The following is a 57018-nucleotide window of genomic DNA, read 5'->3' on the forward strand; positions in this document are numbered from 1 at the left end:
GCCTCCCCCAACGGACGGCCGTGGCAGGCGGTTGGACGCTCAGGGGCCCGGCCGGCCGGCGGCGTAGGCCCCGCGGCGAGCGGCGGCGGAGCGCCGCTCCGCCGTGCGGCCCGGCCCATCGCCGGTCCTCCCCGGGGCCGTTGGCCGGGGCTGTACGAGCCGGGTCGTCGAGAGCAGGGCCGCCCCACCCGTGGCAGCGCGTGCGCCCCGTCGCGCGCGGAGCCGGAACGGCACACTCTGAAGGGGCTTCGCACCCCACTTCACCAGCGCGAACTTTCCTCACCCGGAGCGAAGCGGAACGGCACCGGGATCAGTCCGCCCGTGCGTCGGAACGTCCCTCGAGTCCGCGTGCCCGCAGGAAGCGGTCGGCCCCGGCCGACAGGCCGACCAGCGGCTGCGGGTAGTCGAGACGTGCCCGTTCCCGGTCGGGCAGCTTCCACGGCTGGTGCACCGACGCCCCCGGCACGTCGGCGAGTTCAGGCAGCCAGCGGCGTACGTACGTGCCGTCGGGGTCGAAACGCCGGGCCTGCGTGAGGGGGTTCAGCACCCGGTTGGGACGGGTGTCGTTCCCGGTGCCCGCCACCCACTGCCAGTTGAGCTGGTTGTTGGCGACGTCGCCGTCGACGAGCAGGTCGAGGAAGTGGCGGGCGCCGACGCGCCAGTCCACGTACAGCGTCTTGGTGAGGAAGCTCGCCGTGAGCAGACGTCCCCTGTTGTGCATCCAGCCCTCGTGGAGCAGCTGCCGCATCGCGGCGTCGACGAGCGGGTAGCCGGTGCGGCCCTGCTGCCATGCGGCGATCTCGTCCTCGTCGTGGCGCCACCGGTCGCCGCGGGGCCGGTAGTCCTCGTGGGCGGCCCGTGGCCGGGCTGCGAGCACCTGGTGGTGGAAGTCCCGCCAGGCCAGTTGACGTACGAAGGCGTCGGCGCCGTCCCCGCCGGTCCGGCGGGCCTTGTGGACGAGTTCGACGGCCGAGAGCGTGCCGAAGTGCAGATGGGGCGAGAGCCGGGACGTCGTGTCCGCGGCGAGGTCGTCGTGCTGGTCCGCGTATGTCTTCATCGGCCCCGCGCGCCAGGCGTCGAACCGTGCCCGGCCCTCGCTCTCCCCGCCCGCGGCCACGGCCGGTGAGACTCCGGAGACCTCCGTCCGGGCGGGCACGGGCAGCGAGGCGAGCCCCTCGGGGACCCGCACGGTCCGGGGCGCGTGGAGCACCCCGCGCAGACCCGCGCCCGTCCAGCGCCGGAAGTACGGGGTGAACACCGCGAAGTGGTCGCGCCCGGACGGGGTCACCGCGCCGGGCGGCAGTGCGGTGACGACCGCGTCGTGCACGCACAGCCGCCGTCCGTCCGCGGCCAGGGCACGCCGCAGCCGCTCCTCCCGGCGCTGCGCGTAGCCGCTGACGTCGCCCGCCAGGTGCACCTGCTGCGCTCCGCACTCCGACGCCACGGCGCACACCTCGCCGGCCACGTCCCCTCTGCGGACGATCAGCCGCCCGCCTCTTTCGCGCAGGCCGGCGTCCAGGTCGCTCAGGCAGTCCGCGAGGAAGGCGCGGCGGTTGGGCACGTCGTAACCCGCCGACTGCACACCGGTGTCCAGTACGAAGAGCGGCACCACTTCGTCTGCCGAATCGAGCGCCGCGCGCAGCACAGGATTGTCGTGCAGCCGCAGGTCGGCGGTGAACAGGGCGACGGAAGCGGTGGCTGTGGTCATCGCGGGGTCCTCTCCGGCGGTCTCCGCGAGTACCCCACCACGCAGCCGCGTGTCATCGGCGGCGCAACGCCCCCGGCCACCAGATGGCGGGACCGATGTCGCGGGCCAGCGCCGGCACCAGCAGCGAGCGGACCACCAGCGTGTCCATCAGCACGCCGAAGGCGACGATGAAGGCGATCTGGACCAGGAAGGCCAGCGGGATGACGACGAGCGCGGCGAAGGTGGCCGCCAGCACCACCCCGGCGGAAGTGATCACTCCGCCGGTGGCGGTCAGTCCTCTGCGGATGCCGACGCGGGTGCCGTGCCGCAGGGCCTCCTCGCGTACGCGCGTGAGCAGGAAGATGTTGTAGTCCACGCCGAGGGCCACCAGGAAGACGAATCCGTACAGCGGCACCGACGCGTCGGTGCCCTCGAAGCCGAGGAGGTTGTCGAAGACCAGCGTGGCGACGCCCAGGGTGGCAAGGAAGTTGAGCGCGACGGTGGCGACGAGCAGCACCGGGATCACCAGGGCCCGCAGCAGCGCCGCGAGGATCACCAGGATGATCAAGAGCACCACGGGGACGATGAGGGACCGGTCGTGCTCGGCAGTCGTCTGGATGTCGTACTGCTGGGCGGTGTAGCCGCCGACCAGTGCGTCTGCCTGCGGCACGTCGTGGACTGCGGAACGCAGCCGTTCCACTGTCTGCTTGGCGTCGTCGCTGTCTGCGCTTCCCGCGAGAGTCGCATCGATGCGTACGCGTCCGTCCACCACGAGCGGTTCGCCCTGCCCGGGACGCCCCGACTCCGTCACCGGTGCCGCTGTGACGACGCCTTCCGTACGGTCCGCTGCGCTGGTGACCTCGCGCGCCTTGCCGGCGTCGGCGATGATCACGGCGGGGTTTCCGGAGCCGCCGGGGAAGTGCTCGCTGATGGTGCGCTGTGCGGTGACGGAGGGCACGTCCTTGACGAAGATCTCGCTGAGCGGGACGCCGTCGGACTTCAGCTGCGGGGAGATCGCGGCGAAGACCAGCAGCGCCAGCAGGGTCCCCGTCCAGATGCGGCGGGGCGTACGGTCCACGCGGGAGGCGACGCGGCCCCACAGTCCGGTCGCGGACGCGGCGTCCGAGCCGGGTGCACTTTCCTTGTCAGGTGCCCTGCCCGTGCCGGATGCGGCCTCCGTCCCGCCGCCCCCCGCGGACTGCGGCGCCTCCGCCGGTTCCCCGGTGCCGTCGCCCGGGTCGGCCGTGGCCCTGGGCTTGGCGGGCCAGAACGCTGCGCGGCCCACGAGCACCAGCACTGCCGGCAGGAACGTGAAGGTGGTGATGACGGAGCAGACGATTCCGATGGCGCCGACCGGTCCGAGCGCGCGGTTGTTCGTCAGATCGCTCAGCAGCAGCGCGAGCAGCCCCAGCGCAACCGTGGCGGCACTGGCCGTGATCGCGCCGAAGGAACCGCGCACGGCCGACCGGATGGCGGGGAACTTCTCGCCCCGGAGGGCGAGTTCCTCCCGGAACCGGGAGGAGAGCAGGAGGGCGTAGTCGGTCGCCGCGCCGATGACCAGGATCGACAGAATGCCCTGCACCTGGCCGTCGACCCGGACGATGTCGTCCTCCGCCAGCACGTACACCACGGCACACGCCAGGGACAGCGCGAAGACTGCGCCGAGGATGATGACGATCGGCAGCAGGAGACTTCTGTAGACGAGCAGCAGGATCAGCAGTACGACGACGAGGGCCACGACGAGCAGGAGACTGTCGATCCCGGAGAAGGCCTCCGAGAGGTCGGCCTGGCTCGCGGCGGGGCCGCCCAGCTCCGCCCGTGTTCCTTCGACGCGGTCGGTCGCGCTGCTGATGTGGCCGATGACGTCCGGCAGTTCGTCGCCGAGTCCCGAGCGCACCTGCACGACACCCTGGAGCGCCTGACCGTCCTTGCTGGGCACGGCCGGTGAGACCTTGCCGGTCACGCCTTCGTCGCCGGCGAGCGAGGCGAGGGCCCGGGTCGCGGCTGTGCGCTGCTGCGGGGTGATCTTCCCGTCGCCGTCCGCGGTCCACACGACGATCGCCGGAAGCGTCTGCTCCTGGGCGAAGCCCTTCTGAAGGTCGGTGACCCTGGTCGACTCGGCGCTCTGCGGCAGGAATGCGGCCTGGTCGTTCGTGGCGACGTCGCCGAGCTTCCCCGCGTACGGACCGAGCAGGCCGCCGAGCAGCAGCCAGACGACGACCAGGACGACCGGGGTGATCCACCGGGCGGTGCGCTGTGCGGAGGGCATGGGATCTTCCTTGTCGGGCGGCACGCTGCGGTTCTGCGTTCGGGATGTCGCTCTGGCACGTCGGACGGGTGGCCCGGCCGGCCGAAGGCGGTTGTCGATCCGCATGGTGACGGAGCGTCGGGTTCTTCAGATGTCGTGGACGAGCCTAGCCAGCGCCTGCACGGGGGCTACCGCCGGTACGCCCGGGGCCGCCGTGTCCGTGCCCGAGCACTTCAAGCGGAGGGCGGAGGCGGCCCGTTCGGGCACGTCGCGTCGTACGTCCTGCGTCGTGCGCCGTAGCCGCCGCCGTCCGGGTGCATCTCAGCCGCCGCCCGCCCGGCACGTACGCCCCCGGTCGCCCCCGAGCAGCCCGGCCACGGACAGCGCGCCCCAGCCCAGCGAGACGGCCACCGCGCCGTACTTCCTCGACCTCCCGGGCAGGGTCGCGCCGAGGAGCAGCGCGTCGCCGAAGTCCGCCGAGATCCGCACCAGCGTCGCCGTCGTCAGCGCGGCGCCCGCGGGAGCCGTCGCCATGGCGACTCCCGAGGCCAGGTCCCGCCAGGCGAGCGGACGCAGGGAGATCCGCGCGTGCCCGGTAGTGAGGCCCGCGTCGTCCACGAGTCCCGACGGGACGGCCAGCAGTTCGGGACGGGCCGTCACCGCAAGCCCGTAGAGCGCCGTGACGGCACCGATCATCCGCAACAGCCCGGTTCGCACCCGCCGTTCACCTGCCTTCCGAGTCGTGAGGACGGCCGCCGGCCGCCCCCGCAGTGACCCGGGCCGCAGACCGCCCGGGCGTACGAGTGCCCCTGCGGGGCCCCGACGCGTGTGGGTCGGCAGACCTGTGTCTGCCGACCCACACGCATGCCGTTCGCGTACGCGCTCGGCGTCCGCTCGCGACGTGTTCCTAACTGCTGCGCCGTTTGGCCTTCGCCTTCGCTTCGGCCTCCTTGGCCTCCTCCGCCTTGGCCTCGGCTTCGGACTTGGGCTTCCGCCCGTCACCGGACCGACGGCTGGAACCGTCGCCGTCGACCGACGACAGCGGCGCGCGGTCGCCGACCTCGGTGGCCTCCGGCGGCTCGACCAGCCAGTCGGGGTTGGCCTGCTTGTCCCACCAGCGCCAGGCGGCGTAGGCACCGCCGGCCAGCAGGCCGAGCAGTCCGAGCCGCTTGGCGAGCCGTCCTCTGCGGGCGCGGCGGTCGCGGCGGCGCACCAGCTTCTCGATCTCCTTGGCGCTCACCTGCCCGCGCAGGGCCGCGACGGCTGCGGCGCTGCGCGAAGCGGCCTCCTCCCGCACCGGCCCCGACGCGGTACGGGCCTCCGCGACGGCACTCTCGATGCGCGGCGCGGCGTAGTCCGTCGCCTTGCGGGCTGCCTTACGCGTGCGCTTGGCGGCCTTGGTGGCGGCCTTGTCGAATTCGGGCGGCAGGCTCTTGCGAGCCTGGGCGATACGTGGCACGACGTGCTGGTCGTACCCGTCGCGCGCCGAGGTACGGGCCTGCCGCGCGGCGTGCGAGACCTTCGGCCCCAGCCGCGCGCCCGCCTCGTGCGCATAGTGCACGGCGGCGTCCTTGGCGGTCCCTGCGTAGGGTGCCACGACCTCCGCTGCGTGCCGCACGCTTTCCTTGGTGTTCCCGGTCGCGGCGCGCACGCTGTCGATGCGGGTCACGGGTTCCTCCTCCTCGGTGGCGTGTCACGGGCTCGTGGGTTCCTCCCATAGACACAGTGTCGTTTTCCACCCGTTTCGAAGATCATGCCTGGCTGGGCCGACTCAAACCCGTTGCAGGCAGCATCCGGGTCATCGGTGCGTACTCCGTGCGGACCCCGTCCGTGGGAGGATCGGACGGGTCAGTACGGACAGATGGAAGGTAGATCGTGGCCGAGCAGCTCTACGCCACCCTGAAGACCAATCACGGCGACATCGAGGTACAGCTCTTCCCGAACCACGCGCCGAAGACGGTCAAGAACTTCGTCGAGCTCGCAGAGGGCTCGCGTGAATGGACCCACCCGGAGACCGGCAGCAAGACGACCGAGAAGCTCTACGACGGTACGGTCTTCCACCGGGTCATCAGCGGCTTCATGATCCAGGGCGGTGACCCGCTGGGCAACGGCACCGGCGGCCCCGGGTACGAGTTCGGGGACGAGATCCACCCAGACCTCGCCTTCACCAAGCCGTACCTGCTGGCCATGGCGAACGCCGGGCCGGGCACCAACGGTTCGCAGTTCTTCATCACGGTCGGCGCCACCGCCTGGCTGACCGGCAAGCACACCATTTTCGGCGAGGTGACCGAGCCGGCGAGCCAGAAGGTCGTGGACGCCATCGCGGGCATCCAGACCAACCCCCGCACCGACCGGCCCGTCCAGGACGTCGTCCTGGAGTCCGTCGTGATCGAGCGTCGCTGACGCAGGTGACGGGAGCGTGCCGGGAACTGTTCCGCCCCGTCCGACCGTAGGAGAGGACGGGGCGGAACGCTTCCGCACGTGCCGCGAGGCGGAGGGATGAGCTCATGGAGGGCCAGCGCCAGTCGGAACCGCGGGTGACGCACTGCTATCGGCACCCGGACAGGGAGACCGGCATCAGCTGTGTCCGTTGTGAGCGCCCGATATGCCCTGATTGCATGATTCCGGCGTCCGTCGGATTCCAGTGCCCCGACTGCGTCAAAGGCGGGTCGGGCACCGGACATCCGCCGTCGGCGAACCGTCCGCGCACGATCGCCGGCGGAGTCGTCGCCGGCGACCGGCGCCTCGTCACCAAGATCCTCCTGGGCATCAACGCGGCCGTCTTCATCGGGGTCCTGATCTCCGGGGAACGGCTGATCAACGATCTCGTACTGTTCGGGCAGGCCGTCGCGGAGCCGTACGGTCCCGTGGAGGGCGTCGCGCAGGGGCAGTGGTACCGCCTGCTGAGCTCGGTCTTCCTGCACCAGGAGATCTGGCACATCGCGATGAACATGCTGGGCCTGTGGTTCCTGGGCCCGCCGCTCGAGGCCGCCCTCGGACGGCTGCGCTACACGTCGCTCTATCTGCTCTCGGGACTGGGCGGCAGCGCCCTGACCTTCTTCGTCTCCTCGCCCGGACAGGCATCGCTCGGCGCGTCGGGTGCGATCTTCGGCCTCTTCGGGGCGACGGCGGTCCTGATGCGCCGCATGAACTACGACATGCGGCCGATCCTCATCCTGCTGGCGATCAACCTGGTCTTCACCTTCACCTGGGAAGGGATCTCCTGGCAGGCGCACATAGGAGGCCTGGCCGTGGGAGCGCTGATCGCCTACGCGATGGTGCACGCGCCCCGCAAGAGGCGGGCCCTCGTGCAGTACGGCGCGTGCGCGGGAATGCTGCTGCTGATCATCGCGGCGTGTGTCGTACGTACGCTGCAGCTCACATCCTGAACGAACGCACGAACGCACGAACGCACGGAAGGACCGCACCGGCCGGGCAGGCTACGCCGGGGCGGGGCTGCGCGGGGCGTCCGAAGCGGACGCCGGCACCGCGTACCTCCCCGCTCTGACCGGCGGTTTCCGCACTGTTGTCCACAGCGTGCCCGCGATCTTGTGCATGGCGCGGGGAACGGCTGTCCAGAGTCGCGCACGGGTACGTTTTCGCTGCCCAGAAGGGGTGAACGCGCCGTCTTCCCGTGAGGCACCGGGATGACGGGCGTCAACCCCCGCAGAGTTATCCACAGATCTTGTGAAGTTTTCCAGCCCTGTGGATCAGTCTGTGGATAACTCGGCGCGGAGCATGCGCGACCTGCGCGGAAGTGCGCGGGCAGCGGCGTGCGCGCTCTACTTCCACTGCGTGGAGACGACGAAGCCCCCGGCGATGAAGCCGAAGCCGACGACGATGTTCCAGCTTCCGAGCGACTCGACCGGCAACTTGCTCTCGGTCACGTAGAACAGCACGATCCAGGCGAGGCCGATGAGGAACAGCGCCAGCATCAGCGGCGCAACCCATCGCCCGCCTGTGGCACCGAGGTTGATCTCGGTCGCCTTCTTCTCCGGGGGCGGAGTGAAGTCTTCCTTTTTGCGGATCCGTGACTTCGGCACGAGAGTCTCTCCTGTCGACGCGCTTCGTGACCGCGGTTGAGGGGCCCCTCGTCATGGGCCCGAGGGGGTGTGACGCTGTGGTGGTCCGTTAGCGTAGTGCTTCCCCGCGGTGGAGGGAGACGAGGGTACGGTGACCAGATTGCGCATCCGCCCGGCACGGCTGGCCACGCTCGGGGTCTTCGCCCTCGCCGGTCTCATTTTCTGGATCAGTTTCAACACCGCACATGGTACCGATCTGCGCACGGACTCCTCGATGCTGCGGCTCTCCGACCTGATCCAGGAGCGCAGCCGCAAGAACGCCGAACTCGACTCCTCGGCCGCCGCGGTGCGCAGCCAGGTCGACCGCCTCGCCCGGCGCGACAGCCCGGACAGCACCGAGACCCGGAAGCTGACGGGCCTGGAGAAGGACGCCGGCACCCGGAAGGTCGCGGGAAGCGGCCTGACCGTCACCCTCGACGACGCACCGCCCAACGCCACCGCCCAGATCCCCGGCGTTCCCGAGCCGCAGCCCAACGACCTCGTCATCCACCAGCAGGACCTGCAGGCCGTGGTCAACGCGCTGTGGAAGGGCGGCGCGGAAGGCATCAAGATCATGGATCAGCGGCTCATCTCGACGAGCGCCGTACGCTGCGTGGGCAACACGCTGATCCTGCAGGGCCGCGTCTACTCACCGCCGTACAAGGTGACCGCCGTCGGCGACCAGGAGAAGCTGAACAAGGCACTGGAGGACTCCCCGGCGATCCAGAACTACCTCCAGTACGTCGACGCCTACGATCTCGGCTGGAAGGTCGACGAGCGCAAGTCCGTGAGCCTGCCCGGCTACTCCGGAACCGTCGACCTGCGCTACGCGAAGCCCACCGGGTGACACCGGCGCGAGCCGGGTGGTACTTCCCCGACTGAGGCACGGCGCCATGCCCCGGCCCCGTACTCTGGTGGGCGCGCCCGGACGGTGAGGACGGCACGGCCCCCGCACAGCGAGGCAGGGAAGAAAGGACGGCACGCAGGGATGTACGGCTGGATCTGGCGGCACCTGCCAGGCAACACATGGGTGCGGGCGTTCTGCTCGCTCGTGCTCGTGCTCGCGGTCGTTTTTCTGCTCTTCCAGTACGTCTTCCCCTGGGCGGAGCCGCTACTGCCCTTCAACGACGTGACCGTGGACGGCGGTGGGAGCTGATGGGCGCCCGCATCCTCGTCGTCGACAACTACGACAGCTTCGTGTTCAACCTCGTGCAGTACCTGTACCAGCTGGGCGCCGAGTGCGAAGTCGTGCGCAACGACGAGACCGAACTCCGCCACGCCGACGAGGGTTTCGACGGCGTGCTGCTCTCGCCCGGGCCGGGTACGCCCGAACAGGCGGGCGTCTGCGTGGAGATGGTGCGTCACTGCGCGGACAGCGGGGTACCGGTCTTCGGCGTCTGTCTGGGGATGCAGTCCATGGCCGTCGCCTACGGCGGGGTCGTCGGACGGGCGCCCGAGCTGCTGCACGGAAAGACCTCGCAGGTGGAACACGAGGGCGAAGGGGTCTTCGCCGGGCTCCCCTCGCCGTTCACCGCCACGCGCTACCACTCGCTGGGCGTCGAACGGGCCGCCGTACCCGATGAGTTGCGGGTGACCGCCCGTACCGCGAAAGGTCTCGTGATGGGCCTGCGCCACCGCGAACTGCCCGTGGAGGGCGTTCAGTTCCACCCCGAGTCCGTGCTGACGGAGTGGGGCCACCGCATGCTCGCGAACTGGCTCGCCGAGTGCGGCGACACGGAGGCAGTGGAGCGCTCCGGGGGGCTGGCCGGGGTGAGGCTCGCCGCTTCCGCGGGCCCGGGCGCGGGGGGCAGGTGACGGGAGTGCCCCCGGATCGTGAGAGTCCGTACGGACAGCCGTACGGCGAAGGGCACGGCGAGGGGTACCCGTACAGCCGGTCCCCGTACAGGCGTACCGGCGGTGCCGAGGACGACCCTTACGCGCAACCCGAGACGTTCCAGGCCGCAGTCGACGCGCTCTCGGACCCGCTGAGCGACCCGCTTCCCGGGCAGGGCACCGGGGCCACCTCCGGCGGGCACGGTGGCGAGGGGTACTCCGCGCCCGGCCGTCAGTCGCAGGGGCAGGGACCTCCGGGGCCCGGCCGCCCGGCCCGGGGCTACCAGACGCAGGGCCACCAGACGCAGGGCCACCAGACGCAGGGATACCGGCCGCCGGGCTCCGGGCAGGGCCTTCCCGGCCAGGGCCAGTCGCCCGGGTACGGGCAGGACCAGCCGTACGGGCAGCAGCCGCAGCAGCCGCCGCCGCAGAAGGACGTCTCCCCGTGGTTCCGGCCGCACCGCGAGCCGGGAGAAGCGGCAGGGGGCCGGGGCGGTGGGGTTCGTACCGGCCAGGGCCCCGCTCCGGGGCAGGGTGGTCAAGTGCCGTACCGGAGCGCCCTGTACGAGGACGGCGCCGCGTCCGGCCGGCAGCAGTGGCGGGGGCCCCGCACCGAGCCGACGGCCGGTCCGGGCCACGACACCGCGCCGCCCGTCCCCCGCCGGGCGGGCCGCCACGGAGCGCCGACCGCGCAGACGCCCGCCCCTGCTCCGCCCGCGGGGCGCGGGCCCGCGCCCGGTCCCGGCGCCCGGACCCCGTCCGCCCCCCGGCCGGGCCAGGGAGCGGGCCCCGGGCGGCGTCCGGGACTCTCCGAGACGGCGGCTCTCCCCGTCGTCGGCGAAGCCGGTCCCGCCGCACCCGCACCTTCAACTCCTGCGCGCGCCAGGGAAAGCGACGCGGAGCAGACTCATACCGTCGGGCTGCGCAGGCCCGACGCGGAGGCCCTGGGCCGCGCCGCACGCCGTCGTGCCGCTCAGCGCCGCGGCGGCAGGGGAAGCGTTCCGCGGGAGCCCGAGGTCCGTCCCCTCGCCGGAACCAGGCTGGAGGCGAGGCGTGCCGCCCGTGCCCGCCGGGAGGGGCCGGCGATCATCGCCAGCCGTTTCCTCGGTGAGGTCTTCATATCCGCGGGTGTGCTGATGCTGCTCTTCGTCGCCTACCAGCTCTGGTGGACGAACGTGCTCGCCGGCCAGGAAGCAGGCGGCGCCGCAGAGGACTTGGCGGCGCAATGGGACGGCGGCGGCGGAGGAGGCAAGGACTCGCTCGACCCGGAGCGCAGGGCCGACGACTTCGCGCCCGGTGAGGGTTTCGCGATTCTCTACATCCCGAAGCTGGATGTGCGGGTCCCCATCGCGCAGGGCGTCTCCAAACCGGCGGTCCTCGACAAGGGGCTGGTCGGTCATTACGACAAGGAGCCGGTCAAGTCGGGGATGCCGTGGGACAAGACGGGCAACTTCGCGCTGGCGGGGCACCGCAACACCCATGGTGAGCCGTTCCGTTACATCAACCGCCTGGTCGCGGGCGACAAGATGGTCGTGGAGACGGGGACGAAGTTCTACACGTACCAGTTGGCCAACCGGCTCCCGTCCACGTCGCCTTCCAACACAGGAGTGATCGAACCGATCCCCAAACAGTCGGGATTCACCAAGCGGGGGCGCTACATCACACTGACCACCTGCACCCCTGAATTCACCTCGAAGTACCGCCTGATCGTATGGGGCAAAATGGTCGAGGAGCGTCCCAGGAGCAAGGGGAAGCCGGACGCTCTTGTCGGGTAGGGGAACAGCGGAAACGGGCGGTACGGGTGTCAGAGACGGACCACGGCGAGGCCGGGCAGCGGGGGGCGTCGGCTACGGAGTCGCCACCGGATCCACAACCCCCGGTCCGTAGCAGAGCGCGTGTGAGGCGCAGGCGGATCTCCGCGGTCGTCGGCCTGTTCGGCGAACTCCTCATCACCGCGGGCGTCGTGCTCGCCCTGTTCGTCGCGTACTCGCTGTGGTGGACGAACATACTGGCCGAGCGGGACTCCAGGCGCGCGGGCGACAAGGTGCGGCAGAGCTGGCTGAAGGACCGCAGCCCCGGCAGTCTCGACACGAAGGACGGCATCGGCTTCCTGCACGTGCCGGCGATGTCGGGGAGCGACGTGCTGGTGATGAAGGGCACGAACGCCAAGGAGCTGAACAAGGGCGCCGCGGGTTACTACACGAAGCCCGTCAAGTCGGCGATGCCTCAGGACCAGTCGGGGAACTTCTCGCTTGCCGCCCACCGGGACGGTCACGGCGCGAAGTTCCACAAGATCGACAAGATAGAGAAGGGCGACGCCGTCGTCTTCGAGACGAAGAACACCTGGTTCGTCTACAAGGTCTTCTCGATCCTGCCGCGCACCTCGAAGTACAACGTCGACGTCCTGAACCCGGTCCCGAAGGGATCGGGCAAGAAGGAAGAGGGCCGCTACATCACGCTGACGACGTGCACCCCCGTGTTCACCTCGACCTACCGCTACGTGGTGTGGGGCGAGTTGGAGCGCACGGAGGACGTCGACGCGGAGCGGACCCCGCCGAAGGAACTGCGCTAGTTCCCCGGCGACGGCGTACGGCGTTACGTTCGCGCGCCGGGCGCATGCCCGCTGCGCGCGTCGCCCTCCGGCAGGCCGCCCGGCCTCCGGCGGGCGCCCGGTGCCGTCCGGACGCGCCGCCCCGTCCGGACGCGCCGCCCCGGAAACGGAACTGCCCGCCGCTCCCGCCGGCTGTGAGCCGGAGAAGCAGCGGGCAGACGAGACCGGAGGTGAGACCGGGCAGGGCCTGGCCTCAGGCCGGTGGGGACCGCGGGTCCTCAGCCGCCGGGGCCGCCGAAGAACCCTCCGTCGCCACCGTCGTCCGGGGCTCCCGGCTGGGCGAAGATGACGACGGTGTCCCCCTTCTTGCCCTGGGTGTTGGCCGGCGGGTTGGTGGTCACCACGGTGGCGTTGTTCTCGTCCGGGGCGCCGCGGACCTGGACGTTGAAGCCGGCGTCCTCGAGCGCCTTGCGGGCGTCCTTGACCAGCTGGCCGGTGACGTCCGGAACCGTGGCAGGCTCGTCGTCGGGTGCCTTGGCGACGGTGAGAGTGACCTGCTCGCCCTCGGCGAGTTCGCTGTTGGCCCCCGGCTTCTGCTTCAGGACCGTGTCGGCGGGCTTGGACTCGTCGTCCACCTCCGTCTTGGCCACGGTGAAGCCGAGCTGCTCCAGCTGTGCCTTCGCCTCGTCGAAGCTCTTGCCCACGACGGGCGGCACGGTGGTCGTCTGCTCCTGCGCGACGGTCAGGGTGACCGTCGAGTTCTTCGGGGCCTTGCCACCGCCGTTGGGGTCCTGCGTCAGGACTGTGCCCGGGGTCTGGTCGGACTCCTGGTTCTTCCGGTCGACCTTGAACCCGGCGCCCTCCAGTTTCTGCTTGGCCTCGTCGAACGAGGTGCCCTCGACGTCCGGAACGGCGACCGGCGACGGGCCCTTCGACATGTGCACTGTGACGGTGTCACCGCGGTCGATCTTCTGGCCCTTGCCGGGGTCGCTGTCGCAGACGGTGTTCTTCTTCTGCTTGTCGCAGTACTTGGACTCGCCCTTCGTGACCTTGAAGCCGCCGTTGCTGCCGGAATCCTTCGCCTGGGCGAAGGTCTGGCCCGCGAGTTGAGGCACTTCGACCCTGTCGGAGGGGCCCCCGAAGAGGGTCTTCCCGACGAAGATCGCTCCGACGAGGATGAAGACGGCCGCGAGCACGAGAAGGATCGTCGAGACCGGGCTCTTCTGCTGACGGCGCCGCCCCCGTCCGTCGTCGTAGTAGCCGTCGTTGTCGTCGCCGACGGGCGCCATCATCGAGGTGCGGGCGTCCTGCGCGCGCAGTGCCGTCGTCGGCTGGTCGTCCGGGTAGCCGCCGTACCCGACCGCGCCCATGGCGGCGGTCGCGGCGACGGGCTGCCCGTCGAGGCACGCCTCGATGTCCGCGCGCATCTCGTCGGCGCTCTGGTACCGGTAATCGGGGTCCTTGACCAGCGCCTTCATGACGATCGCGTCCATGTCGGGCGAGATCTCGGGGTCGAAGACGGTGGTGGGCTGCGGGTCCTCCCGTACGTGCTGATAAGCGACCGCGACGGGGGAGTCGCCCACGAACGGCGGGCGGTTCGTGAGGAGTTCGTAGATCAGACAGCCTGTGGAGTACAGGTCGGAGCGGGAGTCGACCTGTTCGCCCTTGGCCTGCTCCGGGGAGAGGTACTGGGCGGTGCCGATGACGGCGGCTGTCTGCGTCATCGTCATGCCCGAATCGCCCATCGCCCGCGCGATGCCGAAGTCCATGACCTTGACCTGGCCGTTGCGGGTCAGCATGACGTTGGCGGGCTTGATGTCGCGGTGGACGATGCCGCTGCGGTGGGAGTACTCCAGCGCCTGGAGGATGCCGATGCACATCTCCATGGCGCGCTCCGGCAGCAGTTTGCGTCCGGAGTGCAACAGTTCGCGAAGAGTGGACCCGTCCACGTACTCCATCACGATGTACGGGATGGAGACCCCGTCGACGTAGTCCTCGCCCGTGTCGTACACGGCGACGATCGCCGGGTGGTTGAGCGATGCGGCCGACTGGGCCTCGCGGCGGAACCGGGCCTGGAACGACGGGTCACGAGCGAGGTCGACGCGGAGCGTCTTGACCGCGACAGTCCGGCCCAGCCGCGTGTCATGGGCGAGGTAGACCTCGGCCATGCCTCCGCGGCCGAGCACCGAGCCCAGCTCGTACCGGCCGCCGAGGCGACGCGGCTCTTCCATAGTCTCCAGCCCTCTCCGTTCGTCCGGCCCGTATCTGGTGTACGGCACGGCGGTGTGCTGCTCGGGACACGGTACCCGCCCGGTCGGGCGAGTCGGTCCAGAGCGGAGTGACGGGCGTCACCCCGTGCGGTGCCCCGGGTGGCGCCTCCCCTGGCACGGCCAGTGGGAGCGGGTTTCGTGCGGGCACTGTGTGCGTCATCACTTGCCTTCGAGTACGGCGTTCATCACGCTCTTCGCGACCGGGGCGGCGAGCTTGCTGCCCGCGATGTCGTCGCGGAGTGTGTCGGAACTCTCGATGACGACGGCGACCGCGACAGGTGCGGAGCCGTCCTTGTCCTTGGCGTAGGAGATGAACCACGCGTAAGGGTTCTTGCTGTTGTTCTCGCCGTGCTGGGCGGTGCCCGTCTTGCCTCCGACGGTCACGCCCGGGATCTGCGCGGTCTGACCCGTGCCCTTCTCCACCACGGTCTCCATGCCCTGCTGCAGCTTCTGCGCCGTCTCGGAGGAGACCGGCCGGCTCAACTCGTCGGGCTTCTGCTGCTGGACGACGTTGAGGTTCGGAGCGCGGAGCTGGTCGACCATGTACGGCTTCATGAGCGAACCGTTGTTGGCGACCGCCGACGCCACCATCGCCATCTGCAGCGGCGTGGCCCTGTTGCTCGCCTGACCGATGCCGGCCATGGCGTTCTGCGGCTTGTTGTCCTCGGGGTAGACGCTCTCGGCCGCGCGTACAGGCGTGTCCAGCTCCTTGTTGTTGAAGCCGAACTTGTCCGCCATCTCGATCATCTTCTCGTTGCCGAGGGTGTTGCTCATCTTCGCGAAGACGGTGTTGCACGAGTAGCGCAGCGCGTCGCGCACGGAGGCGTCCTCGCAGGGGATGTTGCCGTCGTTGCCGAGGTCGGTGCTCGAGTCGGGCAGCCGGTACGGGTCCGGGGTGTCGGTCTTGCCGTCCAGGTCGTACTTGCCGCTCTCCAGACCTGCCGCGGCCGTGACGACCTTGAAGGTGGAGCCGGGCGGATAGGTCTGCCGCAAGGCCCTGTTGAGCATCGGCTCGTCTTCGTTCTTCTGCTTCTGGAGCTTCGACCAGGCGTCCGTGTCCTTGTCGCCGTTGCCGGCGAAGCTGGACGGGTCGTAGGACGGCTTGCTCGCCAGGGCGAGGATGGCACCCGTCTTGGGGTTGATGGCCGCCACGGCGCCCTTGCTGTCCCCGAGCCCGTCGTACGCGGCCTTCTGCGCCTTGGCGTTCAGCGTCGTGACGACGTTGCCGCCCTTCTGCTGCTTGCCGGTGAGCATGTCGATGGTGCGGTTGAAGAACAGCCGGTCGTCGTCGCCGGTGAGTATGCCGTCGTTGAGCGCCTCCAGCTGCGTCGCGCCGAAGGCCTGGGACGCGTAGCCGGTCACCGGCGCCCACATCGGGCCGTTCCTGTACGTGCGCTTGTAGCGGAAGTCGCCGCTCTTGGTGTCGACGGACCCGCTGATCGACTTGCCGTCGACGATGATGTTGCCGCGCGGCTGCGCGTAACGGGCGATGGCGACGCGGCGGTTCTTCGGGTCGGTCTTGAGCTCGTCCGCCTGGACGAGCTGGATCCAGTTGTCGCGGACCAGCAGGGCCAGCACGAGCAGGCCACAGAAGATCGCGATCCTGCGCAGTGGCTTGTTCACGGTGCTTCACCTCTTGCGGGTCGCTGGGAGGGTGCGCAAGCGAGGGCGGCGGAGCAGGAACTGCCTTCGCCCGCTTCTGCGTTGACGTTCGCGGCGGCCGTCGCGTTCCCGGCCGCGTCGCCGGGGACGCTCCACGTTCCGTACGCGGGAACGGTCATGTCCGGACCACCTGGGTCATCTCGGCGTCGGGCGAGGGCGCTGGTGCCGGGGCGGGACGCCGGGCCGTGTCGCTGATCTTGAGGAGGATGGCCACGAGCGCCCAGTTGGCGATGACGGACGAGCCGCCCTGTGCCAGGAACGGCATCGTCATACCCGTCAGCGGGATGAGGCCCATGACGCCGCCGGCGACGACGAAGACCTGGATGCCGAAGGCCGCGGAGAGGCCGACGGCCAGCAGCTTGCCGAAGGGGTCGCGGGCCGCAAGGGAGGTGCGGATGCCGCGCTCCACGAGGAGCCCGTACAGCAGCAGGAACGCCATCACACCGGCCAGGCCGAGCTCTTCACCGACGGTCGCGAAGATGTAGTCGCTCTTGGCGGCGAAGCCGATCAGCCGGGAGAAGCCCTGGCCGAGTCCCGACCCGAGGGTGCCTCCGGAGCCGAAGGCCCACAGGGCCTGCGCCGGCTGCTCCGAGCCGTTCTCGAACGCCTTCATGGGGTCGAGCCAGTCGTCGACGCGGCTCTGCACGTGGGGTTCGAAGCTCGCCACGGCGACGGCGCCGACGATGGTCAGTCCCAGGCCGAAGACGATCCAGCTCGTACGTTCCGTGGCGACGTAGAGCATCACCACGAAGAGGCCGAAGAAGAGCAGCGACGTACCCAGGTCGGTCTCGAAGACCAGGATGAGGACCGAGAGGCTCCAGATGACGAGGATGGGACCCAGGTCACGGCCGCGCGGCAGGTACAGGCCCATGAAGCGGCGGCTGGCCAGCGCGAGGGCGTCCCGCTTGACCATGAGGTAGCCGGCGAAGAAGACCGCGATGATGATCTTCGCGAACTCGCCGGGCTGAAGCGAGCCGACGCCGGGAATCGTGATCCAGATGCGGGCGCCGAAGCGGGCCGGGAAGAAGACCGGAAGGATCAGCAGGATCAGCGCCGTCACCATGGAGATGTAGGTGTAGCGCTGCAGCACGCGGTGGTCCTTGAGGAAGACCAGCACACCGACGAAGAGCCCGACACCGAGCGTGGACCACATCAGCTGCGTGGGTGCGGCGGCGCCGCCGGGCAGCGGTTCGAGGTCGAGCCGGTAGATGAGCACGAGGCCCATGCCGTTGAGCAAGGTCGCGATCGGCAGCATCAGCGGGTCGGCGTACGGCGTCCAGCGGCGTACGACGATGTGCGCGACACCGGCGAGCAGGCCCAGCCCCAGTCCGTACCCGATCATGCCCGCGGGGAGCGAACCGTCCTTCGCCAGACCGACGTTGGCGTAGGCGAAGACGGGGATGAGCACCGCGAACACCAGCATTGCGAGCTCGGTGTTACGGCGGCTGGGCAGGCCCCCGGGGGAGACAGTCGTGTTGCTGCCGGTGTTGGTCATGATGTTGCTGCTCATTGGTGCCGGAGCCCCCCTACGGCGCGGTGCACTGCTTGGCGAGCTGCTGCTGCTTCTCGGTGAGCTTCGGGCTCGGTGACGGAGCATCGTCGCTGCTGTGCGTGTTGTCGTGGTCGGCGCTCCGACCGGCCTGCTGCGCGGCCGCCTCGGAGGTGTCGGCGTTCGCGCCGGCGGCCTCTCCGGTCTTGCCGCCGTCGCCCGGCTTCTGCTCGTCCTTCTTGCCGCCCTCGTCCTTCGGGGGCTCGACGCGCTGCTCGGCGACGATGCGGCAGACCTTCGCCTGCTCCTCCAACTCGTCTGCCTTGTCACGGGCTTCACCGGCGCTGCTGGCGGCGATCGTCTCGCGCACCTGGTTGCGCTGGTAGCCCGGGAGGTACTTGAGTTCGACTCCGGGGCGGTCCTGGTAGACCTCGTTGAGGCTGATGCCCGCGAGTTCCTGGCTGATGCCGCGGTAGAGGGCGATGTGGTCGTCGTTGGCGCCCACGTAGTACTGGGTCTGGGTCCAGCGGTAGCCGCCGTAGAGCCCGCCGCCGACGATGATGAGGATCAGCGCGATCCACATGGACCGCTTCAGCCACCTGCCGCGGCCGCTCTGCTTGATGAAGTCTTCCTCGGTGTACGCGCCGAAGCTGCCGTGCGGCGGCCCGGCGACCGTGCCGCCACTGCCGGGAGGCCCGAATCCCTCGCCGGGGGCTCCCTGCTGAGGCACGGACTGGGCCGTACCGCGGCCGAGTTCGGCGGCGCGCGCCGCGGGTGTCCGCATGGCGCCCATGTCGCCGCCCAGCGGAGTCTGCGACTCGGCGACGGCGCCCACGACGACCGGGGTGTCGTTGAGCTGCCTGCCCAGGGCGTCGTTCTCGTCGACGTCGACGACGTCCGCGACGATGCAGGTGATGTTGTCCGGGCCGCCGCCGCGCAGCGCGAGCTGGATCAGCTCCTGCACCGTCTCCTGCGGGCCCTGGTAGCTGGCGAGGGCCTCTTCGATCGTCTGCGGGCTGACGACGGTGGGCAGCCCGTCGGAGCAGATGAGGTAGCGGTCCCCGGCCCGTACCTCCCTGATGGACAGGTCGGGTTCGACGTGGTCCCCGCTGCCCAGCGCGCGCATCAGCAGCGAGCGCTGGGGGTGGGTCGTGGCCTCCTCCTCGGTGATCCGCCCCTCGTCGACCAGCTTCTGCACCCAGGTGTGGTCCTGGGTGATCTGCGTGAGCTGGCCGTCACGGAGCAGATACGCACGGGAGTCGCCGACGTGTACGAGGCCGAGCCGCTGCCCGGTCCACAGCAGGGCCGTGAGCGTGGTGCCCATGCCTTCCAGCTGCGGGTCCTCCTCGACCATGACGCGCAGCTGGTCGTTGGCGCGCTGCACGGCGACGCCGAGGGAGGTGAGGATGTCGGAACCGGGGATGTCCTCGTCGAGCTGGACGATGGTGGAGATCACCTCGGAGCTGGCGACCTCGCCGGCCGCCTGCCCGCCCATGCCGTCGGCCACGGCGAGCAGCCGCGGACCGGCATAGCCGGAGTCCTCGTTGTGCTCTCGGATCATGCCGTCGTGAGATCCGGCGGCGAAGCGCAGCGACAGACTCATGCGCACCTCGCCCGTCGGCTCCGGGTACATCCGCACGGTGCCCACCCTCCGGTCGTCATGATCTGTACTACTTCCGCAGCTCGATGACCGTCTTGCCGATGCGAATCGGCGCCCCGGGCTGGATCGGCGTCGGAGTGGTGAGCCGGTTCCGCTCGAGATACGTGCCGTTGGTGGACCCGAGATCCTCGACGATCCACTGGCCGTCACGGTCCGGGTAGATCCTGGCATGCCTGCTCGACGCGTAGTCGTCATCCAGCACGATCGTGGAGTCGTGCGCGCGCCCGAGAGTGATGGTCTGACCCTGCAGGGCGACGGTCGTACCCGTCAGCGACCCTTCGGTGACGACCAGCTTGCTCGGGACGTTGCGCCCACGCCCGCCGCCCGATCCGCGCCGGCCGCCCTGCTGCCGGGACGGCTGCTGGCGCTGCTGCGGACGCTGGCTCTCGGCACGGCGTGCTGCGCGCTGAGTCACGCGGGTGCCGAAAAGGTCGCTCCGGATGACCTGCACGGCCACGATGACGAACAGCCACAGTACGGCGAGAAATCCCAACCGCATGACCGTCAGGGTCAGCTCTGACATTGCCCCCGCTTCACCCTTCGGCTTGCCGGTAAATGATCGTGGTGCTGCCCACGACGATGCGTGAGCCGTCGCGGAGCGTAGCGCGCGTGGTGTGCTGTCCGTCTACCACGATGCCGTTCGTCGACCCGAGATCCTGGATCGAGGACGGCTCTCCCGCGCGGATCTCGCAGTGCCTGCGCGAGACTCCCGGATCGTCGACGCGCACGTCGGCCTCGGTGCTGCGGCCCAGAACGAGCGTCGGGCGGGAGATCTGGTGACGGTTGCCGTTGATCTCGATCCAGCGCCTCGTCTCGGTGCGCGGCATCGGGCCGCCGCCCGCGCCGCCCGCGCCGGGGGCGTACCCCGGGGGCGGTCCCGGCGGCATCGGGGGCGCGCCCGCGGGCCCGGGGCCCGGCGGGTAACCGCCTTGCCCGCCATAGGCGTTGTTGGGGGCGCCGGAGCTGCGCTGCGGCTGCGAGGAGCTGGAGGCGAGAGTGCGGCTCCGTACGCGGTACAGCCCGGTGTCGAGTTCGTCCGCCTTCTCCAGGTGGACCTTGACCGACCCCATGAAGGTGTAGCGCTGCTGTTTCGCGTACTCGCGCACCATTCCGGCGAGTTCGTCACCGAGCTGTCCCGAGTACGGGCTGAGGCGCTCGTAGTCGGGTGCGCTGAGCTCGACGATGAAGTCGTTCGGCACGACAGTCCGCTCGCGGTTCCAGATGGTCGCGTTGTTGTCGCATTCACGCTGGAGGGCGCCCGCGATCTCCACAGGCTGCACCTCGGACTTGAACACCTTCGCGAAGGTGCCGTTGACGAGACCCTCGAGTCGCTGCTCGAAGCGCTTCAGAACTCCCACGTCGCACCTCCTTCCCAGATGCCCTCGGCTCTAGTGCGCCTCCCAGTGTCCCCGGGCTTGCGCGTGCTGTGTTCCGGTGGTTCCCGGTACTGCTTACTGATCGTATCCACGCGTGAGGAAATCGGGTGGTTCCCCGATCGGCCCCGGCGCAGGAGTGTCACCTCTCACACACCCCTGCAGCCGCCGTCACACCCTCGCATGGATCGTAGGGTCCCCGCGGCAAGTGTCCCTCAGCCAGTGCACTGAAGCGACGGGCCTTGAGCGGGTGGATACGGATGTGAAGCCACCGCGGCCAGCGTGCTAATCTTTTGGACGTCGGCGGGCGCCAGCAAGGAGCCCGGCGATCGTCTTCCTCGCTCAAGGCGGGGAGCCCGATGCGCGGGTGGCGGAATAGGCAGACGCGCTGGATTCAGGTTCCAGTGTCCGAAAGGACGTGGGGGTTCAACTCCCCCCTCGCGCACAGTGAGACACCGACGGAACGGGTCTCCACCAGTGACGAAAGTCGCGGTGGGGGCCCGTTTCTCGTTGCCGGGACGCTTCAGGCGTCCTGTTGGGGCGCCTGATCCGGATCGGAAGCGCTGTTTATACGCATAAGGGATCGTACTGGGACAAAGACCCCAGCACGGGCCCTGCTTGATGATCTTCAGTTGTGGTGACCGGAGTTGATCAAGCGGGAGTGGGGGCTCGATAGCCGGTAGGAGTCCAGCGGCCCAGAGGCTTGGTGCGGCGCCGGTGGTGCGTGCGCCTGCGTGGGTCTTGATCGGCGAGAGTCAAAGTGTCCACCCAGTTCTTGATCTTTCTGCGGTTGGCATGGGTGAGTTGGAAGACCAGCAGGATGGTCCGGGCGGCGAGGCCGCGGATCCTGCGGTTGCCGGACGCCTCGATGGCTTCGGCGAGGGGGTTGCGGGTTGCCATGGACCCCTCGCCCCTCCCCGGCGGACAAAGCGGCTGTCCCGGGTCGAGGCAAGACGCCTCCAGTGAGAGGCAGATACCGAAGTGCTGGCCGCAGCAGCGCCGAGGGCTGCAACGGCTACGCGACTTGCGTGGAGCAGGCGCCGCGCCACGGCACCAAAGCAGCGCCGGTGAGGAAGAGTTCGTCCCGGCCGGCGGTATGGAACAGCGACCCCTGTGTATGTGCGAGGTCGCCGAGACCAGGTTCAGCGTCTCCGGGGGTGCCGTCTTTCAGGGGCCGGCCGTCCAGCGTGAGGCGGTAGGCGGCCTCGGCCTGCAGGGGACCGGCGAACTTCACGGTCGTTGGTGTGGCCCGCAGGTTCTCCGAGCGTGGTCGGTGAGGACAGGCCGGATCACGAGCTCGTTCTGCTGACGCAGGGCGTGCACCGAGCCGCGAGCGCCGGGGCGAGTATTATGAACACTCGTTCATGAACGAATGTTCATTAAGGAGGGTGGAATGACGGACATCGAGATCCGAGGGCTGACCAAGACCTTCGGTGCAGTTCACGCTGTGGACGATGTGTCCTTCACGGCGCCGGCCGGGCAAGTGACCGGGTTCCTCGGGCCCAACGGCGCCGGCAAGACCACGACGTTGAGGGTGTTGCTCGGCCTGGAACGGCCGACCAGCGGTTCAGCGTTGATCGGTGGGCAGACGTACCGGGATCTGCCGCGTCCGCGCCGCAGTGTCGGTGCCGTGCTGGAGGCGTCGGGTGTCCATCCGGGCCGCCGCGGGCGCACTCACCTGGCCCTGCTCGCACGTGCCGCGGGGCTGCCACGGCAGCGGGTCGACGAAGTGCTCGACGTCGTCCAGCTCGGCGCGGCCGCCGACCGACGCGCAGGGGAGTACTCACTGGGGATGCGGCAGCGTCTCGCCGTCGCGGGCGCCCTGTTGGGCGATCCGGAGGTGCTGATCCTCGACGAGCCGACCAACGGGCTGGATCCGGCTGGTGTGCGCTGGCTTCGCGACCTGCTGCGAACGCTGGCCGGGCAGAACCGCACCGTGCTGGTCTCGAGTCATCTGCTGTCAGAGGTGACGCAGTACGCCGACCAAGTCGTCATCATCTCCGGCGGCCGGCTGCGGCACGCGGGGCCGATCGATGAACTGACCACTGACGGCCGGAACTTCGAGGACGCCTTCCTCGCACTCGTCTCCGATCCGGCGGATGCTCCTGTCCTGACCGAGCGGAAGGAGGCGCACCGCTGATGCGTACTCTCATCGGCACGGAACTGCGCAAGCTCGCTTCCGTACGCAGTACCTGGATCCTGTTGGCGGCTACGGCCTTGCTCGCCGGACTGCACGCCGCAGGTCTGCTGATCGGCGACCCTGGTGGGCAGTTGACGGCGGATATCGGCAAGCAGCGGGTCCTCTTCAGCGCCGGGATGGGCTCCATCCTCGCGATCGTGCTCGGCGTGCTGATCAGCGCCGGCGAATTCCGCCACGGCACGATCACCGACACCTATCTCACGACCCCGCGGCGGGGCCGGGTGCTGACCGCGAAAATCGCCGCCGGTCTCGCAACGGGTGCCGCGGCAGGTCTCGCCTCCGCGGCCACCACGCTGGCAGTCAGCGCCTCATGGCTTTCGGCCACGGGCGAACCATTGCCCATGGACGAGCGGTTCGTATGGCTGACGCTGCTCGGCGGGCTGCTGTGGTGCACCACGTACGCGGTCATCGGCGTCGCTGTCGGCGCCCTGACCCGGAACCCTGTCCTGGGCATCGTCGGTGCGCTGGCCTGGCTGTACGTCATCGAGGGCATCGTCGTCAGCGCTTTCGAGGACGTCGGGCGGTGGCTGCCGTCCGGTGCCGCGTCGGCGGTCGGCAACGCGGTCAAGGACGGGCTGCTTCCGCAGTGGGGCGGACTGGCGATGCTCGGGGCGTACGCCACGGTGATCGCGGGCATCGCGGGGCTCACTACACTGCGGCGTGATGTCACCTAGACGACCTGCGGTATTGCGCGACGGCGGTGGCGATCAGACCCTGCGCGACCATCTGATCGCCACCGCTGCCCGCCTTATTGCCGAGCGCGGCAGCGCGGCGCTGACCGTGCGCGACATCGCCCGTGAAGCCGAGGTCGCGGGTGGTGTCCTCTACAACCACTTCGCGGACAAGGAAGAGCTCCTGGCGCTGGCCCTGCGCACGCACGTGCACGGCGTCATGTCCGGGATGGGCGAGGTACCGCGGGCGGGAGATGGCACCGTCGAGGGCAACCTGCGCGCCTACATCACCCGCGGCCTGAACGTACTGACGCAGATTCTGCCTGTCTTCGCCGGAGTACTGACCCAGCACAAGGTCCTCACCCACTTCGCATCCATGCCCGCTCCCGGGACGGAAGAAGGCGGACTTCGCGCCGTGTTGACCGGCTACCTGCGGGCTGAACAACAGCTGGGCCGCGTCTCCCCGGATGCCAGAGTCGAAGCTGCCGCCACCATGATCATGGGGGGCTGTCACGAGCTCATCCTCCCGCGCCTCTTCCACCCCGGCGCCGCGGGTTCGCAGGCGGATGCACCGGTCATCCCCCCGGACTTCGTCGACGACCTGGTCTCGACGGTGATGCACGGGATCGCGCCCCGCACCTGACGGGCCGTGTGCCGAGCGGTGGCGGTGGCGGAAGACCCGAGTGCGAGCGAGAGCTGCGCTCTACCCGACGGAATGCCTGATTCCTCGTCACGGATTTGCGACGTTCGGCTGACCTGCGGTTCCCGAGACCGTTGCCGTGAAGGCATCCTGTTTCGTGCGCGCGAACGACGTGCACCGAGGGGGGTCGGGGGATGGGCTACACGCTGCCGGGGTGGGTCGACGAGATACTGGACTTCATCGGTATCAACTTTCCCAATGTCGATGAAGACGATTACCGGGAGATGGCCGACGCCCTGCGTGAATTCGCCGGCGACTTCGAGGGCAAGGGTGGGGACGCCCACGCCGCGATCACACGAGTGCTTTCCGGTAGCGAGGGCTGGGCGAAGGACGCCCTCGAGGGGCACTGGAGCAAAGTCAAGGCCTCGCATCTCGATGAGGTTCCGAAGATCGCGAAGGGGTTCGCCGAGGGGCTCGACCTGCTCGCCGAGATCATATTCGGGATGAAGCGCAAGGCTGAGATCGAACTCGGCGTCATGGCCGCCTCCATCGGCATCGCAATCGGCGCCGCCTTTCTCACCGGCGGTCTCTCCGCTCTCATCGGAGCCGCGCAGACCGCCGCCATGCGACAGCTGATCAAAGAGATCATCGACGAGGCCGCCGAACGCATCGTCTCCGAAGTTGTCGCCAAGCTGTCCGAGCCGGTGACGGACAAGTTCAACAAGATCGTCGAGGACGCGATTCTCGACCTCGCCGACGACGCCCTCTCCCTCCCGCCCGGTGCGGGCTCCGGTGCCCCCGCGCTTCCGTCCGGCTCGGGTGGCCAGGGCAGCGGAACGGGCATGCAGATCAACTCCGCAACCGGTGATGGGGGGATGCAGCTCAACTCCGCCGGCGGAGGTGGGGGCGGTGGGAAGATGAAAATCGACCCGGACGAGCACGACAGTGGCGCGGCCAAGCTCGAGCGGGTGGGCAGCGACATGCAGACCAATGCCACCAAGGCACTTGGCCGTGCCCGCACCGCCCACGGCCGGGCCAAGGGCAAGGGCGAGGTCCTCACCCAGGTCGTCGACGAGGTCGCCGAAGGCGCTCTCGGCGCCGCCGAGAAGGTCGTCAAGCGCGTCGGCAAGCATGTCGCCGAGACCGCCCCGCGCAACTTGAAGCTCCAGGCCAAGCGGCACCGGGACAACGAACGCGGCATCGTCGACGACCTCACCAAGATCGGTGACGGCAAGGACGGCGGCCGGCCGAGCGGGGACGGCGGGAAGCCCTCCGACGTTCGCCCGGCCTCGCTCAAGAACTCGACCAGCGACGCGGACCTGACCGGCCGCCCCACGCCGACCAGGCCGTGCGCCAACGATCCTGTGGACGTCGCCAGCGGTGAACTCCTCCACACGGAGACAGATCTCGAGCTGCCGGGCGTCCTTCCCTTGACGATCTCCCGCACGCACTTGTCGTCGTACCGGTACGGGCAGTTCTTCGGCCCGTCCTGGGCCTCGACGTTGGACGAGCGGCTTGAAACGACCGTGAACGGTGTCGTCTGGGCCCGTGAAGACGGCTCCCTCCTGCACTACGAAGAGCTCCCGGTGGCAGGCAGTGCCGACCCGGTCCATCCGGTCGCAGGCCCGCGGTTGCCGTTGACGCATGCGGGCGTGGGTGCGCTCGGAGAGGCAACGTACGAAATCAGTGATCCGCGCACAGGTGTCGTCCGGACCTTCTGCGACTCTCTGTCCGGGTCGGGCTGGTTATGGCTGCGGTGGGTCTCCGACCGCAACGGCAACGAGATCAGCTTCTCGCGCCTCGAGGACGGCACTCCCACCTCTGTCGAGCACAGCGGGGGGTACACCGTGCGTGTCCGCGCGGACGGTGGCCGGATATCCAGTCTGAGCGTCGTCACCTCCGGTGTGGCCACCGACGTCATGGCTTATCGGTATCAGGGCGGCGGCAACGTCACTCACGTCATCAACGCCGCAGGTGAAGCTCTGGAGTTCACCTACGACGACCTCGGTCGCATGTCCTCCTGGACCGACCGGAACGACTCCACCTTCCGCTACGAGTACGACCAGGCCGACCGCGTCGTCCGCACCATCGGTCCTGACGGAGTGCTCTCCAGCCGCTTCGAGTACGACCGGGCGCTGCGCACGACGCGGTACGTCAACTCCCAGGGTGCGGTCACCACATACCGATTCGACTCCCGCTATCAGATCGCCGCGGAGACAGACGCTCTGGGCAACATCTGGGCCCGGGAGTGGGACGAGCACGGCAACCTGCTTCAGCAGACCGACCCGCTCGGGAACGTCACGCGCTTCGACTACGACGATCAGTACAACCGGACAGCCGTGCACCTGCCGGGCGGCGGAGTCAGCACGGCGACGTACGACGCCTTCAGCCGGCCTCTGGAGAGCTGCAGCCCAGGAGGCGCAACTGTGCGCCGCAGCTACGACGATGCGGGGAACCTCGCGTCCGTCACAGGGCCGGACGGCGGCACCGTCCACTTCACCTACGACCGAACCGGAGCCGTTGCCTCGGTGACGGACCCGTTGGGCAACACCGTCAACTATCGCAACGACCGCGCCGGCCTGCCGGTGGAGTCCAGAGGCTTCGACGGAGCAGTCACCCGCATCGAGCGCGACGCCTTCGGCCGGCCCATCGCGGCAACGGACGCACTGGGCGCGGTGACACGGATGGAGTGGACCACCGACGGGCATCTGGCCGCGCGCGTCGATCCGCTGGGTCACCGTGAGGAGTGGACCTGGGACGGCGAGGGCAACTGCCGCACCTACACCGACGCGAAGGGCTCCACCACCGAGCTTGAGTACACCCACTTCGACAAGATCGCCGCACGTCGGACCCCGGACGGCGCGCGCTACGAATTCACGTACGACACGGAGCTGCGCCTCCGGAGGGTCACCGGCCCCACAGGGGCGACCTGGGAGTACGAGCACGACGCGGTCGGCCGGCTCATCCGGGAACGGGACTTCGACGCCCGTGTGGAGACCTTCACCTACGACGCCTGCGGCTGGCTCGTCTCCAGGAACAGGCCGACCGGTGAAACTCTCACATTCCTGCGTGACGAGACCGGCAACATCGTCACCAAGGATGCAGCCGGTGTGCTCACCCAGTACCGCTACGACGCCGACGGCCGCCTTGCCGAGGCGTCCACGCCCACCTCGACGCTGCGCTACAAGCGCGACGCGGCAGGACGGGTACTCACCGAGACAGTCGACGGCAGGACCTCGCAGTACCGGTACGACGCCCTCGGCCGACGCATAGAGCGGGCCACTCCGACAGGCGCCACCAGCCGCCAGTCATTCGACGCCGCGGGAAACCGGACCCGTCTCGATGTCGGCGACTGGCACCTCGACTTCACCCACGACCGTATCGGCCGCGAGATCACCCGGATGTGTGGCCGCACTGCCATGACCTCCCAGTGGGATCCCGCAGGCAGACTCGCCGGCCAGACCACGGCGATACCCGGCCGCATACTCAGCAACCGGGATTACGCCTACCGCGCCGACGGACACCTCACCGGCGTGACAGACGTCCTGACCGGCGGCACCGAGAGCATCGACCTGGACGTCCTCGGGCGGCCGCTCGCCGTCGACGCGGACGACTGGCAGGAGCGCTACGCCTACGACCAGGCAGGCAACCAGACCGAGGGCGACTGGCGGCGGACCCCGGTCGCCGACCCTGCGGCCTCCGGCCCCCGGCAGTACGAGGGCACCAAGCTGCTGGGCGCCGGCCGAATACGGTACGACTACGACGCCGCAGGCCGCACCGTCCTGCGTCAGAAGACCCGGCTCTCCCGCAAGCCGGACACCTGGCGCTACGAATGGGACGCCGAGGACCGCCTCATGGCCTGCACCACCCCGGACGGCACCCGCTGGACCTACAGATACGACCCCCTCGGCCGCCGCACCGCCAAGCACCGCATGGCCGACGACGGCCGCACCACCGCGGAGACCCTCCGCTTCACCTGGGACGGCACCCGCCTCACCGAGCAGCACGACGAGCGCACAGGCACCACGCTGACCTGGGACTTCGAGGGTCACCGGCCCCTGACCCAGTACGAGCGCAGACACCTCCCGCAAGGCGAAGTCGATGCCCGCTTCTTCGCCATGACCACCGACCTTGTCGGCGCGCCTTCCGCACTGGTCAGCCCCGAGGGCGAAGTGGCCTGGCGTGGAAAGGCCACTACTTGGGGAACGACCGGCTGGGAACGCAGCTCGACCGCCTACACCCCGCTCCGCTTCCCGGGCCAGTACGACGACCCCGAGACCGGTCTGCACCACAACTACTTCCGCCACTACGACCCCGAAACCGGCCGCTACGTCTCACCAGACCCCCTCGGTCTGGCCCCCGCGCCGAACCCGGTGGCGTACGTGACCAATCCGCAGACTCTGACCGACACCTTCGGACTGGCCCCCTGCAACCTCGACCACTACGCACACGGCGGCAGCGTCCGCTACCACGGCCTCGACGAGCACGGCCGCCCCACCGGCGTCTCCGCCTCCGTCAGCAAGGACATGCTGAACAAGGGCAGCGAGGCGGGCAGAAGCAGCCCCCCGGGCTGGCGCGGGGACGGAAACGCCTTCAACGAAGCGCGCGGGCACCTGCTCGCCGACCGTCTCGGCGGAGCAGGCAAGGGGCACATGGCCAAGCACAACCTCGTCACCCAGACCAACAACCCGACCAACTCGCCCCAGCAGCGGGACTGGATCGAGCAGAAGGTCTACGACGCCGTCAGCAAGAACGACGAAGTCGTCCAGTACGAGATCAGGCCGATCTACGAGGGGGCGAACCCCATCCCCATCCGACTCGAATTCGAAGCCCACGGCAGTAACGGCTTCTTCCTCAAGGACAAGCTCGACAACCCGGCAGCCGGCGTACGCACCGCCGTAACGTAGCCACCGCACAGACTCTGAGTCGCCGTATACGGAGGACCCGTGTCCCGAACCACCCCGCCGCGTCCACTGGACCCAGAGGAGCTCTTCCCTGAGCTGGGCGACTTCCGGCTGGGCACCGTCAGACTCCATCCCCGGCCCGGCAAGCCGGGCCCGCAGGAAAGCTCCGTCGGCGGACCGATGCTGTGGCCGACTGACGAGCCGTGGCCCGTGTGCACCCGGCCGGGGGGCGACGACCACCCGGCGGAGCCCGTGCCCATGCTGCCCGTGGCCCAGCTCTACGAACGAGACATCCCCGGGCTGCCCGCGCCCGACGGCAAGGATCTGCTCCAGGTGTTCTGGTGCGGCTTCACCGGCCATACGGACGGTCACGAGCTGAACGTGCATGTCGCCTGGCGCCGATCCTCCTCCGTTGCCGAACCTCTCGGGTCCCCGCCCGTGCCGGAGGTCGAGGGCACCGACAACCTCGTGCCCAGTCCCTGCGTGCTCGATCCCGAGGAGGTTCTTGAGCACGAGGATCTCTGGGCGCTTCCTGAGGAACTGCGCGAGCGGATCGAGACCTGGGAAGAGGAGACGGAGGAAGCAGCGGAAGACGTGTGGGAGGAAGACGCCGACGAACCGCCCACCTATACGCACGACTTGTCGATCGCTCCCGGCTGGAAGAGCGGTGGCGGAGTCTCCTGGACCCTGACCGCCGCCCCAGTACCCGTCACCTGCGAGACCTGTGGCGCGGCCATGCACCCCTTGCTCACCGCGGACACCCGCGAATGGGACGGCGGCACCACCAGCTGGATTCCGCTCGAAGACCAGCCCACCGCCGACACCTACGGTTCCAACGTCCCGACCGGGATCTACGTGGGCCGCGGACGTCTCATCGTCTTCGCCTGCCCGACCGACCCGGAGCACCCGCACCAGTGGGTCTCGCAATGACGGATTCGAACCATGCCAGGCCCACCGCGACCCTTGAATGCCGACAACACCGTGATCAATAAAGCTGGGCCGATGAAAGGCCGCTCGATGCACGGTGACTCTGCCCGGGCATCCGATGCTCCCGGGCCGGGTCTGTCCGTCGAGCCGGCGAGGGAAGAGAAATTACTTCCCGGTATTCGGTGTTCGCCCACCGGACAGGCACTTACTCAAAGATGCTGTGCCGCAGCATGACGGTGACGCGGGCTTCTCGGACCGGTTCGCTGACTCCGGTGATACGGAGTCGCCCGCCAGCGGTCCTCAATGCATCTTGCAGGCCGGCTATCCCGTAGAGCGCGTCCCCGTCGCACCGGGTCACCCCGGTCATGTCGAGACCGATGCTGCGGCAGTTACTGCGAAGGCAGTACATGATGTTGTCACGGAGCGTATACATCGTTTGCACGTCGAGCTCACCGCGCAGGACCAGTGTGCGCTCGTCGGGATTCCGTCCTGACAGCAGGGCGACGGTGAGTTGCGGGCGGGTCTTGGGTGAGCGCTCCACGGGGACGAGCCCCCTTTGTGACACAGCACTGACGATTCTTGGCGGGAGGCTGTTGGTACTGCCCCAAGGGTACGGATCGGGGAACTCACGTGCAGGGCTTCGTGGCGACCCGTCCACGGGAGAGAAGCCGCTCCGGATTCCGGGACACAATTCCGCCGGCTCTCTTATGGGCTGCGCAGCCGCCACGCCGCCACGCAGCATCACACACACGACTCACGATCGCGCCCCTGCTGCTTGGCGTCCCCCGCCTAGAGTGACGTAGTCCTCGACGAATTTCTCCGTACTGTGAAAGCTCCTTGCCGATGAAACCGCGCGCGGGCAGTGTCGTTCTATTCCTTCTGCCGTATCTGGCCATAGGGCTGGCTGTCGCGGCGGACCTGGCAGCCGGCCCGTCCCTCGGACTGCTCCCGCTGCTCGCGCTGGGCCCTGCCTTCGCCAGTCTCAAAGGCGGGCTGCTGCACGTCGCGTGTGTCGGCCTGGTTTCGTTGGCGGTCTCCGTGCTGCTCAGCCTGTATGACGACCTGTACGGGACGACCCGTGGCGTCACCGCCCTGGTTGCTGTCGCGGGCACGAGCATCGCGAGTCTCGCAGCAACGCTCTTGCGGCAGCGGCAGCAACAACAGCTGGACCGTGCTCGTGCAGTCGCCAAAGTGGCGCAACAGGTCCTCCTGCCCAAGGTGCCCAAGCTGATCAACGGCCTGCAGATCGCTGTGTCCTACAGCTCGGCGACGAGGGATACCCAGATCGGCGGAGACTTCTACGAAGCCGTCCCGTCTCCTGACGGCGTACGAGCCGTTGTGGGCGACGTCCAGGGCAAAGGCCTGGACGCAGTCGAGAGGGCCGCGGTGGTACTCGGCGCGTACCGGGTGGCCGCCTACGATGAAGCGACGCTGCCCGACGTCGGCGAGTGCCTGGAACGTGCTGCGGGACGGCACTTGTCCGAGGAGACCTTCGCGACGGTCATCCTCGCCGAGGTCAGCCACGACGGAGCCGTTGGTCTCGTCAACTACGGACATCCGCCACCCCTGATCGTACGCAGCGACGGAACCACGACCTTCGCGGAGCCGAGTGACCCGGCTCTCCCGCTCGGCCTCACCGAATTCGCCGGCGGCCCCCCTCCGGTCTACCGGGCTCTGCTCGATCCCGGGGACCAGATGCTGCTCTACACGGACGGCACGACAGAGGCACGGAACGCCGCCGGAGAGTTCTACCCCCTTGCCGAACGTGCCTACTTGCTGAGGCCCTCTGATGCAGACGTCGCCCTCGAAGGTCTGCGAAGTGATGTGACAGCGCATACCGGCGGCCCCCTCACGGACGATGCCGCCATGGTCCTGCTGCGTCGCTGACTGCCGTTACCGGCCCGTCGGACAGACCCCGGGAGTGGACGCGAGGCCGGGTCACGATCTCCCTGTTGTGGCCGTCCGCGTCATCGGCGCGGGCGTACAGCGGTCATGTGCGTGCGACGTAGACGGTGTTGGCGGACGTGCCGCCGTGCAGCGGGTTGTCGAAGGTGACGACGTGCGCGGCCGCCTCGGCGAAGACTTCCGTCAGCGCCGAGTTGAAGCTCTCCTCCGGCGGGTCGTCCGACCACAGCGCGAACACGCCGCCCGGATGCAGTCGTGCGGCCAGTGCCCGCAGGCCCGCCGGCTGGTAGAAGCTCACGTGGCCGGGGTGGAGGACGTGGGCGGGTGAGTGGTCGATGTCCACCAGGACGGCATGGAAGCGGCGTTCCGGCGCGTCCGGGTCGAGTCCGTCCGCGCTCTGCGCCAGGGAGAAGAAGTCGCCCGCCACGAATCGGCAGCGCGGATCGGCGGTCAGCCGGGCACCCAACGGCACCAGGTGCCGCTCATGCCACTCGATCACTTCTCCGAGGGCGTCGACGACGGTCAGCGACCGTACGCGCGAGTCCTTCAGCACCGCCTCGGCGGTGTGCCCGAGGCCGAGGCCGCCCACGACGACGTCGAGTCCGTCCCCCGGCAGTTGAGCCAGTCCCAGCTCGGCGAGGGCGACCTCTCCGGCAGTGAACAGGCTCGACATGAGGAAGTCGTCGCCCAGCTTGACCTCGAAGATGTCCGTGCCCGAGGCGGGATCCCTGCGGCGCCGCAGACTGATCTCGCCCATGGGCGTCGGGCGCCAGTCGATCTCCTCGAAACGTGCGCTCACGGTGTCCCCTCACTCTTGTCGTCGTCCTGTTGTATACGTCCGGCTGCTGCCGGCTCAGGCTCCACTCCTGGAGGAGGCGGGGCGGCTCTCGCCGGGTTCTGTCGATCCGTAGTCGCGGGTCTGCTGTTTCAGCAGTTCACCGCGGGGGTCGAGTCCGAACCGCCCCTCGTTCACGCGGAGTTCGTGGAGTGTTCCCCGTGCCGTGCGGGGAGGACGTTAAGATCACGGCATGGTTACGGCTTGGTCGCGCGCTGACGCGCCACGGTTCCGCTTGTCGGCGGGATCACGGCGTCTGCTGCTGGTGGCCATGCTGCTGTTCGGGCTGGTGTACGCGCACGGGGGCAACGCCGAAGGCGTGTCCAGCCACGTCGCTCCTGCGGGCAATGCCTCCGCGATGGTCGGTACTCACCATTCCGGCGGAGAGTCCGCAACGGTGGTACGCGACGTCCATGCGGGGTCCCTGGAGACTGCCCCGCACCACGAGGACGACCACGGCTCTTCTCATCCCGCCCATGAGTGCCTGCCCGGTCAGCCGCAACAGGGCCCGGCTCTGGAAGCGCCCAGCGTGTGCTCCTGGACCGATCGAACTGCCTTCTCCGGCCGGCAGCTCGATGTCCCGTCACGGAGCGCGGACGCGTCCGCCGCTCCACGGCCGAGGGATTCCGCGGGGTCCGGCGTTCTGCGGATATAGGATCCGGCGGCTCCGTGGCCCGCTCGGTCCGCTTCGCCCGGCCGCCTTCCGCCGGCGAGCACCGCAAGACCGCGACACTTTCCCGTAGTTCGCGTGACGGGTCGCGTCGCGGTGGCCTGCACGGAGCCCTCCCGCCGTTCGCCCGTGTCCCCTCGCCGTGCTGCGGCGAGGAATCACCGTTCCGCGGAGGAACTGTGCTGTTCCACCCCCGTGCCCGACGTCCCTCTGTCCTTGCGCCCTGGTGTCACCGCCTGCTCGCCCTTCTGCTGAGCGGTGTGTTCCTGGTGGGCTTCGACTGCGGGGCGATCCTGCACGGCCCGGACCATTCCCATCGCTCGGCGCACCCCGGGGCGGGTTCCACGTCGGCGGCAGATCACGCAGGTGTCAGCGCCGGGGAGCAGACGTCACCTGTCCACGAGTCCTGCTCGTTACGCGGGTTCGACGGCGGGGACGAAGGACGGAACCAGTCTCCGCCGGTCCCTGCGCCGCCGGCCGCTCCTCCAGCGGCAGCGGCGGATGACGCGGCACTCGTGCACACCGTGCCCCCTCGGTCGCGCAGCCCCGACAGAGCTCAGTCGGGCCGTTCCAGACTCACAGCCGTGTGCCGGTGGCGCATTTAGGCCGAACTCGATGCAGCCGTACGAGCCGGCTGCCGCATGCCGTAGCCCTCGTCGGAGCCGGACTCTCTGCCCGGGGCGGGCGGCACGCGAGATGAGCACCTCTTGATGCCCATCATCGAACGAGAGCAGAACATGCGATCTCAGATCACCCCTCACATCACACCGCCTGCCCGCTCTGCACTCTCCGGGCTGGTCGGAAACACTCCGGTCCTCCAGGTGTCCGAACCGCTCACGTCCGCCGGGCGCGGATTCTGGGCGAAGCTGGAGGGCTTCAACCCAGGAGGGATCAAGGACCGTCCCGCGCTGCACATGGTCGAACGCGCCCGTGCCCGTGGCGATCTGCGGCCCGGTGCCAGGATCGTCGAGTCCACCAGCGGCACCCTCGGGTTGGGTCTCGCCCTTGCCGGCATGGTCTACGGCCATCCGGTCACCCTGGTCACCGACCCGGGTCTGGAGGCATCCATGGTCCGGTTGCTGACCGCTTACGGAGCCCTGGTCGACATCGTCGGTGAGCCGCACCCCACGGGTGGCTGGCAGCAGGCCCGCCGCGACCGGGTGGACCAACTGCGCGCGCAGCACCCCGAATCGTGGTGCCCGGACCAGTACAACAACCCGGACAACATCTCCGCCTACACCCCGCTCGCGCTGGAACTGGCCTCGCAGCTGGGCCACATCGACGTGCTGGTGTGCAGCGTGGGCACCGGTGGCCATTCGGCCGGTCTGTCGCGCGTCCTCCGACAGCTGTATTCCGGACTGCGGCTGGTCGGCGTCGACACCGTCGGTTCGACGATCTTCGGGCAGGACGCCCGGCCACGGCTGATGCGCGGTCTGGGGTCCAGCATCTACCCGGGCAACATCGCCTACGAGAACTTCAGCGAGGTGCACTGGGTGGCCCCGGGTGAGGCGGTGTGGACCTGCCGCCGGCTGGCCAACTCCCACTACGCCACCGGCGGGTGGAGCGTGGGCGCGGTCGCCCTGGTCGCGGGGTGGCTCGCCCGCAGCCTGCCCGACGAGACCCGTATCGTGGCGATCTTCCCGGACGGGCCGCAGCGCTATCTGGGAACCGTCTTCGACGACGACTACTGCGCCGCCCACGGACTGCTCGACTCGCCGCCCGCGCCCGAGCCGGAGGTGATCGGCCGACCCGACGAGAAGGAAGTCACCCGCTGGACCCGGTGCACCACCGTCGTCGACCCCCTCCGGCCGGGAGGCCGCGACACGGTCGCCGGGCTCCCCGGGCCGGACACGGCAGAGGCCGGAGAGAACGAGGCATCGGAGCTCCCGGGCCGGAAGGAGGAGAACCGATGAAGTCGGTCATCACACAGACGCGTTCCTACCAGCGCGGCGCTCAGCTGTTGATGGTCAATCAGTTCACCATCAACCTCGGCTTCTACATGCTGATGCCGTACCTGGCCTCACATCTGTCCGCGACACTGGGCCTGGCCGGGTGGCTCGTGGGACTCGTCCTGGGTGTACGGAACTTCAGCCAGCAGGGCATGTTCCTCGTCGGAGGCACCCTCGCCGACCGATTCGGCTACAAGCCGCTCATCGTCGCGGGCTGTGTGCTGCGGACGCTCGGCTTCGCCACTCTCGGCCTGGTGGACTCCGTACCGGCCCTGCTGGCAGCGTCCGCCGCGACGGGACTGGCGGGAGCACTGTTCAACCCAGCCGTGCGGGCGTACCTCGCCGCAGACGCAGGCGAGCGGCGGGTCGAAGCCTTCGCGCTGTTCAACATCTACTACCAGGCCGGGATCCTGCTCGGTCCGCTGGTGGGCATGCTGCTGACGGACATCGACTTCCGCATCACGTGCCTGGTCTCAGCCGCGATCTTCACCCTGCTGAGCATCGTGCAGATCCGCGCCCTGCCGGCCCGGCGTGGCGACGACACCGAGGACGGGGAGCGGGGGAAGGTGCTGGCCCAGTGGCGCGGCATCGCGTCCAACCGGCCGTTCCTCCTCTTCTCCACGGCCATGATCGGCTCCTACGTCATGATGTTCCAGGTCTATCTCGCGCTGCCCCTGGAGGTGCGGCGCGTGGCCGGCGAAGGGACGTTCGGCACCGCCGCCATGGCGCTGCTCTTCGCCGCATCCGGACTCACCACGATCCTCGGCCAGACCAGGGTGACCGCGTGGTGCAAGGCCCGCATGGCACCGGGTCAGGCGCTCACCCTGGGGCTGCTGACCATGGGCGCGGCGTTCCTGCCCATGCTCGCCGCCACAGCAGTGCCCGTCCCGGAGCGCGGGGCCGGCATGTGGCTGCTGGCAGCCGTTCCGCCCACGCTTGCCGCATTCCTGCTGGCCGTGGGCACGATGATCGCTTTCCCCTTCGAGATGGACACCATCGTTCGTCTCTCCGGTGACCGGCTCGTCGCCACGCACTACGGGCTGTACAACACCGTCTGCGGGGTCGGCATCACCCTCGGGAACCTGCTGACAGGGGCCGCCCTGGACGCGGCACGTGCGGCCGGGGTGTCCGCACTCCCCTGGATCGCGCTGTTCACGCTGGGTCTGGTGTGCGCCGCCGCCCTGTACGGGCTGCACCGCACGGGCCGGCTGGCCTCTCCTGCGCCGGCGGCGCGGCCGGAGCCCGCTGCCGCATCCAGGTAGCCGGGGCGTCGGGCGTGGAGGGACGGGTCCGCTGCCCGTCCCTCCACTCTGCGCCAGGGGCGCGTCGTGGTCCTCCTGGAACGGGGCACTTCAGTGCTGGTGGCTGCCGCTCTTCTCGTGTCCGGTGGGCTCCCGGGGAGCGTCACCGGCCGGCCCGGCCGGGACGGTGAACTCGGCCGTGCGGACCTTGCCTTCGTGCTTGAAGTCGAGGAAGAGGCGGTAGGTGCCCTCGCTCGGCGCCGTCGCGGTGAAGGAGACGTCCGGACCGGGTTCCGTGGTGCGGTCGCCGGGCCTCCCGTTGGGATGGACGTGGAGGTAGGCGAGATCGCCGGCACGCAGAGCGACCAGGTGTCCGTAGGCGCCGAGGTAGGGCTGCAGGTCCTCGACCGCCCGTCCCTTCCTGGTGACCTCGAACGTGACTTCCTCTGCCGCTCCGGGGCGCAGGCGGCCGTCGAGACTCACGGTGTATCCGTCGACTTCCGCGGTACGGGAGGGCTTGGCGGGTGCGCCGGGCTTGTAGGTACCGGCGACAGGCAGGTCGGTTCCGAGGGTGAGGCTCTCCGCGCCATCCGCGGCGGGCGTGAAGTCGGCGAACATCCGGTAGTCGCCTGCGTCGGGGAGTTCGGCCGAGGTGCTCCAGGTGCCGTCAGCGGCACGGGCCGGGTGCAGATGGCGGAACGTGGAGAGGTCCCGCGAGGCGAGGATCAGGTGCAGTTCCTTGTCGTGTTCGCGCTTGAAGGCGGTGACCTTCCGGCCCTCGCGGTCGCGTATGGCGAAGCGCAGGTCCGCGCGCCGACCGGCTTCGAGCTTCGTGGTCTTCAGGTCGAGGGTGTATCCGCCCTCGGAAACCTGCAGGCCCCCGGCCGGTGCGTCCTCCCCGCGGCCGCCCTCGTCCGACGACGGATCCGCCGCGTGACCGCCGCGGGACGCGGGTTCGGCAGGGGAGGCCACGGGGCCGAGGGCCTGGCCGGCGACGTAGGCGGTGCCGAACGAGACCGCCAGTGCCGCGGCGAAAGCGGTGATCTTCACTCCGGTGTTCATGGCAACTCCTGGGCGCGGTGCGGGGCGAGTATCGACACACAGCAAGATATACCCCCCCTGGGTATTATCAAGTCCGGGAAAGCTTGCTTCCGGATGGGGGGAGGGGGTATATCTGAACTCAGGAACGGCATACCCCCTCGGGGTATATGCGCCTCAGGGGTCGCCCCGGCGTCCGGAAGGAGCTCTCCGTTCACTCCGGTCGGTCCCGTACAACTGAGACCCGGTGCCGTGCCGCCCAGCCCTTCCAGCCCGAGGAGCAGTGATGACCACCACGGTTTCCCAGACAGCCGAGGTCGAGCTCGCGATCGGCGGGATGACCTGCGCCTCGTGCGCCGCCCGTATCGAGAAGAAGCTCAACCGCCTGGAGGGAGTCGAGGCCACCGTCAACTACGCCACGGAGAAGGCAAAGGTGACCCACAGCGAGTCCGTCGCGGTGGAGGAGCTGATCGCCACGGTCGAGGCCACCGGCTACACCGCCGCGCTTCCCCCGCCCGCCCGGGCGGAGGCTCCGGCCGGCGGCAGCGCCAAGCGTGCCGACGAGGAGGCGGACGAACTGCGGCCGCTTCGGCAGCGGCTCGTCACCGCTGTGATCCTGGCAGCTCCGGTCATCGCGATGGCGATGGTGCCGGCCTTGCAGTTCGAGTACTGGCAGTGGCTCTCCCTCACGCTGGCGGCGCCGGTCGTCACCTACTCGGCCTGGCCCTTCCACCGGGCTGCATGGAAGAACGCCCAGCACGGTGCGGCCACGATGGACACGCTGATCTCTGTGGGGACGTCGGCCGCGTTTGCGTGGTCGCTGTGGGCACTGTTCTTCGGCAGCGCGGGCACACCCGGCATGACGCATCCGTTCGAGCTGACCATCGCGCGTACGGACGGCGCGGGAAACATCTATCTCGAGGCCGCGGCAGGCGTGACCGCCTTCATCCTCGCCGGGCGCTACTTCGAGTCGCGCTCGAAGCGAAGGGCCGGGGCGGCACTCAGAGCGCTGCTGGAACTGGGCGCGAAGGAGGTCACCGTTCTGCGGGACGGCCGCGAAGAGCTGATCCCCACGGACAGCCTGAGCGTCGGAGACCGCTTCGTCGTACGTCCAGGGGAGAAGATCGCCACGGACGGCACGATCGTCGAGGGCACCTCCGCACTCGACACCTCCATGCTCACCGGCGAGTCCGTACCCGTCGAGGTCCGCCCCGGCGACTCCGTCACCGGTGCCACGCTCAACGCGGGCGGCCGGCTCGTCGTCGAGGCAACCCGGGTCGGGGCGGACACCCGGCTCGCGCGGATGGCCAGGCTGGTGGAGGACGCGCAGAACGGCAAGGCCGCGGCCCAGCGCCTGGCCGACAAGATCTCCGCCGTCTTCGTCCCCGCCGTCATCGCCCTGGCATTCGGGACGCTCGGCTTCTGGCTCGGAAACGGGTCGGGTCTGACCGCGGCCTTCACCGCCGCCGTCGCCGTACTGATCATCGCCTGCCCGTGCGCCCTGGGGCTGGCCACACCGACCGCGCTGATGGTCGGCACCGGCCGTGGCGCACAACTCGGCATCCTCATCAAGGGCCCCGAAGTCCTGGAGACGACCCGCAAGGCCGACACCGTCGTCCTGGACAAGACAGGCACCGTCACCACAGGACAGATGACGCTGCTGAAGGTGCATGCGGCTGAGGGTGAGGACGAGGCCGAGGTGCTCCGGCTCGCCGGGGCGCTGGAGCACGCGTCCGAGCACCCCATCGCCAAGGCGGTGGCGACCGGAGCGGCGGAGCGAGCGGGCGCCCTGCCGGTGGCCGAGGACTTCGCGAACCAGCCCGGGCTGGGGGTCCAGGGCGTCGTCGAAGGCCACGCCGTTCTCGTAGGCCGGGAGAAACTGCTCTCCGAGTGGTCGATCGAGCTCCCCGCGGAGCTCGAGGACGCCAGGGCGGAGGCCGAGGCGGCGGGCCGCACCGTCATCGCGGTCGCCTGGGACGGTGCGGCACGCGCGGTTCTGGAGGTCGCCGACGCGGTCAAGGACACCAGCGCGGAAGCCGTACGACGCCTCCGCGCCCTGGGTCTGACGCCTGTCCTGCTGACCGGCGACAACACGGCAGTCGCCGAGGCGGTCGCCTCGGAGGTCGGTATCGACGAGGTGATCGCCGAGGTCATGCCCGAGGAGAAGGTCGAGGTCGTCAAACGGCTCCAGGGTGAAGGACGTTCGGTGGCGATGGTCGGGGACGGAGTCAACGACGCGGCGGCGCTGGCCCAGGCCGACCTGGGGCTGGCCATGGGGACGGGCACGGACGCCGCGATCGAAGCGGGCGACCTGACTCTCGTACGCGGCGACCTGCGGGTCGCGGCGGATGCCATCCGCCTCTCCCGCAAGACCCTCGGCACCATCAAGTCCAACCTGTTCTGGGCCTTCGCCTACAACGTCGCGGCTCTCCCCCTCGCAGCCGCCGGGCTGCTCAACCCGATGATCGCGGGGGCCGCGATGGCCTTCTCCTCGGTCTTCGTCGTCGGCAACAGCCTGCGCCTGCGCAACTTCCGTGCCGCCGGCTGAAGATCACGTCCGAGGACGGCGGCCCCGTCCTCGGACGCCCCGAAGGCGCCCGCCGTCAGAGCACCGGCCGAAGCCCGGCCAGCGTGACCGTCTTCACACCGCACGGCATGACCGGGTACGGGAGGCGCTGCCGACGTACGCAGCCGAAGTCCACCCCGTAGAAGGGCGGGTACCGGCTCGCATCGGCCTGCGGGCAGCATCGGCGACGACCTAGGATGACGGCATGAGACGGCGACCGCAGCGTGCGGCCCGGCCCCGCGAGGGCCGGGCGTACGTGCTGCTGGTGCTCGCCGTCCTGGCAGGCGTGATCGCCATGCACGGCCTGGGGGCGGCAGCCGCTGACGTCCCGGCGTCCGGCTCCTCGCATCACGGTTCCTCGATCGTCAGTGCGTCACCTGAGGGCCACGACTGCAGCTGTGACTGCGCGCATGCAGGGGAGGACGACGGCACCTCTGGCGGGCATACCGAGCACGCCGATCAACTGTGCGTCGCGAGCGGTATCAGCAGTGCTCCCGTGGCGCCGTCCCTGGCGCCCTCGGGTGTCGCCGAGACCGGTGCGGTGCACCTTCCCGTGCGCGCTCCGGCAAGCGACCACGCGGGCGGGCGTGCCCCGCCGTCACTGAGTGAACTGCAACTCCTGCGCATATAGAGCAGCCCGGCGGCGGCGCCCCCGAAGGGCGATCGCCCGCTTCGGCATGCCGGATTCCCCATCGCAGTACAGGAGTTGCACGAACATGACCGCACACCGTTCCTCCACCCGTCGTCGCATCGCAGCGGCGGCCGCAACCGTCACCGCTGCCGTGGTGCTCACCGCCTGCGGCGGCGACGACGGTGCCGCCGGACACGGCGGCCACGAGAAGAGCAAGAAGCCCGGCGCTTCCGCCTCGAAGGGAGACCACAACGCGGCGGACGTCTCCTTCGCCCAGGGAATGATCCCCCATCACCGCCAGGCGGTGGAGATGGCTGATCTGGCCGCTTCCCGTGCGGGGTCGCCCGAGGTCGAGAAGCTTTCCGAGGACATCGAGAAGGCGCAGGGACCGGAGATCGAGAAGATGTCCGGCTGGCTGAAGTCCTGGGGCGAGGAGGTGCCTGAGGAGATGCCCGGGATGGATCACTCCCAGCACGGCATGCCCGGCATGATGTCGCCCGGGGACATGAAGAAGCTGAAGAAGGCTTCCGGCAAGGAGTTCGACACCGCCTTCCTGAAGATGATGATCGAACACCACGAGGGCGCCGTATCGATGGCCGCCACGGAGAAGTCCAAGGGCTCCTACGAGCCCGCCAAGGACATGGCGCAGGACATCAGTACGTCGCAGACCGCCGAGATCAAGCAGATGGACAAGCTGCTCGGCAAGTAGCGGGCACGGGGGCCGCACCCGCCCGGGTGCGGCCCCCGCGTACGGGCTCAGGCCGTGGACGCGATGACCCGGAGCCGTCGCTTCGGGGGCTCACACCAGCGCGACGACGAGCAGCACGAGGCTCACCACCGCGAGCACCGCCCGGGTGGCGTGTCCGTACTCCCAGCGGTCACGCAGAGCGGTCCACTCCACGTGTCCCCCGGGGTCGGCACCACCTCGTCGCGCTCTGAAGGCGAAGAAACCCGAGCTGAAGCGGTCGAGATCCTCTCCCTCGAGCCAGAAGCCGTTCACCGGGTGCACGCGCAGCCAGTAGACCGCCTGGACCCCGGCAAGGGCCGCGAGCGCGACGGCACGCAGCGCGAAGCCGGCACTGCCGGCCTCGGTCAGAGCCAGCGCCACCGCGGTCACGGCGATGGCCACGAACTCGCCGAACCCGGCGAAGGTGAATCCGGGGTAGTAGATCCGCTGCACCACGACATACTCCGCGCGGCTGAGGCGCATCTTTCCGGGCAGTTCGAGGACGTGCGCCACGGCCGGGGCCATCACAGCGGCGGCCAGCAGCACGGCGAGCGTTCCGAACACCTCCGTCACGTGGCCGTCCTTCCTGGAAAATGCCGGTGCCGGTGCCGGGAGCCCGTCTCCGGCACCGGGGAGGCCGGTGCTGTCAGTGGTAGGCGTGGACGATGGCGTGGCCCTTGCCGCGTCCGATCATCCACTTGTTGACCGGAGTGGTGATCACGAAGGCGACGGCGAAGCCGCCCAGCAGCGAGGACCAGAACAGCCCGTCGGACAGATGGGCATCCAGCGCGCCGGGCACCAGGGCGATGATGCCGTTGTCGACCGCCTCCATCACCGCGATGGAGACCGTGTCGGCCGCCAGGGCGACCTTGATCGCGACCTTCAGGCCCAGGCCCGACCTGCGGACGGCGAACAGGGTGAAGGAGTAGCCGAAGAGGAACGCCAGGGTGATCGCCAGGGCCATGGTCGGTACGTTGCTCCAGATCAGAGCGGTACCGATGGCCATGCCGAGGATCTCGCCGATTGCACAGCCGGTCAGGCAGTGCAGTGTGGCCTTGGCCGCAGTGCCCCAGGGCGCGCTGCTCGGCGATCGATCACTGTCGGGGTGGCCTGGGTGGCCGGCGTGATCCATGACTGATCCCCCTTCTCGTCCACCGTGGCCGGAGGTGGCCCACACTCGGGAGTGTATACCCCTAGGGGGTATTACGTCCGCAACCCGGCCCGGCGACGGTTGCGTACGGGCCGGCACGCGTCACCGGCGAGCCGGCGCGCTGACGGTCATCACGCCCAGACGTACCAGGTCTCGGGGTGCCGGGACGTATCGGCGTATCCATTCGGGCGGAGCGCCGATCCGCAGGGCTACCCGGCTGTGGAGGCCCGTGGTGTTCCACCGAGGGCGAGTGCGGCGCTGAGGGCCGAGACGGCGGCGAGCGTGAGGAAGAGGGCGGGGTAGCCGCCGAGGGGGCCTGCCAGGGCGGCGCCCGCGAAGGGAGCGAGGCCGGTGGCGAGGGTGACGGGGGCGCTGAGGATGCCGCTGAGGCGTCCGTAGTGCCGGGTCCCCCACCGGTCCGTGACGGCGGTGGCCTGCAGGAGGGTGAGGTTGCCCCGTACCGTCCCGGCCGCCACGGCGAGGACGGTCAGGAGCACGATCGGTCCTGGCACGAGGGCGAGAGCCGCGGTCGTGGCCCCGCCCGCCGCGATCAGCGCGGTGGTGCGGGTGGTCACGCCGGTCCGGCGGGCGAGGGGTGCGTAGAAGACGCGGCCGAGCGTCTGGCCGACGCCTCCGAGCCCGAGCGCCCACGCGGCTTCCGTGGGAGTCGCGCCGCGCTCGTCGAGCAGCGGGACGAGGCCGATGACCACCGCGTAGACAGTGCAGGCGGAGAGCGTCATCGCGGCGGTCAGCAAGAGGAACGGGCGGGTACGGGCGGCCGGTTCGCGATCCGAGGCGCGCCCTGGAGACCTGCGGGGAGCATCGGAGGCGTGCTGTGGCCAGGGTGCGCGAAGTGCGAGGGCGTGGGCGGGGACGGTGACGGCGGCCAGGATGACGGCCAGGGCGGCATACGTGGCCCGCCAGCCGAGTTGCTCGACGAGCGCTGCGGTCAGGGGTGCGAAGACAGTGCTGGCCAGGCCGCCGGCAAGGGTGAGGACCGTCAGGGCGCGGACGCGGTCGTCCCCCCACCACCGGGTGAGGGCGGCAAACGCCGGAGGGTAGAGGGTTGCCGCCATGGCCGCGCCGGCGCACAGCCAGGCCGCGGCGAAGACAGCGAAGCCGGGGGAGGCGGCGATGGCCAGCACGGAGGCCGTGCCCAGGACGGATCCCGCGGTCATCACTGCTCGTGGCCCTCTGCGGTCCAGCAGCCGGCCGATGGGGATGCCGGTGATCGCGGAGACGAGCAGGGCTGCGGAGAAGGCACCGGTCGCCGCGGTGCTCGACCAGCCGGTCTCGCGCGTCAGGTGCGGCAGGAGGACGGGGAAGGCGTAGTAGAGAACGCCCCAGCTGGTGATCTGTGTGACGCAAAGAGCGGGCAGGACGAAGCGGGGCCGCGACCGGTCCCCTGTGCCGGTGGCGACCCCGCCGGTGCGGGCGGGCGACGACCGCACGTCAGCAGCAACCTCCCTTGGCGGCGGCAGCGGTGAGGACTTCACCCTCCGCCGCGCCGTCGGCTCCGGTACAGCATGCGCTGTGCTCCTCCTTGGCGAGAGTGGCGGCGTCGGCCTTCACGACGTAGACCTCCCAGGGCTCCTTGCCGGGGCCGTGGACCCAGACCTTGTCCTGGAGGGCGTAGCAGCACTCTGTGTCGTTCTCCTCGAAGGTTGCCAGGCCCGCTTCGCTCAGGCGGGTGGCGGCGTCGTTCACAGCCTCGGAAGACTCCACCTCCACTCCGAGGTGGTCCATGCGGGTCTCCTCTCCCGCGTCACCCTCGATCAGGACGAGCTTGAGAGGGGGCTCGGTCAGGGCGAAGTTGGCATAGCCGTCCCGGACTTTCGCAGGTTCTGCGCCGAACAGCTTGCTGTAGAAGGCGATTGAGGTTTCGAGCTCGGGGACTCGCAGAGCGAGTTGTATGCGTGACATGACGTGTCTCCTTCGAGGTTGACGGATCGGTTTCAGCAGCCGCTGGATGCGGCCGGTGCCGTGACTCCCGTGGCGGGGTCGTCTGTTGGTGCGGAGCAGCAGCCGCCATCGGCGGCGGACCGGGCCGCGTCGGGCTCGTCGAAGAGGCCGGAACCGCCGCACACCCCTGTCTCCGGCAGCGTCAGCTCCACTCGCCCGGCGGCTTCCCGGTCCCCCGCCAGGGCTGCGGCGATCGAGCGGACCTGTTCGTAGCCCGTCATCGCCAGGAACGTCGGTGCGCGGCCGTAGCTCTTCATCCCGGCCAGGTAGAGGTCCTTCTCCGGGTGGGCCAGCTCCTGCGCGCCATGCGGGTAGACGGTGCCGCAGGAGTGGATGTTGGGGTCGATCAACGGGGCGAGCCCGACCGGTGCCTGAAGACGCTCGTCCAGGCCGAGGCGCACCTCGGAGAGGTGCGACAGGTCGGGGCGGAAGCCGGTGAGGACGACGACGTGGTCCACGGGGTCGAGCCGCCGGCCGTCCTCGCCGACGAGCACCAGCTGCCCGTCCACCGTCTCCACCGCGGTGGTGCGGAAACCGGTCACCGCATCGACCCGTCCCTCCTCGACGGCTGCCTTGGCACGCGCCCCCAGAGCGCCGCGGGCCGGCAGCTGATCGGCCTCACCACCGCCGAAGGTGGAGTCGCCGATGCCTCGCCGCAGGATCCACGAGGTGTGGGTACCCGGAGCGGTCGTGGCCAGATTCGCGAGTCCGGACAGGGCGGTGAAGGCGGAAGCCCCGGACCCGACCACGGCGATCCGCTTGCCCGCGTACCGGTCCCGGACCGCCGGGTTCGTCAGATCCGGGACGCGGTAGGTGATCCGGTCCCCGGCCGCTCCTTCCCCGAGCGCGGGAAGTCCGTCGCCGCCCAGCGGGGCCGGTGTGGTCCAGGTGCCGGAGGCGTCGATGACGGCACGGGCGGTCAGACGCTCCTCACGGCCGTCGGCCGCGGCCAGGCGGACGGTGAAGAGCACCTTCTCCCGGTCGGAGTCGACGACGCGGTCGCGGCCGCTGCGCGAGACGCCGAGCACGCGCGTGCCGTATCGGACGCGGTCCCCGAGCGTGTCCGCCAGGGGCTGGAGGTACTGCTCCGCCCATTCACCGCCCGTCGGGCAGGTGGTCTCATCGGGGCGGACCCAGCCGGTGGGAGCGAGCAGCTTCTCCGCCGCCGGGTCGATGATCTCGGCCCAGGGAGAGAACAGCCGGACGTGACTCCACTCCCGCACGGCCGTACCCGCGCTGGGCCCCGCTTCCAGGACCAGCGTGTTCTGGCCGCGGGCGATCAGGTGGGCAGCGGCTGCCAGGCCGGTCGGACCGGCTCCGATCACCACGGTGGGTGCTGCAACGGTGGGCGTGCTCACGGAGACTCCCTTGTTTCGATGCCTATCTATGGCTTGCACTGCCAGCATCACACTTGCTTCGATGAACGTCAACATAGACATTCATCGAAGTGGGGTGAATTCGACGGAGCCTCCCGTCGTCGCGGTCCTCGGCAGGGGCCGCTCCGGGTAGGCCGCTGTACGCCTCTGGGAAACTACTTCGATGCGTGTGAAAATAGACGTATGTCCAAGGCCAAGGCGTTGCCGCTGATAGAGACAGACGTGCAGCCCTGCTGCCCGCCGCTGAACGAACGTCCCCTCACGGCGGACGAGGCGGAGCAGGCAGCTGTGATGTTCAAGGCGCTCGGAGACCCGGTCCGTCTGCGGCTCTTCTCGCAGATCGCCTCGCACACCGACGGCGAGGCATGCGTCTGCGACATCTCCGATGTGGGCGTCTCCCAGCCCACTGTCAGCCACCACCTGAAGAAGCTGCGCGAGGCCGGGCTCCTGACGTCCGAGAGGCGCGGCACCTGGGTCTACTACCGCGTCGCCCCCAGCGTGATGGCGTCCCTCGCGCAGAGCTTCTCCGCTTCCCGCTGACCGGCCGTCGGCCCCCGATTCCCTCGGAACACGCGTGGCCGACGGCGAGTTGAGCGCGGGCGGGGAACAGAGGAGCGGGACCAGCGAGTGGGTCCCGCTCCCTGTCGTCGTTGTGCGGCATTCGCGCTGCCGCACTCGACTTGAGGCGCAGGGTCGCGTTCTGGGTCTGGCGGATGCCGCCGCCCTGGAGTGCGGTGTTCCCCCTGACCGACACGGAGTTCAGAGACGCGCCGGGCTGCGATGTTCTCCAGGCCGCCACCGTTGTTGCCCGCCCGGTTCCTGAGCAGGGATCCGCCCTTCATCGCCAGCGTGCCGCCACTCACGTTGTAGATTCCGGCGCCCCAGGCGTCCGTGGTGTTGCGCTCGATGGTGCTGTGTTCGAGGTTGAGCTTTCCGCCGGTGTTGAAGAGACCACCACCCATGTCGGCGTGGTTGCCCCTGATCGTCGTGCGGTTCAGGTTCAGCCTGCCGTTCTCGTTCGCGATGCCGCCGCCGTTGCCGGCAAGGGAACCGCCGCTGACCCGGAGCGAGTTCAGGGTGAGCTTGCCACCGGTCACCACGTGGAAGACGCGGAAGTCCTGCGTCGCGTCCGGGGCGCGCCGAATGGTGGTGTCACGGCCGGAGATGGTCACGTTTCCGGTGATCTCCGGGAGCCCGTCGTCCGCGTTGTCGGGCGCGGTCAGGGTGTAGGTGCAGTGGGAGGCGAGGGTGATGCGACCGCCGCCGGTGTTGGCCTGGGTGATCGCGTTCTTCGGAGCGGTGATATCGTTGCACCGCACATGAGTCCCCCGGCGGCGCCGGCAGGGCCGGCGGGCGTACCGCCGAACGGTCCCGGACCTTGCGGACCGCTCGTCCCACGCCGTCGGCGGCGTCAACTCCGGTCGTGCGCGGGGGTGTCGGCGTGCGGAGGTGCTTCGCCGGGACGGGTGTCCGGTGGCGTCGTGAACCGCCACCGGAAGTCCCGGGCGTCGACGTCAGCTGGTTCGATCCGGCGCCTCTCCGACCGTCAGCTCCTGTCCGCCTGCGGTGTGTTCGTGGCGGGTGCGGAGCCGACGGCGTCGCAGCGGGGGACGCTGCCGGGAGGCGCGCAGTTGGTCGGGTGGTTCTTGAAGACGGCGCTCCTGATGAGATTCACCTCGGGCAGCGTCTGCTTGGCGGAGGCCCCGGCCTTGCTCTGCTGACGTTCGGAGCTGCCGGTCGGACGGATGATGACGCCGAAGCGACCCCCGTCGTTGTTGATGCCACCGCCCTGCTCGGGGCCGCCGTTCGCGGTGTTGCGGGTGACGACGCTCTTGTACAGCGTCGTCGGCTCCTCGAATCCGATGAAGATGCCGCCGCCGGAATTCTCGGCGATGTTGTCTCTGACCTGGGTGGAGTTGAGGCGCAGTGGCCCGGTCTGCGTGCCTGTGCCGCTGCTGATGCTCATGGTCATGATGCCTCCCCCGAGTCCGCCGTTGCCTTCGCCGACGTTGTTGCCGTCGACGGAGACGTTGTTCAGCGTGGTGTCGCCCGCGTTCCCGAGACCGCCTCCCCAGAAGCTGGCCGTGTTGTCGCGGAGGGAGCCGCCCCGCATCGTCATCGTCCCGGTGGTGGCCACTCCACCCGCGACCTGGGTTTCGTTGTCCCGGACCGTGGTGTTCTTCAGTACGAGCGTTCCCCCGTTGTTCCAGAGCCCGCCGCCGAGGAAGCCGGCGTTGTTGTCCCTGACGGTCGCGTCGGTCAGCGTGAGCCGGCCCTGGTCGTTGAAGATGCCCCCGCCGCCCGCCGCGAAGCCGCTACCGGATGCGTCACCGCCGCGGACGGTGAGCGAGTCCAGGCTGAGGCTGCCGCCCTGTGTCACGTGGAAGACGCGGAAGGACGCGGCGGCGCTGGGAGCGCGCTGGACGGTGGTGCGGTCTCCGGTGATCCGTACCTTGCCGGTGATCTCGGGGAGTCCGTCGTCGGGGTTGTCGGCCGCCGTGAGCGAGTAGGTGCAGCGAGGGGCGAGGGCGATGGTGCCGCCGTTGGTGTTGGCGTCGCTGATGGCGGTCTTCAGTGCGGCGACGTCACCGCAGGGGACGCGGGTCGGCGCCTGCGCCTGCGCCTGTCCGGCGGGCAGGAGGGTCAGGCACAGGCCGAGGCCCGTGACGGCGGTCAGGGTTACGCGTCTGAGCGTGTCAGTCATGCGGCTTCCCTTGGCTGTGGGGATGGGCAGAGACCACGCGATCCCGGCGACGCCCAGCCACCTGGCAGCCTTCGCCCCGAGCGCCGCTGATCACCACTCAGAGATATACGAAGTACGCATTCCGCGCATATCCGGTTCTGCCGTTCAGTCGTCAGGTCCCTCGGCGCCCCGCCGCCCCGCCGCGCCGGCAACGCGTGTCTGCGCGGCGGGACGCGGCCAGGGCTGTGCGCGGAGTCGTCAGTTCCTGCCGGGTTCCGGCGTGTTCGTGGCGGGTGCGGAGCCGACGGCGTCGCAGCGGGGGACGCTGTTGGGCGGGGCACAGTTGTCGGGGGTGTTCTTGAAGACGGCGCTGCGGATGAGGTTCACCTCGGCCGTCTGCTTGGCGGAGTTGCTGCTCGTCCGTTCAGGCCCGGCGACGGGGTTCGTGAAGAGGCCGAAGCGGGAGCTGCTGTTGTAGATGCCGCCGCCGCTGCCCGGACCGCCGTTCGCCGCGTTGCGGGTGACGACGCTCCTGTACAGCGTCGTCGGTTCGTCCGCGCCGATGAGGATGCCGCCGCCCTGCCCCTGAGCGATGTTGCCCCTGACCCTGGTCGCGTTCAGGCGCAGCGGTCCGCTCTCGTCGTCGATCTGCATGGTCATGATGCCGCCCCCGAGGTGCAGGAACGAGCCGGACTGCCCCCCGATGTGGTTGCCGTCGACCGACACGTCGGTCAGCGTGGTGTCGCCCGCGTTCGCGAGGCCGCCTGCCCAGAGCGTCCCCGTGTTGTCGCGGAGGGCGCCGCCCCGCATCGTCATCGTCCCGTTGGTGGCCACCCCGCCGGCGTTCTCGCTGGTGTTGTCCCGGACCGTGGTGTTCCTCAGTACGAGCGTTCCCCGGCTGTTCCAGATCCCGCCGCCGAGCCAGCTGGAGCTGTTGTTCCTGACCGTCGTGTCGGTCAGGGCGACTCTGCCGCGGTCGTTGTAGACGGCCCCTCCGTTGCTCGCCAGGAGCGGGGCCGGGGGAGCCTGGCCGCCGCGGACGGTGAGCGAGTCCAGGCTGAGGCTGCCGCCCTGTCCGACGTGGAAGATGCGGAAGGCCGGGGCGAATTGAGCGCGCTGGATGGTGGTGTTGTTTCCGGTGATCCGTACCTTGCCGGTGATCTCGGGGAGTCCGTCGTCGGGGTTGTCGGCCGCCGTGAGGGTGTAGACGCAGTGCGGGGCGAGGGCGATGGTGCCGCCGTCGGTGTTGGCGTTGCCGATGGCCGTCCTCAGTGCGGCGACGTCGTTGCAGGGGACGCGGGCCGGCGCCTGCGCCTGCGCCTGCGCCTGTCCGGCGGGCAGGAGGGTCAGGCACAGGCCGAGGCCCGTGACGGCGGTGAGGGTCACGCGTCGGAGGGCTACGCGTCTGGGCGTGTCAGTCATGCGGCATCCCTTGGCTGTGTGAGCGGGGGCGGGGCTCGTGACCCCTGGTGACGCTCGGAGGTTCCCGAGCGGCTCTCGCTGCTGAGGGGTCGACATTCAGAGATGTATAGGAAGCGGGCATTCACCGCATATGCGGATCGGCTGTCCGGTCTCCCGGCAATGCCTCTTCGGGCCGGGCCGGACCGAGTCCGCCCGTGACCCCCGTCGTCGCGGGCTGCGCCGCGAAGGTCCGGGGAGAACGCTCCGGGCCTCACCCGTCGTGATCGACGGGACTTGGCAGCACGCTATTCATCGCTTATCGTCGATGAACGATGAAACAAGCCGAGCCTCTCGACCGTGCCACCGCCCGGGAGTACGCCTCCTGGTTCAAGGTGCTGGCCGATGCGACCCGCGTCCAGATCGTCTCGCTGCTGGCTCGCCGTGGGCAGCCGATGAGCGTCGGCGAGATAGTCGACGCCGTGCAGGTGGGCCAGTCCACTGTCTCGGCGCACCTCAAGCAGCTCGCCGAGGTCGAGTTCGTCCTGGCCGAGTACGCCGGTACGGCCAGCTTCTACCGGATCAACGACGAGTGCGTGACCTGCTTCCCCTCCGCGGCCGACGTCGTCATGGGCCGCCCCGCTCCGGGCGGGACGCTTCCGAGCACGAATGAGGAGTGATCGTCATGTCCCAGGCCGACGAGCCGGCCCAGGGTGCCGAGGACCGGCAGGCGGAGGTCACCAGCCGCTACGGAGCCCTGGCCCGTGCCGCAGCGGCCGGTGAAGAGATCGTCGACTGCGCGGAGGACGCCTTCACCGAAGGACAGTTCGGTGCTGCCGGATACGAAGAGACCGCGGATCTGCCCGACGGCGCGGTGCGCGCCAGCCTCGGCTGCGGCAATCCTGTCGCCGTGGCTCCGCTGGCCCCCGGTCAGAAGGTGCTGGACCTCGGATCGGGCGGCGGCATCGATGTGCTGCTCTCCGCCCGCCGCGTCGCACCGGACGGCATGGCCTACGGTCTCGACACCACTGCCGAGATGGTCGCCCTCGCCCGCGCCAACGCACGGCAGGCGGGGGTGGAGAACGTCGAGTTCCTGCACGGCCGTATCGAGGAGATCCCCCTGCCGGATGCGCACGTGGACGCGGTCATCTCCAACTGCGTGATCAACCTGTCCGCAGACAAGCCCCGCGTCATGGCCGAGGCGTACCGCGTGCTGTGGCCGGGCGGTCACTTCGGCGTCAGCGACGTCCTGGCGCATCCGGGGCTGACGGCTGTCCAGCGCGCCGAGGCCGAGCGTGCCACTGGCTGCGCCGCGACGCTCACGGCCGAGGAGTACCGGGAACTCCTGCTGGGTGCCGGCTTCACCGGCATCGAGATCACGGCGACCGCCGACGCCGGAGCGGGCGTCTACTCGGCGATCGTGAAGGCGGGCAAACCCGCGGCTCCCGAGGGCGTCGTCCTGCGGCCCATGCGTGCTCACGACGCCGAAGCCGTACTGGCGCTCTACCAGTCCGGGATCGACGAAGGGGACGCGACGTTCGAGACCGCCGCCCCCACCTGGAGGGCCTTCGATGCCGCGCGGCTGACGCTGCACCGCTACGTCGCCGTCGACGACGCGACGGGCGAGGTGACGGGCTGGGCCGCCGCCGCCCCGACCTCGTCACGTCAGGCGTATGCCGGGGTGGTCGAGCACTCGGTATACGTACATCCCGCCTCACGTGGCCGTGGCATCGCGCGCGCCCTGCTGGACGCGCTGGTCGCCTCGACGGAGAGCGCCGGCATCTGGACCGTCCAGTCCGGCATCTTCCCCGAGAACACCGCCAGCCTCGCCCTTCACCGCAGCGCGGGCTTCCGCGTCCTCGGCCGCCGTGAACGCATCGGCCGGCAGGACGGAGTCTGGCGGGACGTCGTGCTCGTCGAGCGCCGCAGCCCGGTGGTCGGCTGAGCCCCGGGATTCCTGTGCGGGATCCCGCGAGGACGTGCGGCGCGTGACGGCCGGCGGCGAAGCCCGGCCGCCGACGGCCACCGGGAGGACGGGCCAGGTGCACCCACCGACCTGGCCCGACTGATCCGACTGACCGGACCTACCCGAGGTGCCGGTGCCGGGAGCGGGTGCCGGATGTCAGCCGACGTCCCGGACGCCCCCCGGACGCCCCATGACGGCGTCCGCCGCGCTGGGGAAACAGGCGACGCAGGCGACGTTGATCGAGTAGAGGATGGACGTCCCCCGCCGCTCGCGGAAGACGAAGCGCACGTCGGCGAGCAGCTTGAGGTGGTGGGAGACCGTGGACTGTCCCACGCCGACCTGTTCGACGATCTCCCCGACGCTCATCGCGCCGGCGGCGAGGGCGAGCAGATTGAGGATCTGCACGCGCGTCGGATCGGAGAGGGCCTTGAACCAGGTCGCGTAGGACTCGGCCGTGCTCCGGTCGATCAGCTGTGCGTTCATGGTGCCGGTCATCACTTATCGATGTTAGGCGATGAATCAGGCGTCCGACAGGCCGAGTCCCGGTCAATCGGCCGTCTCTTGCGGAGAGGGCGCTCACCGTCGCGTCTTGGCTGCTCACACCCTGCGACTAGCGATATCTCCCCTCGTGCCCGTCCGGGCCGCGTCTGTCGCCGCGAGGTGACGGGTGGCCGGTAGTCGACGGTGGTGAGGTACTACTTAATCGTTTATCATCGATATTCGATTGAAGCGGTCCCGCTCGTCGTAGCGGCGGTGTGGCGTGAGCTCGATTCCCCGCTCCGCCGCTCCCCTTGTCGCCCAGCCCGGAGAGGTTCACCAGTGAGCGAAGTGCAGGCTCTCGTTCTCTTCATCCTGCGGGAGGTCCTGCACTATCTTCCGTGGTTCCTGATCGCGGTCGTTCTGGGTATATCCGTGCAGCGGCTCTCCATAGACGTCGTCGCCCGGCGCAGCTTCTCCCGGCGGGGCGTCGCGGGCGTCGCAATCGTCACAGCCATCGGAGCCTTCAGCCCGTTCTGCTCCTTCACCGTCATTCCCCTGATCCGCCGCTTCCTGATCGCGGGCGTTCCGCTCTCGGCGGTGATGTCCTTCTGGATCGCGTCTCCCTCGATGGACCCCGAGATCTACGCGCTCTCGGCCGCGCAGCTCGGGTTCCCCGTCGCCACCGCGCGTCTCGTCGGCGCCCTTGTGCTGAGCTTCGGGGCGGGCCTGATCGTCCTCGCTCTGGAGCGGCGCGGCCGCTTCCGCGACCCGCTTCTGACGGCCTCGAAGCAACGGGCCGCCGCCTCGTCGTGCGGTCAGGACACCGGCACAGCCAGTCCAGCCGGCACAGCCAGGCCAGCCGGCCAAGCCGGCACAGCCAACCCAGCCGGCACAGCCTGCCCGGCCGCGCAGACGCCCGCGACTGTCGCCGCGGGAGGATTCGCCACGACGTCCGCCGGGCCCGCCGGGACCACCGAGGGCGCAGCTCCGGCCGGCGGCTGTTCCGGTTCCGTCGAGCCGGACGCCGACCCATTGGCCGACGACGACGGGACGCCGTGGCGCGTGCTGGTCCGGCGGGACATCAGGAACCTGCGGCCCGTGGAGATCCTCAAGGAGATCTGGGGCGACTCGATCCACCTCGGACGCTGGCTGTTGCTGGCGATCGTCCTGGAGGCCCTGATCATCCGCTACGTCCCGGGTGACGTCGTCTCCTCCCTCCTGGGTACGGAGGGCGCGGTCTCCGTGCTGCTGGCCGGGGCCGTCAGCGTTCCGCTCTACCTCAACGGTGTCGGAGCCATCCCTGTCGTCGAAGGTCTGCTCAGTCAGGGCATGGTGGCTGCCGCCGGTGTGACGTTCCTCCTGGGCGGGGCGGTGACGACGATCCCGGCGATGGTGGCCGTGAAGAGCGTCGTGAAGCTGCCGGTCTTCGCGTTCTACCTGGCTGTGGGATTCCTGGGCAGCATCGGGCTGGGCCTCCTGGCCCTTCCGCTCATGTGACGTTCCGGCCTCCGCGTCCCCTGCGGACTCACCCGTCGCCGCCGAGCGGGCGCGACCGCAGCTCGATGAGCCGACGGGGTTCGGCCAGGTCCGCCGCGACCTGACCGGCGTCGTCCCCCACGGCGATCACATAGCCGAAGCGGGACATGTAACCGCCGGGCGGGAGAGCCAGCCTGGTGCCGGCCGCCGCGGTGGCCACGGCCTTGTGCACAGTCGGCCCCAGCAGGTCGGTGCGTACGACGGCTTCCACCGCCTCGCAGTCGGCTTCCGGGTACAGGAAACGTATGGCTGCCGTACGCCGAGTCTTCGGGCTCGTGTCCGGATGCAGGCCGGCGGCGACGCACGCGGCCGCGACGGAGGGATCCGTGCCGGTGGCGAGCATCCCCAGGTAGGGGATGAAGTCGCCACCGAGCCGTGCGTTGATCTCGACGAGGCGTGGCCCGTCAGGGGTGAGCTTGAACTCCGTGTGGGTGGCGCCCTGTTCGAAACCGAGTGCCTGGTGGATGCGGCCGAGCTGCTCCGCGAGCTCCGCGTCCTCCAGCAGGGGATCGGCGGCGTCGACCGTATGCCCCGTCTCCTCGAACCAGGGCTCCATGCCCACCTGTTTCCGGGCGAGCACCGTCGGGGTCACGGCTCCGGAGGTGACGACGGAATCGACGCTGATCTCCGGGCCCGTCAAGTACTCCTCGACCAGGACGTCGGCCGCATAGCGGGGTACGCCCGGCCACTGCGCGGAAGCCGCCGAGCGGAACGCGTCCTCCACCTGCGTGGGACCGTCCACACGTACGACTCCGATGCTTCCGCCCAGGCCACGAGCCTTCACCACCACGGGATACCCGATGGAGTCGGCCGCTTTACGGGCCTCCTCCGCGGTGGAGACGGGAGTGGAGGCCGGCTGGGGCACCCCCGCGACGGCCAGCAGAGCCCGGGTTGTCGCCTTGTCGCGGCAGGCGAGCACCGACTCCGGCGAGCTGCCCGGCAGACCGAGCTGCTGTGCGAGAAGGGCGCTGGCGTGCACCAGTGACTCGTCGTACGTGAAGACGCCGGCCACCGCGTGCCGGGCGGCCACGGGAACGGCAGCAGCGTGCAGAGCCTCCGGGTCGCGGGTGTCGACCCGGGTGGTGCCCTGGACGTACGGGAGCTGCCAGGTGGGCTCCGGGGCGTCCAGCAGCCACAGCCTGAAGTGGCGGGCCACGGCGGCCACCATGTATTCGCGGTACCGGCGGTCGCCACTGCCGACGAGCAGGAGCAGGGGCGCGGACTCGTCGGCGGTCTCGGGCGGGGCGGGCTGCGCCGGGATGACCATGGGGACTGTCGTCCTCTCTCATGTGTTCGGTGGGGCCGGTCGCCCGGCGGGCGGTTGTCCGGGGTGAGGGGGGATCGGGTCACTCCCTCGCCGGGGATGTCTGCCCGTCCCCCGCGCCGAGCAGTTCGGCGGCTGCGCGGGGCAGTTCGGCGGAGCACCGGGCGTCGACCGCGTAGAGGATGTTGGCACCGGCTCTGTGGCGGGTCACGATCCTCACCTGATGAAGCGTCCGCAGGTGGTGCGAGACGGTGGGCTGGCTCATCCGGAGGTGGCCGACGACGGCACCCGCCGGTACGGGGTGCGGCTGACGGGTCAGGAAGTCGACGATGAGGATGCGGGTGGGGTCGGCCAGTGCGCGGAACCAGCGGGCGTACTCGGCCAGGGTCTCCTGCTCGAGTGCACGGTCTGACACGGGTGGGGTCCTAACGGGCGGGTCCTAGCGGGCGATCAGGAAGACGGCGGCTGCCACCGCCGCCGCGAACGGCGGGGTGACGATCCAGGCGATGAGGAAGTCGCGGAGGGTCTTGCCGCTCAGACGGCGCACGTCTGCTCCGGCCGAACCGGCGATGGCACCGGTCGAGGTGTGCGTGGTGGACATGGGGAGTCCGTAGCCGGCGCCGACACCCACCAGGGTGGCCGTGGTGAGGTTGGCCAGGAACCCTTCCTTGTGGTTCATCCGGACGACCCCCTCTCCCAGCCGTTCCGCCACGCGCATGCCCCCGGTCAGGGAACCCACCGCCATCGCGCCTGCGACGAGCAGCACCACCTGCCACGTCGTCATCCCCGCCGGCACCAGGGCGAAGGCCCCGATGGCCACGATCTTCGGGGTGTCGTTGAGGCCGCGGGCGAAGCCGGTGGCGCCGCTGGTCGTCCAGTGCAGCGCGGCCAGTCTGCGGCCGGGGACCTCCGCGGTGGCGGGACGGGAAGACACGGCGGAGGCCTCGGGCGTGAGAACCGCCGCGGAGCCGGGAGCGGCGGGAGTGCTGCCCGGGGCCGGATGGGCCTCCCCGGCGGAACTGCCCGGCGCGGCTTCGGTCCGGGGCGGTCCCGCGCCCCGCTGGGAGGCCAGGGCGAGGAGCAGGGAGATCCCGTAGGCGACGCCGACGCTGACGAGCAGGGGGATCACCAGCTTCATGGGTATCGCGTTCCAGGCGATGCTGCTGGAGGCGAACAGCACGCCCGCGCCCAGCAGCGCGCCGATCAGGGCGTGCGTCGTCGAGACCGGCAGGCGCAGCACTGTGGCGAGGGCCACCCAGCTGACGGTGCCCGCCAGGACGGCGACGGCGAACGCCTCGGTGGGTTCCGCGGTGACGATGCCCTTGGAGAACAGCTTCGTCATCTTGTCGGCGAGCATCAGCGAGCAGACGCATCCGGCGAACGTGGTCACCGTCCCCCAGAGGATGGCCGTGCGGTACCTCGTCACCCCCGCTCCCGCGAGGGTGGCGACGCCCTTGGGTACGTC

50 protein-coding genes, 1 tRNA gene and 1 pseudogene (1 of these 52 only partly in view) are annotated in these 57018 nt (G+C 69.7%); 24 read left to right on the top strand and 28 right to left on the bottom strand.

Translation table 11 applies throughout. The features are described from left to right. Positions 1 to 310: 310 nt before the first annotated feature. The 4 genes from ACFPA8_RS15865 to ACFPA8_RS15880 all read right to left on the bottom strand — a co-directional run bounded on the left by ACFPA8_RS15865 (position 311) and on the right by ACFPA8_RS15880 (position 5604). On the bottom strand, positions 311 to 1708 hold the full coding sequence (locus ACFPA8_RS15865; RefSeq protein WP_386448681.1) for a cryptochrome/photolyase family protein: 1398 nt from the start codon (positions 1706 to 1708) through the stop codon (positions 311 to 313). Positions 1709 to 1760: 52 nt separating this feature from the next. Next, positions 1761 to 3956 carry an MMPL family transporter gene (locus ACFPA8_RS15870; RefSeq protein WP_386448684.1) on the bottom strand — a complete coding sequence of 732 codons (2196 nt, stop codon included), beginning with the start codon at positions 3954 to 3956 and terminating at the stop codon, positions 1761 to 1763. Positions 3957 to 4256: 300 nt separating this feature from the next. After that, entirely contained in the window at positions 4257 to 4652 is a 396-nt protein-coding gene (locus tag ACFPA8_RS15875) for a hypothetical protein (protein ID WP_386448687.1), read from the bottom strand. 190 nt (positions 4653 to 4842) lie between these two features. Continuing rightward, positions 4843 to 5604 carry a DUF5324 family protein gene (locus ACFPA8_RS15880; RefSeq protein WP_386448690.1) on the bottom strand — a complete coding sequence of 254 codons (762 nt, stop codon included), beginning with the start codon at positions 5602 to 5604 and terminating at the stop codon, positions 4843 to 4845. Between the two features lie 206 nt (positions 5605 to 5810). Here ACFPA8_RS15880 and ACFPA8_RS15885 point away from each other — a divergent pair, with 206 nt between their 5' ends. Together ACFPA8_RS15885 and ACFPA8_RS15890 are read left to right on the top strand one after the other, a co-directional pair. Beyond that, positions 5811 to 6338 (top strand): peptidylprolyl isomerase, encoded by a 528-nt coding sequence (locus ACFPA8_RS15885; RefSeq protein WP_386448693.1) that lies wholly within the window; start codon positions 5811 to 5813, stop codon positions 6336 to 6338. A gap of 104 nt (positions 6339 to 6442) precedes the next feature. Beyond that, positions 6443 to 7324 carry a rhomboid family intramembrane serine protease gene (locus tag ACFPA8_RS15890; RefSeq protein WP_386448696.1) on the top strand — a complete coding sequence of 294 codons (882 nt, stop codon included), beginning with the start codon at positions 6443 to 6445 and terminating at the stop codon, positions 7322 to 7324. 393 nt (positions 7325 to 7717) lie between these two features. Here ACFPA8_RS15890 and crgA read toward each other — a convergent pair whose 3' ends face one another. Further along, positions 7718 to 7978, bottom strand: a complete 261-nt coding sequence (gene crgA / locus ACFPA8_RS15895) for a cell division protein CrgA (RefSeq protein ID WP_045863668.1) — start codon at positions 7976 to 7978, stop codon at positions 7718 to 7720. 109 nt (positions 7979 to 8087) lie between these two features. Here crgA and ACFPA8_RS15900 point away from each other — a divergent pair, with 109 nt between their 5' ends. The 5 genes from ACFPA8_RS15900 (at position 8088) to ACFPA8_RS15920 (ending at position 12401) form a co-directional block, all read left to right on the top strand. After that, entirely contained in the window at positions 8088 to 8843 is a 756-nt protein-coding gene (locus ACFPA8_RS15900) for a DUF881 domain-containing protein (protein ID WP_386448699.1), read from the top strand. Positions 8844 to 8984: 141 nt separating this feature from the next. After that, the gene (locus ACFPA8_RS15905) at positions 8985 to 9152 is read left to right on the top strand and encodes a hypothetical protein (RefSeq protein ID WP_386448702.1); all 168 of its coding nucleotides are present in this window, start codon (positions 8985 to 8987) and stop codon (positions 9150 to 9152) included. Beyond that, positions 9152 to 9811, top strand: coding sequence for an aminodeoxychorismate/anthranilate synthase component II (locus ACFPA8_RS15910; protein ID WP_386448705.1), 660 nt, complete (start codon positions 9152 to 9154; stop codon positions 9809 to 9811). Before ACFPA8_RS15905 ends, ACFPA8_RS15910 begins: the two co-directional genes overlap by 1 nt. Positions 9812 to 9816: 5 nt before the next feature. After that, on the top strand, positions 9817 to 11604 hold the full coding sequence (locus ACFPA8_RS15915) for a class E sortase (protein ID WP_386448708.1): 1788 nt from the start codon (positions 9817 to 9819) through the stop codon (positions 11602 to 11604). A gap of 122 nt (positions 11605 to 11726) precedes the next feature. Next, the gene (locus tag ACFPA8_RS15920; protein ID WP_386448711.1) at positions 11727 to 12401 is read left to right on the top strand and encodes a class E sortase; all 675 of its coding nucleotides are present in this window, start codon (positions 11727 to 11729) and stop codon (positions 12399 to 12401) included. A gap of 257 nt (positions 12402 to 12658) precedes the next feature. On the opposite strand, the gene pknB is transcribed toward ACFPA8_RS15920, so the two are convergent. The 6 genes from pknB to ACFPA8_RS15950 all read right to left on the bottom strand — a co-directional run bounded on the left by pknB (position 12659) and on the right by ACFPA8_RS15950 (position 20819). Next, entirely contained in the window at positions 12659 to 14611 is a 1953-nt protein-coding gene (gene pknB, locus ACFPA8_RS15925; protein WP_386448714.1) for a Stk1 family PASTA domain-containing Ser/Thr kinase, read from the bottom strand. A gap of 198 nt (positions 14612 to 14809) precedes the next feature. Continuing rightward, positions 14810 to 16273: a peptidoglycan D,D-transpeptidase FtsI family protein gene (locus tag ACFPA8_RS15930; protein WP_386448717.1), complete on the bottom strand. Its 1464-nt coding sequence runs from the start codon at positions 16271 to 16273 to the stop codon at positions 14810 to 14812. A gap of 154 nt (positions 16274 to 16427) precedes the next feature. After that, entirely contained in the window at positions 16428 to 17822 is a 1395-nt protein-coding gene (locus tag ACFPA8_RS15935; RefSeq protein ID WP_386448720.1) for an FtsW/RodA/SpoVE family cell cycle protein, read from the bottom strand. A 16-nt stretch (positions 17823 to 17838) separates the two neighbouring features. After that, positions 17839 to 19434 carry a Stp1/IreP family PP2C-type Ser/Thr phosphatase gene (locus tag ACFPA8_RS15940; RefSeq protein ID WP_386449477.1) on the bottom strand — a complete coding sequence of 532 codons (1596 nt, stop codon included), beginning with the start codon at positions 19432 to 19434 and terminating at the stop codon, positions 17839 to 17841. Between the two features lie 37 nt (positions 19435 to 19471). Beyond that, a complete protein-coding gene (locus ACFPA8_RS15945) occupies positions 19472 to 19984 on the bottom strand; it encodes an FHA domain-containing protein FhaB/FipA (RefSeq protein WP_386448723.1) in 513 nt (170 codons plus the stop codon). A 10-nt stretch (positions 19985 to 19994) separates the two neighbouring features. Beyond that, the gene (locus tag ACFPA8_RS15950) at positions 19995 to 20819 is read right to left on the bottom strand and encodes an FhaA domain-containing protein (protein ID WP_386448726.1); all 825 of its coding nucleotides are present in this window, start codon (positions 20817 to 20819) and stop codon (positions 19995 to 19997) included. A gap of 376 nt (positions 20820 to 21195) precedes the next feature. Here ACFPA8_RS15950 and ACFPA8_RS15955 point away from each other — a divergent pair. Beyond that, positions 21196 to 21279 (top strand) — tRNA-Leu (locus ACFPA8_RS15955). A 206-nt stretch (positions 21280 to 21485) separates the two neighbouring features. Here ACFPA8_RS15955 and ACFPA8_RS15960 read toward each other — a convergent pair. After that, complete coding sequence (locus tag ACFPA8_RS15960) at positions 21486 to 21734, bottom strand: hypothetical protein (RefSeq protein ID WP_386448729.1); 249 nt, start codon at positions 21732 to 21734, stop codon at positions 21486 to 21488. Positions 21735 to 21849: 115 nt separating this feature from the next. Beyond that, entirely contained in the window at positions 21850 to 22068 is a 219-nt protein-coding gene (locus tag ACFPA8_RS15965) for a hypothetical protein (protein ID WP_386448732.1), read from the bottom strand. A 159-nt stretch (positions 22069 to 22227) separates the two neighbouring features. Here ACFPA8_RS15965 and ACFPA8_RS15970 point away from each other — a divergent pair, with 159 nt between their 5' ends. The 5 genes from ACFPA8_RS15970 (at position 22228) to ACFPA8_RS15990 (ending at position 30179) form a co-directional block, all read left to right on the top strand. Then, a complete protein-coding gene (locus ACFPA8_RS15970) occupies positions 22228 to 22974 on the top strand; it encodes an ABC transporter ATP-binding protein (RefSeq protein ID WP_386448735.1) in 747 nt (248 codons plus the stop codon). Beyond that, positions 22974 to 23708: an ABC transporter permease subunit gene (locus ACFPA8_RS15975; protein WP_386448738.1), complete on the top strand. Its 735-nt coding sequence runs from the start codon at positions 22974 to 22976 to the stop codon at positions 23706 to 23708. The genes ACFPA8_RS15970 and ACFPA8_RS15975 overlap by 1 nt, the downstream gene beginning before the upstream one ends. Continuing rightward, a complete protein-coding gene (locus tag ACFPA8_RS15980; RefSeq protein WP_386448741.1) occupies positions 23698 to 24348 on the top strand; it encodes a TetR/AcrR family transcriptional regulator in 651 nt (216 codons plus the stop codon). Before ACFPA8_RS15975 ends, ACFPA8_RS15980 begins: the two co-directional genes overlap by 11 nt. A 191-nt stretch (positions 24349 to 24539) precedes the next feature. Then, positions 24540 to 29252, top strand: coding sequence for a DUF6531 domain-containing protein (locus ACFPA8_RS15985; RefSeq protein WP_386448744.1), 4713 nt, complete (start codon positions 24540 to 24542; stop codon positions 29250 to 29252). Positions 29253 to 29291: 39 nt separating this feature from the next. Next, complete coding sequence (locus ACFPA8_RS15990) at positions 29292 to 30179, top strand: hypothetical protein (RefSeq protein WP_386448747.1); 888 nt, start codon at positions 29292 to 29294, stop codon at positions 30177 to 30179. 202 nt (positions 30180 to 30381) lie between these two features. On the opposite strand, the gene ACFPA8_RS15995 is transcribed toward ACFPA8_RS15990, so the two are convergent. Continuing rightward, positions 30382 to 30717 (bottom strand): STAS domain-containing protein, encoded by a 336-nt coding sequence (locus ACFPA8_RS15995; protein ID WP_386448749.1) that lies wholly within the window; start codon positions 30715 to 30717, stop codon positions 30382 to 30384. A 302-nt stretch (positions 30718 to 31019) separates the two neighbouring features. On the opposite strand from ACFPA8_RS15995, the gene ACFPA8_RS16000 reads away from it, so the two are divergent. Then, complete coding sequence (locus tag ACFPA8_RS16000) at positions 31020 to 32063, top strand: PP2C family protein-serine/threonine phosphatase (protein ID WP_386448752.1); 1044 nt, start codon at positions 31020 to 31022, stop codon at positions 32061 to 32063. Positions 32064 to 32166: 103 nt separating this feature from the next. Here ACFPA8_RS16000 and ACFPA8_RS16005 read toward each other — a convergent pair whose 3' ends face one another. Then, entirely contained in the window at positions 32167 to 32880 is a 714-nt protein-coding gene (locus ACFPA8_RS16005; RefSeq protein WP_386448755.1) for a polyamine aminopropyltransferase, read from the bottom strand. Between the two features lie 1443 nt (positions 32881 to 34323). On the opposite strand from ACFPA8_RS16005, the gene ACFPA8_RS16010 reads away from it, so the two are divergent. Beyond that, a complete protein-coding gene (locus ACFPA8_RS16010) occupies positions 34324 to 35499 on the top strand; it encodes a PLP-dependent cysteine synthase family protein (protein WP_386448758.1) in 1176 nt (391 codons plus the stop codon). Further along, complete coding sequence (locus ACFPA8_RS16015; RefSeq protein ID WP_386448761.1) at positions 35496 to 36797, top strand: MFS transporter; 1302 nt, start codon at positions 35496 to 35498, stop codon at positions 36795 to 36797. Before ACFPA8_RS16010 ends, ACFPA8_RS16015 begins: the two co-directional genes overlap by 4 nt. Before the next feature lie 90 nt (positions 36798 to 36887). On the opposite strand, the gene ACFPA8_RS16020 is transcribed toward ACFPA8_RS16015, so the two are convergent. Then, the gene (locus tag ACFPA8_RS16020) at positions 36888 to 37838 is read right to left on the bottom strand and encodes a hypothetical protein (RefSeq protein WP_386448764.1); all 951 of its coding nucleotides are present in this window, start codon (positions 37836 to 37838) and stop codon (positions 36888 to 36890) included. Between the two features lie 262 nt (positions 37839 to 38100). Here ACFPA8_RS16020 and ACFPA8_RS16025 point away from each other — a divergent pair, with 262 nt between their 5' ends. From ACFPA8_RS16025 to ACFPA8_RS16035, 3 genes are all read left to right on the top strand, one after another. Continuing rightward, positions 38101 to 40362, top strand: a complete 2262-nt coding sequence (locus ACFPA8_RS16025; RefSeq protein ID WP_386448767.1) for a heavy metal translocating P-type ATPase — start codon at positions 38101 to 38103, stop codon at positions 40360 to 40362. Positions 40363 to 40585: 223 nt separating this feature from the next. Further along, on the top strand, positions 40586 to 41011 hold the full coding sequence (locus ACFPA8_RS16030; RefSeq protein WP_386448770.1) for a DUF6153 family protein: 426 nt from the start codon (positions 40586 to 40588) through the stop codon (positions 41009 to 41011). Positions 41012 to 41096: 85 nt separating this feature from the next. Continuing rightward, positions 41097 to 41720, top strand: coding sequence for a DUF305 domain-containing protein (locus tag ACFPA8_RS16035; RefSeq protein WP_386448773.1), 624 nt, complete (start codon positions 41097 to 41099; stop codon positions 41718 to 41720). A 90-nt stretch (positions 41721 to 41810) separates the two neighbouring features. Here ACFPA8_RS16035 and ACFPA8_RS16040 read toward each other — a convergent pair whose 3' ends face one another. The 5 genes from ACFPA8_RS16040 to ACFPA8_RS16060 all read right to left on the bottom strand — a co-directional run bounded on the left by ACFPA8_RS16040 (position 41811) and on the right by ACFPA8_RS16060 (position 46208). Next, the gene (locus ACFPA8_RS16040) at positions 41811 to 42311 is read right to left on the bottom strand and encodes a hypothetical protein (protein ID WP_386448776.1); all 501 of its coding nucleotides are present in this window, start codon (positions 42309 to 42311) and stop codon (positions 41811 to 41813) included. Between the two features lie 73 nt (positions 42312 to 42384). Then, positions 42385 to 42870 carry a DUF4396 domain-containing protein gene (locus tag ACFPA8_RS16045; protein WP_386448779.1) on the bottom strand — a complete coding sequence of 162 codons (486 nt, stop codon included), beginning with the start codon at positions 42868 to 42870 and terminating at the stop codon, positions 42385 to 42387. A 227-nt stretch (positions 42871 to 43097) separates the two neighbouring features. After that, entirely contained in the window at positions 43098 to 44339 is a 1242-nt protein-coding gene (locus ACFPA8_RS16050; protein ID WP_386448782.1) for an MFS transporter, read from the bottom strand. A 1-nt stretch (position 44340) separates the two neighbouring features. Further along, complete coding sequence (locus tag ACFPA8_RS16055; protein WP_386448785.1) at positions 44341 to 44811, bottom strand: ArsI/CadI family heavy metal resistance metalloenzyme; 471 nt, start codon at positions 44809 to 44811, stop codon at positions 44341 to 44343. A gap of 32 nt (positions 44812 to 44843) precedes the next feature. Further along, entirely contained in the window at positions 44844 to 46208 is a 1365-nt protein-coding gene (locus ACFPA8_RS16060) for an NAD(P)-binding domain-containing protein (RefSeq protein WP_386448788.1), read from the bottom strand. Between the two features lie 201 nt (positions 46209 to 46409). Here ACFPA8_RS16060 and ACFPA8_RS16065 point away from each other — a divergent pair, with 201 nt between their 5' ends. After that, positions 46410 to 46766, top strand: coding sequence for an ArsR/SmtB family transcription factor (locus ACFPA8_RS16065; protein ID WP_386448791.1), 357 nt, complete (start codon positions 46410 to 46412; stop codon positions 46764 to 46766). Here the strand turns inward: ACFPA8_RS16065 and ACFPA8_RS16070 are convergent. From ACFPA8_RS16070 to ACFPA8_RS16080, 3 genes are all read right to left on the bottom strand, one after another. After that, on the bottom strand, positions 46706 to 47545 hold the full coding sequence (locus ACFPA8_RS16070; RefSeq protein WP_386448794.1) for a hypothetical protein: 840 nt from the start codon (positions 47543 to 47545) through the stop codon (positions 46706 to 46708). The genes ACFPA8_RS16065 and ACFPA8_RS16070 overlap by 61 nt on opposite strands. Positions 47546 to 47772: 227 nt before the next feature. After that, positions 47773 to 48930 (bottom strand): right-handed parallel beta-helix repeat-containing protein, encoded by a 1158-nt coding sequence (locus ACFPA8_RS16075; protein WP_386448796.1) that lies wholly within the window; start codon positions 48928 to 48930, stop codon positions 47773 to 47775. Positions 48931 to 49167: 237 nt separating this feature from the next. Further along, on the bottom strand, positions 49168 to 50331 hold the full coding sequence (locus tag ACFPA8_RS16080; RefSeq protein WP_386448799.1) for a hypothetical protein: 1164 nt from the start codon (positions 50329 to 50331) through the stop codon (positions 49168 to 49170). Positions 50332 to 50642: 311 nt separating this feature from the next. Here ACFPA8_RS16080 and ACFPA8_RS16085 point away from each other — a divergent pair, with 311 nt between their 5' ends. The 3 genes and pseudogenes from ACFPA8_RS16085 to ACFPA8_RS16095 all read left to right on the top strand — a co-directional run bounded on the left by ACFPA8_RS16085 (position 50643) and on the right by ACFPA8_RS16095 (position 52252). After that, positions 50643 to 50987, top strand: a complete 345-nt coding sequence (locus tag ACFPA8_RS16085; protein WP_386448802.1) for an ArsR/SmtB family transcription factor — start codon at positions 50643 to 50645, stop codon at positions 50985 to 50987. A gap of 5 nt (positions 50988 to 50992) precedes the next feature. Further along, positions 50993 to 51670, top strand: a pseudogene (locus ACFPA8_RS16090) (methyltransferase domain-containing protein); the annotation flags it as partial. A gap of 105 nt (positions 51671 to 51775) precedes the next feature. Beyond that, the gene (locus ACFPA8_RS16095; protein WP_386449479.1) at positions 51776 to 52252 is read left to right on the top strand and encodes a GNAT family N-acetyltransferase; all 477 of its coding nucleotides are present in this window, start codon (positions 51776 to 51778) and stop codon (positions 52250 to 52252) included. A 177-nt stretch (positions 52253 to 52429) separates the two neighbouring features. Here ACFPA8_RS16095 and ACFPA8_RS16100 read toward each other — a convergent pair whose 3' ends face one another. Then, positions 52430 to 52768, bottom strand: a complete 339-nt coding sequence (locus ACFPA8_RS16100; RefSeq protein ID WP_386449481.1) for an ArsR/SmtB family transcription factor — start codon at positions 52766 to 52768, stop codon at positions 52430 to 52432. A gap of 324 nt (positions 52769 to 53092) precedes the next feature. Between ACFPA8_RS16100 and ACFPA8_RS16105 the strand changes: the two genes are divergently transcribed. Continuing rightward, the gene (locus ACFPA8_RS16105; protein ID WP_386448805.1) at positions 53093 to 54250 is read left to right on the top strand and encodes a permease; all 1158 of its coding nucleotides are present in this window, start codon (positions 53093 to 53095) and stop codon (positions 54248 to 54250) included. Between the two features lie 28 nt (positions 54251 to 54278). On the opposite strand, the gene ACFPA8_RS16110 is transcribed toward ACFPA8_RS16105, so the two are convergent. The 3 genes from ACFPA8_RS16110 to ACFPA8_RS16120 all read right to left on the bottom strand — a co-directional run. Further along, a complete protein-coding gene (locus tag ACFPA8_RS16110) occupies positions 54279 to 55556 on the bottom strand; it encodes an ATP-grasp domain-containing protein (protein ID WP_386448808.1) in 1278 nt (425 codons plus the stop codon). Positions 55557 to 55635: 79 nt separating this feature from the next. After that, positions 55636 to 55968 carry an ArsR/SmtB family transcription factor gene (locus tag ACFPA8_RS16115; RefSeq protein WP_386448810.1) on the bottom strand — a complete coding sequence of 111 codons (333 nt, stop codon included), beginning with the start codon at positions 55966 to 55968 and terminating at the stop codon, positions 55636 to 55638. A 24-nt stretch (positions 55969 to 55992) separates the two neighbouring features. Further along, positions 55993 to 57018 carry the 3' portion of an inorganic phosphate transporter gene (locus ACFPA8_RS16120; protein ID WP_386448813.1) on the bottom strand. 66 nt of this gene lie beyond the right edge of the window, so only the last 1026 of its 1092 coding nucleotides appear in the window; the start codon falls outside the window, past its right edge — the gene reads right to left on this strand; its stop codon occupies positions 55993 to 55995.

This window comes from Streptomyces ovatisporus (genome assembly GCF_042653885.1).
In the GTDB taxonomy this organism is placed as follows: Bacteria; Actinomycetota; Actinomycetes; order Streptomycetales; family Streptomycetaceae; genus Streptomyces; species Streptomyces ovatisporus.

Excerpts from the sequence above, each read along its gene's own strand:
- ACFPA8_RS15910 (WP_386448705.1), top strand. The coding sequence starts at position 9,152 with ATGGGCGCCCGCATCCTCGTCGTCGACAACTACGACAGCTTCGTGTTC.
- ACFPA8_RS15985 (WP_386448744.1), top strand. The coding sequence starts at position 24,540 with ATGGGCTACACGCTGCCGGGGTGGGTCGACGAGATACTGGACTTCATC.
- ACFPA8_RS16000 (WP_386448752.1), top strand. The coding sequence starts at position 31,020 with ATGAAACCGCGCGCGGGCAGTGTCGTTCTATTCCTTCTGCCGTATCTG.
- ACFPA8_RS16030 (WP_386448770.1), top strand. The coding sequence starts at position 40,586 with ATGAGACGGCGACCGCAGCGTGCGGCCCGGCCCCGCGAGGGCCGGGCG.
- ACFPA8_RS16025 (WP_386448767.1), top strand. The coding sequence starts at position 38,101 with ATGACCACCACGGTTTCCCAGACAGCCGAGGTCGAGCTCGCGATCGGC.
- ACFPA8_RS16020 (WP_386448764.1), bottom strand. The coding sequence starts at position 37,838 with ATGAACACCGGAGTGAAGATCACCGCTTTCGCCGCGGCACTGGCGGTC.
- ACFPA8_RS15940 (WP_386449477.1), bottom strand. The coding sequence starts at position 19,434 with ATGTACCCGGAGCCGACGGGCGAGGTGCGCATGAGTCTGTCGCTGCGC.
- ACFPA8_RS16085 (WP_386448802.1), top strand. The coding sequence starts at position 50,643 with ATGAAACAAGCCGAGCCTCTCGACCGTGCCACCGCCCGGGAGTACGCC.
- ACFPA8_RS16035 (WP_386448773.1), top strand. The coding sequence starts at position 41,097 with ATGACCGCACACCGTTCCTCCACCCGTCGTCGCATCGCAGCGGCGGCC.
- ACFPA8_RS16080 (WP_386448799.1), bottom strand. The coding sequence starts at position 50,331 with ATGACTGACACGCCCAGACGCGTAGCCCTCCGACGCGTGACCCTCACC.
- pknB (WP_386448714.1), bottom strand. The coding sequence starts at position 14,611 with ATGGAAGAGCCGCGTCGCCTCGGCGGCCGGTACGAGCTGGGCTCGGTG.
- ACFPA8_RS16065 (WP_386448791.1), top strand. The coding sequence starts at position 46,410 with ATGTCCAAGGCCAAGGCGTTGCCGCTGATAGAGACAGACGTGCAGCCC.
- ACFPA8_RS15935 (WP_386448720.1), bottom strand. The coding sequence starts at position 17,822 with ATGAGCAGCAACATCATGACCAACACCGGCAGCAACACGACTGTCTCC.
- ACFPA8_RS16015 (WP_386448761.1), top strand. The coding sequence starts at position 35,496 with ATGAAGTCGGTCATCACACAGACGCGTTCCTACCAGCGCGGCGCTCAG.
- ACFPA8_RS16055 (WP_386448785.1), bottom strand. The coding sequence starts at position 44,811 with ATGTCACGCATACAACTCGCTCTGCGAGTCCCCGAGCTCGAAACCTCA.
- ACFPA8_RS15890 (WP_386448696.1), top strand. The coding sequence starts at position 6,443 with ATGGAGGGCCAGCGCCAGTCGGAACCGCGGGTGACGCACTGCTATCGG.
- ACFPA8_RS16100 (WP_386449481.1), bottom strand. The coding sequence starts at position 52,768 with ATGACCGGCACCATGAACGCACAGCTGATCGACCGGAGCACGGCCGAG.
- ACFPA8_RS15970 (WP_386448735.1), top strand. The coding sequence starts at position 22,228 with ATGACGGACATCGAGATCCGAGGGCTGACCAAGACCTTCGGTGCAGTT.
- ACFPA8_RS16075 (WP_386448796.1), bottom strand. The coding sequence starts at position 48,930 with ATGACTGACACGCTCAGACGCGTAACCCTGACCGCCGTCACGGGCCTC.
- ACFPA8_RS15980 (WP_386448741.1), top strand. The coding sequence starts at position 23,698 with ATGTCACCTAGACGACCTGCGGTATTGCGCGACGGCGGTGGCGATCAG.
- ACFPA8_RS15865 (WP_386448681.1), bottom strand. The coding sequence starts at position 1,708 with ATGACCACAGCCACCGCTTCCGTCGCCCTGTTCACCGCCGACCTGCGG.
- ACFPA8_RS15975 (WP_386448738.1), top strand. The coding sequence starts at position 22,974 with ATGCGTACTCTCATCGGCACGGAACTGCGCAAGCTCGCTTCCGTACGC.
- ACFPA8_RS15945 (WP_386448723.1), bottom strand. The coding sequence starts at position 19,984 with ATGTCAGAGCTGACCCTGACGGTCATGCGGTTGGGATTTCTCGCCGTA.
- ACFPA8_RS16095 (WP_386449479.1), top strand. The coding sequence starts at position 51,776 with ATGCGTGCTCACGACGCCGAAGCCGTACTGGCGCTCTACCAGTCCGGG.
- ACFPA8_RS16010 (WP_386448758.1), top strand. The coding sequence starts at position 34,324 with ATGCGATCTCAGATCACCCCTCACATCACACCGCCTGCCCGCTCTGCA.
- ACFPA8_RS15960 (WP_386448729.1), bottom strand. The coding sequence starts at position 21,734 with ATGGCAACCCGCAACCCCCTCGCCGAAGCCATCGAGGCGTCCGGCAAC.
- ACFPA8_RS16110 (WP_386448808.1), bottom strand. The coding sequence starts at position 55,556 with ATGGTCATCCCGGCGCAGCCCGCCCCGCCCGAGACCGCCGACGAGTCC.
- ACFPA8_RS15870 (WP_386448684.1), bottom strand. The coding sequence starts at position 3,956 with ATGCCCTCCGCACAGCGCACCGCCCGGTGGATCACCCCGGTCGTCCTG.
- ACFPA8_RS16045 (WP_386448779.1), bottom strand. The coding sequence starts at position 42,870 with ATGGATCACGCCGGCCACCCAGGCCACCCCGACAGTGATCGATCGCCG.
- ACFPA8_RS15905 (WP_386448702.1), top strand. The coding sequence starts at position 8,985 with ATGTACGGCTGGATCTGGCGGCACCTGCCAGGCAACACATGGGTGCGG.